The organism is Streptomyces sp. NPDC001153 (assembly GCF_053598315.1).
The window spans coordinates 57672-114878 of record NZ_JBSFJZ010000026.1 but is presented as its reverse complement, the minus strand read 5'-3'; the positions used below and the strand labels follow the sequence as shown (position 1 = coordinate 114878).

General features: G+C 72.1%; 48 protein-coding genes (2 of these 48 running past the window's edge). 20 read left to right on the top strand and 28 right to left on the bottom strand.

Translation table 11 applies throughout. The features are described from left to right. Window positions 1-930: the 3' portion of a GlxA family transcriptional regulator gene (locus tag ACWDEN_RS27890; protein WP_450860429.1), read on the top strand. It extends 69 nt beyond the left edge of the window; the window shows 930 of its 999 coding nt (coding positions 70-999); the start codon falls outside the window, past its left edge; the stop codon is at window positions 928-930. A 102-nt stretch (window positions 931-1032) separates the two neighbouring features. On the opposite strand, the gene ACWDEN_RS27885 is transcribed toward ACWDEN_RS27890, so the two are convergent. Genes ACWDEN_RS27885 through ACWDEN_RS27875 form a run of 3 tightly spaced genes read right to left on the bottom strand, consistent with a single transcriptional unit; the run spans window position 1033 to window position 4401 of the window. After that, the gene (locus ACWDEN_RS27885) at window positions 1033-1782 is read right to left on the bottom strand and encodes a succinate dehydrogenase/fumarate reductase iron-sulfur subunit (protein ID WP_450860427.1); all 750 of its coding nucleotides are present in this window, start codon (window positions 1780-1782) and stop codon (window positions 1033-1035) included. Further along, window positions 1779-3728 (bottom strand): fumarate reductase/succinate dehydrogenase flavoprotein subunit, encoded by a 1950-nt coding sequence (locus ACWDEN_RS27880; RefSeq protein WP_450860425.1) that lies wholly within the window; start codon window positions 3726-3728, stop codon window positions 1779-1781. The genes ACWDEN_RS27885 and ACWDEN_RS27880 overlap by 4 nt, the downstream gene beginning before the upstream one ends. Before the next feature lies 1 nt (window position 3729). Then, window positions 3730-4401 carry a succinate dehydrogenase gene (locus ACWDEN_RS27875; protein ID WP_450860466.1) on the bottom strand — a complete coding sequence of 224 codons (672 nt, stop codon included), beginning with the start codon at window positions 4399-4401 and terminating at the stop codon, window positions 3730-3732. Window positions 4402-4520: 119 nt separating this feature from the next. Here ACWDEN_RS27875 and ACWDEN_RS27870 point away from each other — a divergent pair, with 119 nt between their 5' ends. Continuing rightward, window positions 4521-5405: a LysR family transcriptional regulator gene (locus tag ACWDEN_RS27870; RefSeq protein WP_351609802.1), complete on the top strand. Its 885-nt coding sequence runs from the start codon at window positions 4521-4523 to the stop codon at window positions 5403-5405. A gap of 48 nt (window positions 5406-5453) precedes the next feature. Here ACWDEN_RS27870 and ACWDEN_RS27865 read toward each other — a convergent pair whose 3' ends face one another. From ACWDEN_RS27865 to ACWDEN_RS27855, 3 genes are all read right to left on the bottom strand, one after another. After that, on the bottom strand, window positions 5454-7598 hold the full coding sequence (locus ACWDEN_RS27865; protein WP_450860423.1) for a putative bifunctional diguanylate cyclase/phosphodiesterase: 2145 nt from the start codon (window positions 7596-7598) through the stop codon (window positions 5454-5456). Beyond that, the gene (locus tag ACWDEN_RS27860; RefSeq protein ID WP_351609807.1) at window positions 7595-8407 is read right to left on the bottom strand and encodes an SAM-dependent methyltransferase; all 813 of its coding nucleotides are present in this window, start codon (window positions 8405-8407) and stop codon (window positions 7595-7597) included. The genes ACWDEN_RS27865 and ACWDEN_RS27860 overlap by 4 nt, the downstream gene beginning before the upstream one ends. A gap of 258 nt (window positions 8408-8665) precedes the next feature. Beyond that, entirely contained in the window at window positions 8666-9628 is a 963-nt protein-coding gene (locus tag ACWDEN_RS27855; protein WP_351609810.1) for an SCO0930 family lipoprotein, read from the bottom strand. A gap of 300 nt (window positions 9629-9928) precedes the next feature. Between ACWDEN_RS27855 and ACWDEN_RS27850 the strand changes: the two genes are divergently transcribed. Continuing rightward, a complete protein-coding gene (locus tag ACWDEN_RS27850; protein WP_450860420.1) occupies window positions 9929-10507 on the top strand; it encodes a hypothetical protein in 579 nt (192 codons plus the stop codon). Window positions 10508-10540: 33 nt separating this feature from the next. Further along, window positions 10541-11305, top strand: coding sequence for a bestrophin-like domain (locus tag ACWDEN_RS27845; protein ID WP_351609816.1), 765 nt, complete (start codon window positions 10541-10543; stop codon window positions 11303-11305). A 95-nt stretch (window positions 11306-11400) separates the two neighbouring features. Here the strand turns inward: ACWDEN_RS27845 and ACWDEN_RS27840 are convergent, their stop codons facing one another. Then, complete coding sequence (locus ACWDEN_RS27840) at window positions 11401-12207, bottom strand: hypothetical protein (RefSeq protein WP_351609819.1); 807 nt, start codon at window positions 12205-12207, stop codon at window positions 11401-11403. Between the two features lie 332 nt (window positions 12208-12539). On the opposite strand from ACWDEN_RS27840, the gene ACWDEN_RS27835 reads away from it, so the two are divergent. Continuing rightward, the gene (locus tag ACWDEN_RS27835) at window positions 12540-13211 is read left to right on the top strand and encodes a class F sortase (RefSeq protein ID WP_450860419.1); all 672 of its coding nucleotides are present in this window, start codon (window positions 12540-12542) and stop codon (window positions 13209-13211) included. A 38-nt stretch (window positions 13212-13249) separates the two neighbouring features. On the opposite strand, the gene ACWDEN_RS27830 is transcribed toward ACWDEN_RS27835, so the two are convergent. After that, the gene (locus ACWDEN_RS27830) at window positions 13250-14086 is read right to left on the bottom strand and encodes a polysaccharide deacetylase family protein (protein ID WP_450860418.1); all 837 of its coding nucleotides are present in this window, start codon (window positions 14084-14086) and stop codon (window positions 13250-13252) included. 128 nt (window positions 14087-14214) lie between these two features. Continuing rightward, a complete protein-coding gene (lysX, locus tag ACWDEN_RS27825; RefSeq protein WP_450860417.1) occupies window positions 14215-17493 on the bottom strand; it encodes a bifunctional lysylphosphatidylglycerol synthetase/lysine--tRNA ligase LysX in 3279 nt (1092 codons plus the stop codon). Between the two features lie 715 nt (window positions 17494-18208). Between lysX and ACWDEN_RS27820 the strand changes: the two genes are divergently transcribed. Together ACWDEN_RS27820 and ACWDEN_RS27815 are read left to right on the top strand one after the other, a co-directional pair. After that, the gene (locus tag ACWDEN_RS27820; RefSeq protein ID WP_351609829.1) at window positions 18209-18682 is read left to right on the top strand and encodes a universal stress protein; all 474 of its coding nucleotides are present in this window, start codon (window positions 18209-18211) and stop codon (window positions 18680-18682) included. 337 nt (window positions 18683-19019) lie between these two features. Next, window positions 19020-20444, top strand: a complete 1425-nt coding sequence (locus ACWDEN_RS27815; RefSeq protein ID WP_351612878.1) for an amino acid permease — start codon at window positions 19020-19022, stop codon at window positions 20442-20444. On the opposite strand, the gene ACWDEN_RS27810 is transcribed toward ACWDEN_RS27815, so the two are convergent. Continuing rightward, a complete protein-coding gene (locus tag ACWDEN_RS27810; RefSeq protein ID WP_351612876.1) occupies window positions 20402-20620 on the bottom strand; it encodes a hypothetical protein in 219 nt (72 codons plus the stop codon). The two genes, ACWDEN_RS27815 and ACWDEN_RS27810, sit on opposite strands and share 43 nt — an antisense overlap. 216 nt (window positions 20621-20836) lie before the next feature. Here ACWDEN_RS27810 and ACWDEN_RS27805 point away from each other — a divergent pair, with 216 nt between their 5' ends. The 5 genes from ACWDEN_RS27805 to ACWDEN_RS27785 all read left to right on the top strand — a co-directional run bounded on the left by ACWDEN_RS27805 (window position 20837) and on the right by ACWDEN_RS27785 (window position 25088). Beyond that, a complete protein-coding gene (locus ACWDEN_RS27805; protein ID WP_450860415.1) occupies window positions 20837-21406 on the top strand; it encodes a sigma-70 family RNA polymerase sigma factor in 570 nt (189 codons plus the stop codon). A 143-nt stretch (window positions 21407-21549) separates the two neighbouring features. After that, window positions 21550-22065 carry a hypothetical protein gene (locus ACWDEN_RS27800; protein WP_450860413.1) on the top strand — a complete coding sequence of 172 codons (516 nt, stop codon included), beginning with the start codon at window positions 21550-21552 and terminating at the stop codon, window positions 22063-22065. Between the two features lie 172 nt (window positions 22066-22237). Continuing rightward, window positions 22238-22891, top strand: a complete 654-nt coding sequence (locus ACWDEN_RS27795; RefSeq protein ID WP_450860411.1) for a zf-HC2 domain-containing protein — start codon at window positions 22238-22240, stop codon at window positions 22889-22891. A 146-nt stretch (window positions 22892-23037) separates the two neighbouring features. Further along, the gene (locus ACWDEN_RS27790) at window positions 23038-23427 is read left to right on the top strand and encodes a hypothetical protein (RefSeq protein WP_450860409.1); all 390 of its coding nucleotides are present in this window, start codon (window positions 23038-23040) and stop codon (window positions 23425-23427) included. Window positions 23428-23429: 2 nt separating this feature from the next. Next, complete coding sequence (locus ACWDEN_RS27785) at window positions 23430-25088, top strand: caspase family protein (protein WP_450860407.1); 1659 nt, start codon at window positions 23430-23432, stop codon at window positions 25086-25088. Between the two features lie 9 nt (window positions 25089-25097). Here the strand turns inward: ACWDEN_RS27785 and ACWDEN_RS27780 are convergent, their stop codons facing one another. The 3 genes from ACWDEN_RS27780 to ACWDEN_RS27770 all read right to left on the bottom strand — a co-directional run bounded on the left by ACWDEN_RS27780 (window position 25098) and on the right by ACWDEN_RS27770 (window position 29423). Next, the gene (locus ACWDEN_RS27780; protein ID WP_450860405.1) at window positions 25098-25961 is read right to left on the bottom strand and encodes an Fpg/Nei family DNA glycosylase; all 864 of its coding nucleotides are present in this window, start codon (window positions 25959-25961) and stop codon (window positions 25098-25100) included. Window positions 25962-26008: 47 nt separating this feature from the next. Next, entirely contained in the window at window positions 26009-28090 is a 2082-nt protein-coding gene (locus ACWDEN_RS27775) for a SpoIIE family protein phosphatase (RefSeq protein ID WP_351612857.1), read from the bottom strand. Window positions 28091-28175: 85 nt separating this feature from the next. Further along, window positions 28176-29423, bottom strand: coding sequence for a DUF6777 domain-containing protein (locus ACWDEN_RS27770; protein WP_450860403.1), 1248 nt, complete (start codon window positions 29421-29423; stop codon window positions 28176-28178). Between the two features lie 130 nt (window positions 29424-29553). On the opposite strand from ACWDEN_RS27770, the gene ACWDEN_RS27765 reads away from it, so the two are divergent. Next, complete coding sequence (locus ACWDEN_RS27765) at window positions 29554-30975, top strand: lipase maturation factor family protein (protein WP_450860401.1); 1422 nt, start codon at window positions 29554-29556, stop codon at window positions 30973-30975. A gap of 44 nt (window positions 30976-31019) precedes the next feature. On the opposite strand, the gene ACWDEN_RS27760 is transcribed toward ACWDEN_RS27765, so the two are convergent. From ACWDEN_RS27760 to ACWDEN_RS27720, 9 genes are read right to left on the bottom strand one after another with little or no spacing between them, the layout of a single operon-like run. Then, window positions 31020-31532, bottom strand: a complete 513-nt coding sequence (locus ACWDEN_RS27760) for a cupin domain-containing protein (RefSeq protein WP_450860399.1) — start codon at window positions 31530-31532, stop codon at window positions 31020-31022. A 53-nt stretch (window positions 31533-31585) separates the two neighbouring features. Continuing rightward, complete coding sequence (locus tag ACWDEN_RS27755) at window positions 31586-32428, bottom strand: amidohydrolase family protein (RefSeq protein ID WP_450860398.1); 843 nt, start codon at window positions 32426-32428, stop codon at window positions 31586-31588. Continuing rightward, on the bottom strand, window positions 32425-32739 hold the full coding sequence (locus ACWDEN_RS27750) for an L-rhamnose mutarotase (protein WP_351612843.1): 315 nt from the start codon (window positions 32737-32739) through the stop codon (window positions 32425-32427). Before ACWDEN_RS27750 ends, ACWDEN_RS27755 begins: the two co-directional genes overlap by 4 nt. Continuing rightward, window positions 32736-33707: an aldo/keto reductase gene (locus ACWDEN_RS27745; protein ID WP_450860397.1), complete on the bottom strand. Its 972-nt coding sequence runs from the start codon at window positions 33705-33707 to the stop codon at window positions 32736-32738. Before ACWDEN_RS27745 ends, ACWDEN_RS27750 begins: the two co-directional genes overlap by 4 nt. After that, the gene (locus ACWDEN_RS27740; protein WP_351612837.1) at window positions 33704-34459 is read right to left on the bottom strand and encodes an SDR family NAD(P)-dependent oxidoreductase; all 756 of its coding nucleotides are present in this window, start codon (window positions 34457-34459) and stop codon (window positions 33704-33706) included. Before ACWDEN_RS27740 ends, ACWDEN_RS27745 begins: the two co-directional genes overlap by 4 nt. Beyond that, entirely contained in the window at window positions 34456-35796 is a 1341-nt protein-coding gene (locus ACWDEN_RS27735; protein ID WP_351612834.1) for an L-fuconate dehydratase, read from the bottom strand. The genes ACWDEN_RS27740 and ACWDEN_RS27735 overlap by 4 nt, the downstream gene beginning before the upstream one ends. A gap of 36 nt (window positions 35797-35832) precedes the next feature. Further along, a complete protein-coding gene (locus ACWDEN_RS27730; RefSeq protein ID WP_450860396.1) occupies window positions 35833-36861 on the bottom strand; it encodes an ABC transporter permease in 1029 nt (342 codons plus the stop codon). After that, window positions 36854-38344 (bottom strand): sugar ABC transporter ATP-binding protein, encoded by a 1491-nt coding sequence (locus ACWDEN_RS27725; RefSeq protein ID WP_450860395.1) that lies wholly within the window; start codon window positions 38342-38344, stop codon window positions 36854-36856. Before ACWDEN_RS27725 ends, ACWDEN_RS27730 begins: the two co-directional genes overlap by 8 nt. After that, the gene (locus ACWDEN_RS27720) at window positions 38341-39405 is read right to left on the bottom strand and encodes a sugar ABC transporter substrate-binding protein (RefSeq protein ID WP_351612826.1); all 1065 of its coding nucleotides are present in this window, start codon (window positions 39403-39405) and stop codon (window positions 38341-38343) included. The genes ACWDEN_RS27725 and ACWDEN_RS27720 overlap by 4 nt, the downstream gene beginning before the upstream one ends. A gap of 163 nt (window positions 39406-39568) precedes the next feature. Here ACWDEN_RS27720 and ACWDEN_RS27715 point away from each other — a divergent pair, with 163 nt between their 5' ends. From ACWDEN_RS27715 to ACWDEN_RS27700, 4 genes are all read left to right on the top strand, one after another. After that, window positions 39569-40300, top strand: coding sequence for a FadR/GntR family transcriptional regulator (locus ACWDEN_RS27715; protein WP_351612823.1), 732 nt, complete (start codon window positions 39569-39571; stop codon window positions 40298-40300). A gap of 148 nt (window positions 40301-40448) precedes the next feature. Beyond that, the gene (locus ACWDEN_RS27710; protein ID WP_450860394.1) at window positions 40449-44075 is read left to right on the top strand and encodes a CHAT domain-containing protein; all 3627 of its coding nucleotides are present in this window, start codon (window positions 40449-40451) and stop codon (window positions 44073-44075) included. 30 nt (window positions 44076-44105) lie between these two features. Further along, window positions 44106-44534 carry a hypothetical protein gene (locus ACWDEN_RS27705; RefSeq protein WP_450860393.1) on the top strand — a complete coding sequence of 143 codons (429 nt, stop codon included), beginning with the start codon at window positions 44106-44108 and terminating at the stop codon, window positions 44532-44534. A 61-nt stretch (window positions 44535-44595) separates the two neighbouring features. Beyond that, window positions 44596-45564: a hypothetical protein gene (locus ACWDEN_RS27700; RefSeq protein ID WP_450860392.1), complete on the top strand. Its 969-nt coding sequence runs from the start codon at window positions 44596-44598 to the stop codon at window positions 45562-45564. A 22-nt stretch (window positions 45565-45586) separates the two neighbouring features. On the opposite strand, the gene ACWDEN_RS27695 is transcribed toward ACWDEN_RS27700, so the two are convergent. The 6 genes from ACWDEN_RS27695 to ACWDEN_RS27670 are packed head-to-tail and all read right to left on the bottom strand — an operon-like array spanning window position 45587 to window position 55040. Beyond that, complete coding sequence (locus ACWDEN_RS27695; protein WP_450860391.1) at window positions 45587-48607, bottom strand: alpha-mannosidase; 3021 nt, start codon at window positions 48605-48607, stop codon at window positions 45587-45589. A 38-nt stretch (window positions 48608-48645) separates the two neighbouring features. Next, the gene (locus ACWDEN_RS27690; RefSeq protein ID WP_450860390.1) at window positions 48646-50679 is read right to left on the bottom strand and encodes an endo-beta-N-acetylglucosaminidase; all 2034 of its coding nucleotides are present in this window, start codon (window positions 50677-50679) and stop codon (window positions 48646-48648) included. Next, window positions 50676-51932 carry a glycoside hydrolase 5 family protein gene (locus ACWDEN_RS27685; protein ID WP_450860389.1) on the bottom strand — a complete coding sequence of 419 codons (1257 nt, stop codon included), beginning with the start codon at window positions 51930-51932 and terminating at the stop codon, window positions 50676-50678. The genes ACWDEN_RS27690 and ACWDEN_RS27685 overlap by 4 nt, the downstream gene beginning before the upstream one ends. 26 nt (window positions 51933-51958) lie before the next feature. After that, window positions 51959-52864 carry a carbohydrate ABC transporter permease gene (locus tag ACWDEN_RS27680; RefSeq protein WP_450860388.1) on the bottom strand — a complete coding sequence of 302 codons (906 nt, stop codon included), beginning with the start codon at window positions 52862-52864 and terminating at the stop codon, window positions 51959-51961. Then, on the bottom strand, window positions 52861-53748 hold the full coding sequence (locus tag ACWDEN_RS27675; RefSeq protein ID WP_450860387.1) for a carbohydrate ABC transporter permease: 888 nt from the start codon (window positions 53746-53748) through the stop codon (window positions 52861-52863). The genes ACWDEN_RS27680 and ACWDEN_RS27675 overlap by 4 nt, the downstream gene beginning before the upstream one ends. Before the next feature lie 5 nt (window positions 53749-53753). Continuing rightward, window positions 53754-55040 (bottom strand): ABC transporter substrate-binding protein, encoded by a 1287-nt coding sequence (locus ACWDEN_RS27670; protein ID WP_450860386.1) that lies wholly within the window; start codon window positions 55038-55040, stop codon window positions 53754-53756. Window positions 55041-55259: 219 nt separating this feature from the next. Between ACWDEN_RS27670 and ACWDEN_RS27665 the strand changes: the two genes are divergently transcribed. The 3 genes from ACWDEN_RS27665 to ACWDEN_RS27655 form a co-directional block, all read left to right on the top strand. Beyond that, window positions 55260-56327, top strand: a complete 1068-nt coding sequence (locus ACWDEN_RS27665) for a LacI family DNA-binding transcriptional regulator (protein WP_450860385.1) — start codon at window positions 55260-55262, stop codon at window positions 56325-56327. A 63-nt stretch (window positions 56328-56390) separates the two neighbouring features. Beyond that, complete coding sequence (locus ACWDEN_RS27660) at window positions 56391-56747, top strand: CU044_2847 family protein (RefSeq protein WP_351612794.1); 357 nt, start codon at window positions 56391-56393, stop codon at window positions 56745-56747. A 2-nt stretch (window positions 56748-56749) separates the two neighbouring features. Next, window positions 56750-57207: the 5' end (the start) of a trypsin-like peptidase domain-containing protein gene (locus tag ACWDEN_RS27655; RefSeq protein ID WP_450860384.1), read on the top strand. The gene runs 4282 nt beyond the window's last position; the window shows 458 of its 4740 coding nt (coding positions 1-458); the start codon lies at window positions 56750-56752; its stop codon lies off the right edge, out of view.

The window sequence follows — 57207 nt, the reverse complement described above, 5'->3', positions numbered from 1 at the left end:
CCACCCGAGGTCTTCGCCCTGCTGCGCCGCGAGCTGGACGGTGACACCGGCTACCACGTCGTCCTGGCGGCCGAGACCCTGGCACCCGTCACCACGGCGGCCGGCGTACGGGTCCTGCCCGACGTGACCTTCGACGAGGCGGCCACTCGCCGCATCGACACCCTCGTGGTCCCGGGCTCCGTCGACGTCGACGACCGGCGTCAGGTGCACGCCCTGGTGGACCCGGCCGTGGTCGTCCGGGTGAAGGAACTCGCCGGCCGGTCGCGGCGTGTCGCCTCCGTCTGCGTCGGTGCGCATCTCCTCGCCGCCGCCGGCCTGCTGGACGGCAAGCGGGCCACGACCCACTGGTCGACCGCCCAGCAGCTCGCCGCGGATCATCCGTCCGTCGAGGTCGACGCCGACCCGATCTTCATCCGGCAGGGCAACGTCTGGACCGGCGCGGGGCTCACGGCCTGCCTCGACCTGTCGCTCGCCCTGGTCGCCGAGGACTTCGGCGAGCCCGCGGCGATGCGCGTCGCCCGCCAGCTCGTGATGTACCTCAAACGCCCCGGCGGACAGAGTCAGTTCAGCGTGCCCATCGAAGCCGGCTCCGCATCCCGCCGCATGGACGACCTGCGTCTGCACATCACGCGGAACATCGCGGGATCGCTCTCCGTCGCCGATCTCGCCGCCCACGCCAGCATCGGCGAACGACAGCTCAACCGGCTGTTCCGCGACGAACTCGGCACCACACCGGGCGCCTACGTCGAATCCGCCCGCCTGGAAGCGGCGCGCAACCGCCTGGAGACGACGGACGACACCCTTGACCGCGTGGCGGCACTCTGCGGCTTCAACACCATCGACACCCTCATACGAGCCTTCCGCCGCCGCCTGGACATCACTCCGACCGAGTACCGGAACCGGTTCCGCCCCTCGGACAGCGCACGCTGAGCGACCAAGGGAGCAGCCGGGGGAAAACCAGACGGGGCCGGGAGAGCACCGTCCCGACCCCGCCCGCCCGCCACTCCGGCGAACGTTCCTCCCGCGCAGGCGCTACCGCTTCCCCGCCTTCCGGGTGGCCCTCAGCCACTCCTTGTTCATGTTCGTGATCGACACCAGCGGGATGCCCTTCGGGCAGGCAGTGGCGCACTCCCCCGTCAGCGTGCACCCGCCGAAGCCCTCCGCGTCCATCTGCGCCACCATGTCCAGCACACGGGTCTCCCGCTCGGGCGCGCCCTGAGGCAGCACGTTCAGGTGGTTGACCTTGGCGGAGGTGAACAGCATCGCCGCGCCGTTGGGACACGCGGCCACACACGCCCCGCACCCGATGCACTCCGCGTGCTCGAACGCGAAGTCGGCGTCGGCCTTCGGCACCGGTGTGGCATGCGCCTCCGGCGCGGACCCGGTGGGCGCGGTGACGTAGCCACCGGCCTGGATGATCCGGTCGAACGCGGACCGGTCCACCACCAGGTCCCTGATCACGGGGAAGGCCGCCGCCCGCCACGGCTCGATGTCGATCGTGTCGCCGTCCTCGAAGGACCGCATGTGCAGCTGGCAGGTGGTGGTGCGCTCCGGCCCGTGTGCGTCGCCGTTGATCACGAGGGAGCACGCGCCGCAGATGCCCTCGCGGCAGTCGTGGTCGAAGGCGACCGGCTCCTCACCGGCCAGGATGAGCCGTTCGTTGAGGACGTCCAGCATCTCCAGGAAGGACATGTCGGACGAGATGCCGTCCACCTCGTATGTGGACATGGCGCCTTCAGCGTCGGCGTTCTTCTGGCGCCAGACGCGCAGGGTGAGCTTCATGCGTAGCTCCGCTGGGTGGGGTGGACGTACTCGAAGACGAGGTCTTCCTTGTGCAGGACGGGTGCCGCACCGGTGCCGGTGAACTCCCAGGCCGCCGCGTAGCCGAACTCCTCGTCCCGGCGGGCGGCCTCGCCGTCCGGGGTCTGGGACTCCTCGCGGAAGTGGCCGCCGCAGGACTCGGCGCGGTGCAGCGCGTCGAGGCACATCAGCTCGGCCAGCTCCAGGTAGTCGACGATCCGGTTGGCCTTCTCCAGCGACTGGTTGAACTCCTCGCCGGTGCCGGGGACCTTGATGCGCCGCCAGAACTCCTCGCGGATCTGCGGGATGCGCTCCAGGGCCTTGCGCAGTCCCGCGTCGGTGCGGGCCATGCCGCAGAACTCCCACATCAGTTCGCCGACTTCGCGGTGGAAGGAGTCGGGGGTGCGGTCGCCGTCGACGGAGAGCAGCCGGTTCAGCCGGTCCTCCGTCTCGGCCAGCGCCTGGCGCACGACCGGGTGGTCTGCGGTGACCGGGTCCTGGTGGGGGTTGCGCGCCAGGTAGTCGTTGATGGTGGCCGGGAGCACGAAGTAGCCGTCGGCCAGGCCCTGCATCAGCGCGGAGGCGCCGAGCCGGTTGGCGCCGTGGTCGGAGAAGTTGGCCTCGCCGATCGCGAACAGGCCCGGGACGGTGGTCTGCAGGTCGTAGTCGACCCACAGGCCGCCCATCGTGTAGTGCACGGCCGGGTAGATGCGCATCGGCACCTCGTACGGATCCTCGTCGGTGATCCGCTGGTACATGTCGAAGAGGTTGCCGTACTTGGACTCGACGGCCCCCCGGCCCATCCGCCGGATCGCGTCGGCGAAGTCCAGGTAGACGCCCTGGCCGCCGGGCCCCACTCCCCTGCCCTCGTCGCAGACGTTCTTCGCGGCGCGGGAGGCGATGTCACGCGGGACCAGGTTGCCGAAGGACGGGTAGATGCGCTCCAGGTAGTAGTCGCGTTCGTCCTCCGGGATCTGGTTCGGCGGGCGGGTGTCGCCCTTGGCCTTGGGCACCCAGATCCGGCCGTCGTTGCGCAGCGACTCGCTCATCAGGGTCAGCTTGGACTGGTGGTCGCCGGTGCGCGGGATGCAGGTGGGGTGGATCTGCGTGAAGCAGGGGTTGGCGAAGTAGGCGCCGCGCCGGTGCGCCCGCCAGATCGCGGTCGCGTTGGAGTTCATGGCGTTGGTCGACAGGTAGAAGACGTTTCCGTAACCGCCGCTGGCCAGTACGACGGCGTCGGCGAAGTACGTGTCGATCTTCCCGGTGACCAGGTCCCGGGCCACGATGCCCCGGGCCCGTCCGTCGGTCACGATCAGGTCCAGCATCTCGGTGCGCGGGTGCATCTCCACGTTGCCCGCGGCGATCTGCCTGCTCAGGGCCTGGTAGGCGCCCAGCAGCAACTGCTGGCCCGTCTGGCCGCGGGCGTAGAAGGTGCGGGAGACCTGGACACCGCCGAAGGAGCGGGTGTCGAGCAGGCCGCCGTACTCACGGGCGAAGGGCACGCCCTGGGCCACGCACTGGTCGATGATCTCGACGGAGATCTGTGCGAGCCGGTGGACGTTGGACTCGCGGGCCCGGAAGTCGCCGCCCTTGACGGTGTCGTAGAACAGCCGGTGGATCGAGTCGCCGTCGTTGCGGTAGTTCTTCGCCGCGTTGATGCCTCCTTGCGCGGCGATGGAGTGGGCTCGGCGCGGGGAGTCCTGGTAGCAGAACTGGACGACGTGGTAGCCCTGTTCGGCCAGGGTCGCGCCCGCGGAGCCGCCGGCCAGGCCGGTGCCGACGACGATGATCGTGTGCTTGCGCCGGTTGGCGGGGTTGACCAGCTTGGCCTCGAAGCGGCGCTTGTCCCAGCGCTCGTGGATCGGGCCGGACGGGGCCGTGGAGTCGGTGACCGGCTCGCCCATCGCGTAGTTCACGTATTCGGTCATGTCAGCTCACCACTCCGGTCATGACGCCCACGGGTACGGCGATGAAGCCCGCCGTGAGCAGCAGCGCGAGGACGTTGGCGACGGTCTTCAGGGCGCGGTCGCGGGCGCGGCTGCCGACGCCGAGGGTCTGTGCGGCGCTCCAGAAGCCGTGCCGGATGTGCAGGCCGAGCGCGAGCATCGCGACGATGTAGATGACGTCGCCGTACCAGGTGGAGAAGGTGTCGACCACGTTCTGGTACGGGTGGCCCTCCTGGAAGCCGCCGGAGTGCACGGTGCCGGTGGTCAGGTCCAGGATGTGCCAGACGATGAACAGGCCGAGGATGATCCCGCCCCAGCGCATGGTGCGGGTGGCGTAGCTCGCCCGGGGCCTGCTGTGCACGTACTTGCTGGGCCGCGCCCTGATGTCGCGGCGGCTGAGCTGGTACGCGGAGGTGGCGTGGGCGACCACGGCGACGACGAGGACGATCCGGATGAGCCAGAGCGTCCACTCGTAGTGCATGAAGGGTTCGCCGATGGTGCGCAGCCAGTGGGCGTAGTGGTTGAACTCGCCCGCCCCGAAGTAGATCTTCAGGTTGCCGATCATGTGCGCGACCAGGTACAGCAGCATGATCAGGCCGCTGACGGCCATCACGGTCTTCTTGCCGACGGTGGAGTCCCACATCGTGCGCGCCATGGACGGCCGTCGGTCCGTCCGCGTTGCCAGAGCCATGGCCAGAACGCTAGGGCCGATGGTCCCGATCAGTCCAAGACATGGACCAGCTTGTTTCCATAGGCACGAGCTATCCTTGCAGGATGCAGTTCCAGCAGCTCCAGTACTTCGTCGCCGTCGCCGAGACCCGGCACTTCACCCGCGCCGCCGAGCTGGTGCATGTCGCCCAGCCGTCGCTGTCGCAGCAGATCAAGGCGCTGGAACGGGAGCTGGGCGCGGATCTGTTCCTGCGCGCCCGGGGCAACATCACGCTCACCGACGCCGGTGAGGCGCTGCTGCCGCTGGCCCGGCGGATCCTGGCCGACGCGGACACGGCCCGGTACGAGGTGCAGGAGCTGGTGCAGCTGCGCCGGGGCCGGGTACGGCTGGGGGCGACCCCGAGTCTGTGCACGGGCCTGCTGCCGGATGTGCTGCGCGCCTTCCACGACCGCTATCCCGGCATCCAGCTGCTGATCGAGGAGGGCGGCTCGCACGACCTGGTGCGGGAGCTGGCGCGCGGCGCCCTGGATCTTGCGCTGGTCGTCCTGCCCCTGCCGACTCCGTCTCCGGCGCTCACCACGGTGGAGCTGCTGCGCGAGGAGTTGGTGGTGGTGTCCTCACCCGAGGCGCCGGCTCCCGGGCGGGGCGGGCGGGTGGTGCGCATCGCCGATCTGGAGGGCGAGCGGCTGGTGATGTTCCGGCACGGCTACGACCTGCGGGAGCTGACCGTGGCGGCGTGCCGTTCCGCCGGGTTCGAGCCGGAGTTCGCGGTCGAAGGGGGCGAGATGGATGCGGTGTTGGGGTTCGTCCGGGCGGGGTTGGGGATCGCCGTGGTGCCGCGGATGGTCGCCACGCGGTCCGGGCAGGGGCTCAGGGTGACTCCGCTGGCCCGGCCCGGGTTGCAGCGCGCCATCGCACTGGCTCACCGGAGTGACGTGGCGCCGCCGCGGGCTGCACGGGAGCTGCAGCGGATGCTTCTCGAGCGGTGACGGCCACAGTCCGCGCCCCGGTGGGGGGCTGAGCCCCCCACCCCCGTATCAGCCGGTCGCGTCCACCAGGGCCAGGTCGTGCAGGCGGTCCGGTGGGCCCGGGCGGGCGTAGTACCAGCCCTGGGCCGTGTCGCAGCCCAGCATCCGGAGCTGTTCGGCCTGGGCGCCGGTTTCCACACCCTCGACGGTGACCGCCAGGTCCAGGCTGTGGGCGAGCGAGACGATCCCTTCGACGATCTTCAGGTCGACGGGGTCGGCGGGGAACTGCTGCATGCCCCGCGTGAAGGAGCGGTCCAGTTTGAGGATGCGCACCGGCAGGCGGCGCAGGTTGGCGAGGTTGGAGTAGCCGGTGCCGAAGTCGTCCAGGGCGATGTCGACGCCCATCTCGGCCAGCCGGTGCAGGGGCTTGAGCAGGTCGTCGTCGGCGCCGATGAGCGCGGACTCGGTGACCTCCAGGCACAGGGCGTCCGGGGCGACACCCGCGCGTTCCAGGATGTCGACGGTGTCCTGGACCAGGCCGGGATGGCTGAGCTGGCACGGCGACAGGTTGACGTTGATGCGCAGGGGCCCGGCGGTGGTCTCCTCGCCATGGCGTTCTCGCCAGGCGCGGGCCTGGCGGATGGACTCCTCCAGGACCCAGCGGCCGAGCGGGACGATCAGGCCGGTGTGCTCGGCGAGCGGGATGAAGCGGTCGGGGCCGAGGACGCCGTGCTGCGGGTGCAGCCAGCGCACCAGGGCCTCGGCGCCGCGCACGCTGCCGTCACCGAGGTGGACGAGCGGCTGGTACTCGATGAAGAACTCACCGCGTTCCAGGGCCGTGGGCAGGGCCGTCGTCAGGCCGTGGCGGGTGATCGCGCGGGCGTCCGCCTCCGGGTCGGCGAGTTCGGAGCGGTTGCCGCCCGCGGACTTGGCCCGGTACATGGTGATGTCGGCGCTCCGCAGGACCTCCGCCGCCGTGCGCTCGCCCGCCGGGCCCTCGACGATGCCCAGGCTGCCGCGCACCAGCAGGTCACGGCCGTCGATGCTGACCGGCGTGACGAGGGCGTTCATGATGCGCTCGGCGAGCTCGTCGACCTTGCGCTCGGTGCCAGGACCGGTGGTCAGGGCCACGAACTCGTCGCCGCCGAGCCGGGCGACCATCTCCCCGGGCGCGGTCGCACAGGACTGGAGCCGGTCGGCGACCTCCACCAGCAGCCGGTCGCCGGCCGCGTGTCCGAGGCTGTCGTTGACGGTCTTGAAGCCGTCCAGGTCGAGGTAGCACAGGCCGAAGCGCTGGCCCTCGCCCGCGTTCAGCGCCTTCTCCAGGCGCTCGAAGAACAGCGAGCGGTTGGGCAGGCCGGTGAGCGCGTCGTGGGTGGCCTCGTAGCGCAGCCGGAGGTTGAGCAGCCGGCGCTCGGTGGTGTCCTCCATGAGGGCGAGCTGGTACTGCGGATCCCCGTCGGCGTCGCGCAGCAGGGAGACCGTCAGGTTGGTCCACAGCACCGTGCCGTCGGGACGGTTGAAGGCCTTTTCGAGGTGGTAGTGCTCGCGGTCGCCGCGGACGAGCTCGTCGTACAGCTTCCAGGTCTGCGGCGCGTCCTCGGGGTGCACCCAGTCCTGGACGCGGCGGCCGCGCAGGGCGTGGTCGGACTGGCCGAACATGCGCAGCAGCGCCTCGTTGACCTGCAGGACGTTGCCGTCGAGGTCGGCGATGCCGATCCCTATGGCGGCGCCCTCGAAGACCGCGCGGAAGCGGGCCTCGCTGGCGTGCAGCGCCTGGGCGACCACGCCCTGGGCCCTGAGCGCGGCCTGGGCGATGGACTCCTGCTCGGCGAGGGTGCGTTCGCGCAGCGCCCCGGCGTATCCGGCGGCCATCGCGTGCTGCAACCGCGAGCAGCGCAGGCGCGGTTCGTCCTGGGGGCCGTCCCCGGCGCAGTACAGCACCAGGTAGGCGTCCACGCAGTCCAGGGTCCGGGTCAGCGCCTCGGGGTCGGTGCAGTGCGCGCCGACCAGGGCGGCGCCGACCCCCTTCGCACCGTCCGCGTCGAAGCCGTGTGCCCGCAGCAGCTCGCTCAACCGGCGTGCGAGCGGAAGCAGTTGTTCCTCGAACTCGGCTCGGGTCAGCGACGTGGAGGTCACCGGGTAGACCGCCCGGCTCCAGATCGTCGTGAACCGGCGCAGTCTGTCCTCCGGCCCGTCCGGCTCGGCGCTCACGCCGTACGCCCCACGCCGGCGAACCCGGAGAAGGCGAACGGATCCTCGTCCTCCGGCGCCGACTCCGGCCGCCAGTCCGGCATCGGCACCAGTCCCGGTTCCACCATGTCGTACCCCTCGAAGAACCGCGCGATCTCGTCGCGCGAGCGCATGATGAGCGGATTGCGAATGTCCTTGTATACGTCCACCGCGCCCTCGGCCCGCTCGGCAGGCACCGGGATTCCCTCGTACGAGGCATGGGTGAGGATCAGCAGGCTGCCGGGCGCGAGCGCGTCGCGCAGTTCGGCCACCGCACCGTAGGGGTCGTCCGCGTCTTCCACGAAGTGCAGTATGGCAACGAGGAGGAGGGCGACCGGGCGGTTCCGGTCGATCAGCCGCTCCACCTGGGGGCTGGAGAGGATCTCCTGGGGCTTGCGCAGGTCCGCGGCGACGACGTCCGCGGTGGCGTTTTCGGCCAGCACCGCCTGGCTGTGCGCGACGGCAACCGGGTCGTGGTCGACGTAGACCACGTGGGCGCCCGGTACGGCCGCCTGGGCCACCTCGTGGACGTTGCCGAAGGTCGGGATGCCGGAGCCTATGTCGAGGAACTGGGTGATGCCCTCCCCGGCGGCGAACCGCACGGCACGCCGCATGAACGCCCGGTTGGCCTGCATGATCTTCGGCAGGCCCGGCATGAACTCCATCGCCTTGCGGGCCGCTTCCCGGTCCACCTCGAAGTTGTGCGAGCCGCCCAGGTAGTAGTCGTAGATCCGCGAGACGCTCGGCACCGTGATGTCGATGCTCCGTGGGGCCCAGGCGGGGCGCTCCATGTATCTCTCCAAGGGTGGACGACAGGGACAGGCGATCCGGTGTTCGAGCTGAGGCTACTGATCGCCCGGCGAAGGAGCGACCCAAACCGGAAATTGACCGTCCGTTCCCCGCCACTGCCTGCGGCAAGTGCCCGTATGGCACCGCTGTGTGACGGATTCCGGCGCACAAAGCGGTCCGCCCCCTCCGTGCGGTGCGGAGGGGGCGGACCTTCGGTGGCGCTCCGGGCCGGGCGGGGCGATCGACCCTGGGGAGGTGATCTAGTTGCCCGGCGCGCCGACCGGCTTGCCGTCGGGCGAGACGGCGTACCAGGTGCCGCCCACGCCCTGACCGTTGGTGTCTCCGGGTGCCTTGTCCCCGGAGAAGGTGTAGATCGGCCAGCAGTTGACCGTCATCTGCTGCACACCGTCGGGACGGGTGAAGCCCATCAGGCCCTTCTTCTTGACGCCCTGGGTGTCCCCGGGCTTGACGATGCCGACGGCCGGCCACTTCTGCAGGCAGGCTCCGGTGCAGTTGGAGACGGACTTCGGCCAGGCCTTGTCCTTGAGGAAGCGGTAGACCGTCATGCCGTGCTTGTCGACGATGATGTCGCCGAGCTTGGGGTCCTTGCGGACGGAGAGACCGGGCAGGGCGGCCAGGGAGGCCTTCTTCCCGTTCGGGGCCAGCGCGAACCACTTGCCGCCCACGCCCTGGCCGTTGACGTCTCCGGCGTTGACGTCCTTGGCGTAGCGGTAGGCGGGCCAGCCGCCGATGGTGAGCTGCTTGGTGCCGTCGGCGCGGGTGACCTCGCCGAGCAGCGCCTTGTCGATGCCGGCTCCGGCCGTGGCGTCGCCGGCGGGCACGGGCGGCCAGGTGGTGGCGCAGTCGCCGGCGCAGTTCGACTTGGGCGGGTTGGCGGTGTCCTTGTCGAACCGGTAGAGGGTGAGGCCGGCGCCGTCGGTCAGCACGCTGCCCAGGTCGGGGTTGGTGGCCACGGTGAGCTTGCCCGCGGGGGCGGCCGCGGTCGGGGAGCTGGAGCTCTGGTTGCCGTCGGCGCCGTAACCGTTGCCCGATCCGGTGCCGACCCCGGCACCGGTGGTCGGGCTGCCCGCGGGCGCGGTGGCCCCGACGTTCTGGGCCGCCGATGCCGGGGTGGTGCTGTTGTCCTGACCGCACGCCGTCGTCAGCGCCAGCACCGCAGCGGCTGTGGCCACCAGTGAGGCGGTCCGCCAGGAGGTCTTCATGTCCAACTCCCCATATATGCCTGGATGTTGCAGCGCTCTGCCGCGCCGCCGCACGGCCATGGGTACGCACCGAGGGGGCCGGAGCGTTCAATGGGGAGCGGAAGTTCTTCGGGAAATTCTTTCCGGGCCCTGTGACCGGTGCCGCCGCCCGTGCCGGCGCGGGGAGCCCGCAATGGCGTGGGCAGGGCACCAATCACGCTGTTCTTCGCGTCAAACCATTGATCGCGCTATGTCCTCCCTTCGGAGCAATCCGGGCGCACTACGGCGTACGACCTGGTTCCGCACCCCCATGATCGTCGCGTGCATGGACCCGAAGTGACCCGATGCGCGCCCGCCGCACGGGTGTTGGCGCTGGTGACCCTGACCTGGACCCTCGTGGGCTGCCCGGTCGGCAGCGTTTCGGCCGACGCCTGCGCGTACGCCTCCACGGGCACGGGCGGCACGGTGGCGGTCGCCCGCGCAGGCGGCGACCACTGGCCGACGCTGCCGCCCTGCCCGACGCCCACCCCGCCCCCGCCCACACCGACCCCCAGCCCGCCGCCACCGCCCCCGAAGCCGGCACCGCCGAAGCCGAAGCCGAAGCCGGCTCCGCGCCCGGTGCCGAAGCCGACGCCAACACCGAAGCCACCGGCCCGGCCCGCCCCGGATCCGCCGGCGCCGCGGCCCACACCCCCTCCCCCTCCCTCTCCCGCACCGACTCCGGCCCCCGACCCGAAGCCGAAGGCCGCCCCGCCGCCCTCGGCGAGGCCGGTGAGCTATCCGGCGTACCACCCCCACCCCGCCGCGCACCGCGCGCCCGGCCACACCACCCCGGTCATCTATGTCCTGCTCATCACCGTTCCGGCGATCGTCGCCGTCGCGGCCCTGCGCCCGCGCTGATGCGCCGGCCCGCTCATCTTCTGGAGGTATCCGTTGCCGGATTGGCTTGTTCTCGTCCTCGCGATGCTGGCGGCCTGCGCCGTGGTGGTGGTCGTCACCGTCGTGCGGCACAAACGTGCCCCCGAGGACGAGGATCCCAGCGAGACCCCGGACGTCATCGAGTACATGACGATGTGGATCGGTGTCGTGTACGCCATCGTCCTGGGCCTCGCCATCGCGGGCGTGTGGGAGGCCCACAGCTCCGCGCAGGACTATGTGCAGTCCGAGGCCCAGGCGCTGCACGAGATCTCGGAGCGGGTCCGGGTCTATCCGCCGGACGTCCGTGACAAGGTGCGCAGCGATGTCAACGCCTATGTCAGCTATGTCGTGCACCACGAGTGGCGGACGATGTCGCACGACGAGCGCGTCACCGACCGCGGCGCACAGCTGCTGCAGAAGGTGCGCCAGGACGTCACCGACTACCAGCCGAAGAACGACTTCGAGGCGCAGGCCTACCAGCCGCTGCTGGACCAGATGACCGCGGCCGACCAGGCGCGCAACGACCGTGCCGACTCCACCGGGGCCACCATGCCGGCGGTGGTGTGGTGGGGCCTGCTCACCGGGGCGCTGATCACCATCGGCATGGTGTTCGCACTGCAGATCCGGCGGACCAGACGCGAGCTGGTCCTGGCGGGCCTGTTCTCCGCGACCATCGCGTTCATGCTGTTCCTCATCTGGGACTTCGACGCCCCCTTCAGCCGGGGCATCGCGGTGACCGCGGAACCGTTCATGAACATGTTCCCGGGGGTCACCGGCTAGCGCCCCACCGCACGATCGCCGACAGGCCTTCGCCCCGGATCCCCCGAGGGACCGGGGCGACTGCCGTGCCTGACGTCCGGCGGGCGACCGGGGCGTCAGGTCCGCTTCTCGTTCCGGCGGCGCAGCCAGAACGCGCCGCCCCCGACGACCGCCAGGGTCACGAGTCCGGCGCCGATGGCCACGTCGGCCGGCGTGGCGCCGCTGGACCTGCTGCCGCCGACACCGCCCTGGACGCCGCCGAGCACGGTGAACGCGGCCGGGCGGACCAGGGTACGGCCGCCGCAGTGGATGGTGATGTCGTACCGGCCGGGCGGGGCGTCGCGGTCGATCTCGGTGGTGCCGCGGGCGGTCTCGTCGCGGAAGTCGTTGAAGTCGGTGGTGGGGAAGGCGCGGGAGGACATGGTGCCGCCGTGGCAGCCGTCCACGCTGACGGCGAGCCGGCCGCCGGCCGGGAGCACGCCGGGCTTGGAGACGATGTTCCTCAGGCTGCCGTCGCCACGGTCACCGGAGTCGTCATCCCGGCCGGAACCCTCCTCCCGGCCGGAACCCTCCTCCCGGCCGGAACCCTCCTCCCGGCCGGAGCCCTCCTCCCGGCCGGAGCCTTCCTCCCGGCCGGAGTCGCCGCCGCGGCTGAAGTCGTCGGCACGGCTGCTGTCGCCGCCCCGGCCGCCGCTCCCGTTGTCGTCGCCCGGGCCGGAGTCCTCCTCCCGGCCCGCGTCGCGGCCCTGCTCCCCATTGTCGTTGTTGTCGTTCGAACGGTTGACGTTTCCGTGGTTGTTGAAGACCGGGTGCCTGTTGAGGTTGCCGCCGTTGCCCGTGCCGTCCGCGACGGACACGGGGGCGGCGAGCCCGAGCACGGCGACCGCGGCGCACGCGGCCGCCAGGGCGCGTTGGTTTCGCATGTGTTCCTCCGCGGGAGGCGCCCGGGGCTCGTCCCCGGTCGATCGGCGAGAAAACGCCTCCCGGGAAGACCCTCGGGGGTGCGGAACACGCCCGCATGTCGAGAATGGTCCGTCCTGGTGAGCCAACAGGCCGCGCGAAAAGCACATAATCGCATATTGCTGCAGGTCACGGACCGTCAGAAATTTTCTCCGTACGGCAACTCGGATGGCGCACCACAAAGGCCCGTGGGCCACCCGTTCGCCAGTCGTCCCGTCGCCCGCCGCACGCGCGGGACTTAGCGTTTTCCCATGCGCGATGACCGTGGCGAGGCCGCGTCGAGAGGGGATGGCGAATGTCTGCGTACGGGCTGCCCGGGCTTGCCGAAGAGGAGGAGCGGCGGAGGAGGCGCGCCCCGTGGGGCGTCATAGCGCTGGTTCTGCTGACCGGTCTGGCGCTCATTCGGAATGGTTCGGGTGAGTTCGACATCGGTCCGCCGCAGCCCGCCTCGGCTGCGGCCCCGGACAGCCGCGTCGGCGCGGGCACCTTCTCCACGGTTCCGACGTCGCTCGGGTTCTCGGCCGCCAACCGGGTCCGCATCCCCGCGATCCAGGTGAACGCCCCGGTCATGCCCGTCGGACTGGACGCGGCCGGCTGGGTCGCCGCGCCGCCGCCGGAGGATCCCAACCTGGCGGGCTGGTTCACCGGTGCCGTATCCCCCGGCGAGAAGGGGACCGCCGTCATCGTCGGGCACGTCGACAACCAACGGGGCCCCGCCGTGTTCTACGGGCTCGGGGCCCTGAAGAAGGGAAACCGGATCGAGGTCCTGCGCAAGGACGGAAAGACCGCGGTGTTCGAGACCTATGGTGTCGAGGTCTTCTCCAAGAGCGGTTTTCCGGGGGACCGCGTCTACGGCTCGAAGGGAACACCGGAACTGCGGGTCATCACCTGCGGCGGTGGTTTTTCCAGGAAGAACGGTTACGACGGAAACGTCGTCGTCTTCGCCCGTCTGGTCGGGGTGAACTGAAGCCACCGCGGCCGGGCGGGCGAAGACCCGGGAAACCGTCATACGCGCCGGCGCGGCGGCACGGTCATCCGGTATCCGGAGTCGAGGAGATGGGGCAGCCATTCACGGATCGCGCGGACGGTCTGCGACCGGTCGCCCCCGGCGTCGTGGGAGAGCACCACGACGCCGGGGGCGGCGCCGCTCTCCACCCGGTCGACGATGGTGCCGGTGCCGGGCTCCGTCCAGTCGGTGGTGTCGACCGTCCAGGCCATCGGCTCCATGCCCAGCTCGGCGCCCAGCTGGAACGCGGCCCGGTTCCAGGCGCCGTAGGGCGCGCGGAACCACTGCGGGCGCTCGCCGTAGGTGTCCTCGATGACGTCGCTGGTGCGCTTCATCTCGGAGCGGATCTGCTTGCGGTCGAGGGTCGTCAGCAGCGGATGCGTCCAGGTGTGGTTGCCCACGACATGGCCTTCGTCGGCCATCCGGACCACCAGCTCCCTGTTGTCGACGACGCACTCGCCGCACACGAAGAACATGGCCCGCACGTCGTACTTGGCGAGGGTGTCCAGGATGTGCGGGGTGTAGTCCGGGTTGGGGCCGTCGTCGAAGGTCAGCATCATGCTCCGGCCGCGCCCGGAGATCCGGAGGATGGGCTCCTTGCGGGCCTTCAGTCGGTGCGGCGCGGCACGCGGCGGTCCGTAGCCGGTGAGCGGCTGGAGCCGGAAGGCGGAGGACTTGGGCACCTGACGGGCCTGCGGTCCGGGCGCGGGGGCGGCGGTCCCGGCGCCGTCCTCGGCGCCAGTCGCGAGTACGGCCCCGGCGGCGCCCGCCGCCCCCAGCGCGGCGGCACCGCCCAGGAGCATCCGGCGCCGTGTCAGCAACTGATCCTTCTGCATGACTCATCACTCGCCCCACCGGACTCCGGCGCACCACAACGACACTGGTGCGGCGGCGGGAATACACCCGGACGGACCAGCGCCGGGGCCGGTGCACCGCCTCCCGGCCCCCGCCGGGGACCGGACGCTCAGCGGCGGCGCACCAGCGGGAACGGCAGGGTCTCCCGGATCGTCATGCCGGTGAGGAACATCACCAGCCGGTCGACGCCGAGGCCGAGGCCGCCGGTCGGGGGCATCGCGTACTCGAGGGCCTGCAGGAAGTCCTCGTCCAGCTCCATGGCCTCCGGGTCGCCGCCGGCGGCCAGCAGCGACTGCTCGGTGAGCCGCCGGCGCTGCTCGACCGGGTCGGTCAACTCGGAGTAGGCGGTGCCGAGTTCGGTGCCGAAGGCGACGAGGTCCCAGCGCTCGGCGAGCCGCGGGTCGCTGCGGTGCTGCCGGGTCAGCGGGGAGACGTCGGTCGGGAAGTCCCTGTAGAAGGTGGGGAGTTGGGTGCGCTCCTCGACGAGCCGCTCGTACATCTCCAGGACGATGTCACCGGGTCCGTCGTCGGCGGTGTACGGCACTCCGGTCCGGTCGCACAGCCGGTGCAGCCGCAGCAGTTCGGTACCGGGGCCGATCTCCTCCCCCAGTGCCTCGGAGATCGCGCCGTAGACCGTTCTGACCGGCCACTTCCCGGAGATGTCGTGCTCCTGCCCGCCCTTGCGTGCCACCGGGGAGCCGAAGGCTGCGGTCGCCGCGCCCTGGATCAGCTCGCGCGTCAGGTCGAGCATGACGTCGTAGTCGGCATACGCCTGGTAGGCCTCCAGCATGGTGAACTCGGGGTTGTGCTTGTAGGAGACACCCTCGTTGCGGAAGGTGCGGCCCAGTTCGAAGACCTTCTCCAGGCCGCCGACGCACAGGCGCTTCAGGTACAGCTCGGGGGCGATGCGCAGATACAGGTCGAGGTCGTAGGCGTTGATGTGGGTGGTGAAGGGGCGCGCGTTGGCGCCGCCGTGGATCTGCTGCAGCATCGGGGTCTCGACCTCGACGAAGCCGCGGTCGAGCAGGCCCTGCCGCAGGGCCTGTACGGCGGCGGAGCGGGCCCGGATCACGGCGCGGGCGGCGGGGCTGGTCGCGAGGTCGAGATAGCGGCGGCGGACCTTCGCCTCGGGGTCGGTGAGGCCGCGGCGTTTGTCCGGCAGCGGGCGCAGGCACTTGCCGGTGAGCTGCCAGGAGGTGACGAAGACGGTGGGTTCGCCCTTGTCGCTGAGGCCGGTGCGGCCGGTGGCGGTGATGTGGTCGCCGATGTCGGTGCCGGCGGTGAAGCGGTGGAGGGCGGCGGCCGAGCGCTCGCGGGTGAGGGCGATCTGGTGGTCACCGGACCAGTCGCGCAGCACGGCGAAGACGATGCCGCCGAAGTCGCGGACCAGCATGAGCCGTCCGGCGACGGTGACGTCCTCGTCGGGGGGCACGTCGGCGAGGGCGTGGGTGGGGGCGGGGACGCCGACCGGGTAGGGGTCGGTGCCGTCGGCGCGCAGCCGGTCGAGCTTGTGGTGCCGGACGCGGACCTGGTCGGGCAGGCCGGCGCCCGGTGCGGCGGTCCCGGCCTGGTCCCCTCCCTCGAGGCCGAGCGCCGTCAGCGGAGGCAGCCCCGCCGTGGTGGCGGGCGGCTGCCCGGCCTTCGGGTGCCCCTTTCCCCAGAGTTTGCGCAACGACGGTACGGAGACGAAGCCTTCGGCGATGCCGGAGGCCAGGCCGATGCGGGCGAGGGCGGCGGTGTCGCCGTAGCAGATGAACCGTGGGTACCAGTCCGGGTGGTACTTGGCGTTGGAGCGGTACAGGGCCTCCAGCTGCCACCAGCGGGAGAAGAACAGCAGCAGGCGCCGCCAGAGCCTGAGGACCGGCCCGGCGCCGATGCGGGCGCCCTCCTCGAAGACCGACCGGAAGACGGCGAAGTTCAGCGACATCCTGCGGATGCCCAGCTTGGGGGCGGCGGCGCACAGCTCGGCGACCATGAACTCCATGACCCCGTTGGGGGCGGCACGGTCACGGCGCATCAGGTCCAGGGAGACGCCGTCGCGGCCCCAGGGCACGAAGGAGAGCAGGGCGAGCAGCCGGCCGTCCTCGCCGAGGGCCTCCACGAGCAGGCAGTCTCCGTCGGCGGGGTCGCCGAGCCGGTCCAGGGCCATGGAGAAGCCGCGCTCGGTCTCGGTGTCGCGCCAGGCGTCGGCCTTGTCGACGATCTCCTCCATCTCCCGTTCGGTGAGGGTGGCGTGCCGGCGGATGCGGCAGGTGGCACCGGTACGGCGGACGCGGTGCACGGCCTGCCGGGTCACCCGCATGTCCCGGCCGTCCAGGTCGAAGGAGGCCACCTGCACGATCGCCTCGTCGCCGAGCTGGAGGGCGCCGAGGCCGGCGCGGGCGTAGGCGCGGGCGCCGTCCTCGGAGGCGCCCATCACGGCGGGCGCCCAGGCGTACCGGCGGGCCACGTCCAGCCAGGCGGCGATGGCGTGCGGCCAGGCCTCGGGATCGCCGACGGGATCGCCGCTGGCCAGGCAGACGCCGGCCTCGACGCGGTAGGTGACGGCGGCCTTGGCGCTGGGCGAGAAGACGACGGCCTTGTCGCGGCGGGTGGCGAAGTAGCCGAGGGAGTCCCGATCGCCGTAGGCGGCCAGGAGGGCGCGGATCCGGGCCTCCTCGTCGCCGTGCAGGGCGGCTTCCAGGCGCTGGGAACGGAACAGTGCGGCGGCGGCGTTCAGCAGGGCCAGGGCGCCGAGCAGGCCGAGCACGAAGGTGACCTGGCGGGGCGGGTGGCCGGAGAAGGAGCGGCTGGAGACCAGCCCGCCGCACACCCGGTCGGCCGCCCAGGCCAGGTGCTGGTTCGCCGGGAGCGTGCCCGGGAACAGCATGACGAGCCCCCAGCCCAGCAGAATCGCCACCACGAGACCGCCCAGCAGTACGGCGAGCGCCCGCCAGACCGCGCCGTGGCGGGAGGCGGCGTAGAACTCCCCGCGGGCCACGACGAGCAGGAGCAGCAGCAGACCGCACAGCACCAGGGACGGCAGAGACTCGGCGTACATGCCGAGGCCCACGCCGAGCGCGTCGGTGAGGACCACCAGGCCGAGATAGACGACGACCAGCCACCAGGCGACCTTCTTGCGGGCGGCGGTGGCGCCGGCCAGCAGGAACAGGAAGACGGCGTAGGCCAGGTTGGCGCTGATGGGCAGGAGCAGCAGGTCGAGGGCGTGCACGACCGGGCGGAGCAGGTCGCGCAGCGGTTCGCTGAGCGCGAGCAGGGCGCACAGCAGGCCGAGCGCGGCGAAGAGCGTCGCGAAGGCCTCGGGCACCCAGCCGAGCCGCCCGCCGGCGGGCGGGCGTATCGGGGCCGTGGGGTCCCTCCGTGCGGCGGGCTCCGCGCTGGCGGTCATGGTTCCGACTGTAGGAAGGGCTCGCGCGGCTCGCCCGTCGAGGGGATGCCGGGGGCGCCCCCGGGAGACCGGCGTCCCCTGTACTGAGACGGCAGGGACGCCGGGGGCGCGACTGCGGGCGGCCGACGTCCCGCACGCAGGGGCCGCTCCGGGAGCCCGGCATCCCGCACGCAGAGGCGGGTGCGGGGGGCCGGACGGCCCGGGAGACCGACGTCCCGCGCACCGGAGCGGCCCGCGAGACCGGCGTCGCCCCCACCGGGACGGGGGCGGGGCCAGGCCATCAGCCCGGCATGCCACCCGCCGAGCCGACGCACGCGCGCCACCCAGGAGCTGCCCGCACCGATCGCACCGGCCACAAGCGCCAACCCCCGAACGACAAGCGCCCCGCGAGGCCACCTCAGCGGGCGAACCACCAGCCCCACCACCGGACCGCCCCAGCCCTGGCCACAAGCCCCACCAGACCGCCACCCCTGGCCTCAAGCCCACACCGCCCGGCGCCGCCTGCCCGAACGGCGCCCCGACGTGGGCCGTCGGCCGACGGCGGCCCGGCCCCCGCCACGGTCCGCCCGACCAGGCCAGGCCCCACCACCCGGCCCGACAACCCGCCGAGCCCACGACCGCCCCGGCCAGACAACCGCCCACCCGACAGCCGCACGGCACCCGCCGGACGCCCCACGGCTCTGCAGGAACAGGGGATTCCGATAGCCTCGCCACCGTGACGGAACAGCACTCGCACACACCCTCGAACCAGTTCGAGCGAGGTACGGACGGGCCGAAGGTCATCCTGGTCGGGGTGGACGGCTCCGACTCCTCGCTGCGTGCCGCGGCGTACGCGGGCGGGCTCGCCCGGCGGCAGCACGCACTGCTGGCCGTGGTGTACGTACAGCCGGTGCTGGCCGCCGGGGCGGCGCTCGGGGCGCCGGTGGCGGAGACGACCGACGAGATCGCCGAGGACCTGGTCACCTACATCCGGGAGGCGGCCGAGCGGGTCAAGGGGATATTCGAGGTGCGCTGGGAGTTCCACACCTTCCGCGGCGACCCTTACAGCGGGCTGGTGAAGGCGGCCGACGAGCTCAAGGCGGACGCGGTGATCGTGGGCGCCTCGGAACAGGCCGGTCACCGGATCATCGGCTCGGTGGCGATCCGGCTGGTGAAGGCGGGACGCTGGCCGGTGACGGTCGTCCCGTAGAGCGCCCACAGCAGCAGCGGGGTCGCCGGCAGCGGCATTCCGGTGAGGGCGGCCGCAGAGCCCCATGGCCGGGCCCCACGGCGCGCTGGGCCGGCGGGCGGGCCACCCGGGAGCCGGGCAGTGCGCCGAGGCACGGCGATGGCGAGGCCGTGCTACAGGGGCTCGCCGCCCTGCGCGCCGCCCCACCGCCCGGCTGCGGCTGCCGGCCCGGCCCCGCCCGGCCCGCGGCCCGCGCCTCGACGCCCGCCCGGGCCGTGCGTGGCGTCTTCCCTGTCCGACACCCCTGAGCCATCATGATCCGCCGTCAGCCGTTGCCGTCGGCGAAGAGGTGAGGCGCATGGCCAGGCTCCGCGCGGGCGAGGGGATTCTCCGCCGCAAACCCATCGAACGCATCGAGGAGACCGAGGTCGGCGAGGGCACCCGGCTGGACCGCTCGCTCGGGCTGTGGCAGCTCACCGCGATCGGGGTGGGCGGCATCATCGGCGCCGGTATCTTCACGCTCGCGGGCACGGTCGCCAACGGCACGGCGGGGCCGGCGGTGGTGGTGTCGTTCCTGGTCGCCGGTGTGGCGAGCGCCTGTGCGGCGCTGTCGTACGCCGAGTTCGCCGGACTGATCCCGAAGGCGGGATCGGCGTACACCTACGGCTATGCGGTGCTCGGCGAGTTCGCGGGCTGGTTCATCGGCTGGGACCTGCTGCTGGAGTACACCGCGATCGTGGCCGTGGTGGCGATCGGCATCTCGGGCTACTTCGGGTTCCTGGTCGAGGAGATGGGCGCGAAGCTGCCGCACTGGATGCTGGGGGCGCCGGGCACCGGGGACGGGCACCGGGTGGACCTGTTCGCGGTCGTGCTGTGCCTGCTGATCGCCTGGCTGCTGAACCTGGGCATCCGCAGCGCGGCCCGCTTCGAGACGTTCGTGGTGGTACTGAAGGTCCTGGTGGTGCTGCTGGTGATCGGGGTGGGCGTGTTCCACATCGACTCGGCGAACTACCAGCCGTTCTTCCCGTTCGGCATCGGCGGCGCCTTCACCGGCGCGGCGACCGTGTTCTTCGCCGTGTTCGGCTACGACGCCATGTCGACGGCCGCCGAGGAGTCCAAGGACGCCCAGCGGCACATGCCGAAGGCGATCATCTACTCGCTGGTGATCTCGATGGTGCTGTACGTGGCGGCGTGCCTGGTGCTGACGGGCATGCAGGACTACCGGCACATCGACCCGGAGAGCGGCTTCTCGAGCGCGTTCAAGGCGGTGGGTCTGAACGCGCTCGCGGACGTGATCGCGGTGGGCGCGATCATCGGCATCCTCACGGTGATGTTCACGTTCATGCTGGGCGTCACACGGGTGTGGTTCGCGATGTCCCGGGACGGGCTGCTGCCCCGGTGGTTCGCCAAGACGCACCCGACGCGGCACGTGCCGACCCGCGTCACCTGGATCGTCGGTGCGGCCTCGGCGGTCATCGCCGGGTTCGTCCCGATCGGCGAGGCGGCCGAGCTGACCAACATCGGCATCCTGCTGGCGTTCGTGGTGGTGTGCACGGCGGTGATCGTGCTGCGCTACCGGCAGCCGGACCTGTCGCGCACCTTCCGTACTCCGTGGATGCCGGTCGTACCGGCCATGGGGGTCGTCTTCTCGGTCTGGCTGATCACGTTCCTGATGTGGCAGACCTGGGTGCGGTTCGCCGTGTGGTTCGTGATCGGCTGCGTGATCTACTTCGGCTACTCCTACCGGCGCTCGGCGCTGGCCGAGGTGCGGCCCGCCCGATGACCGGCCGCGAGGCCGTACCGGTCCGGGACGAGCTCGGCCCCGGCGGCCTGCGGGCGGGCCGCCGCTCCGGGCGGGGCCGGGTGCCGGGACTGCTGTCGCTCGTGGTTCTGGCACGCGGCCGCGGCCGCGAGGACCGCGGTGAGGGCGAGTGCCACCTGTTGTCTGCGTCCGATCATCAGCTCACCCCAGGGATGTCGTACGACCGACAAAGCTGTTGACGCATATATGGGTATGAATCCAACTCATCGGATAAACGGCCCGAGTGCTGTCATTAGCCCGTCCGGCGCCGTCCCGGACCGTCGGTCCGACCGTTCGCCGACGGGATCGACCGTCCGCCGCAGAGCCGTGCGCGCGCCCTGTCCCCCGGCCGCACCCTGCGCTGCCATACGGCCATGACGGCCGGAACCTCACTGATCCACAAGGCGGCGGCACGGGCCCACGGGACGACGACCGCCGAGCACGAACTGGCCGCGCTCCAGCGCGAGCACGGCGGACCGCTCTTCGCCCTGCTGCTCAGGCTCTGCGACGGCGACCGGCAGCGCGCCGAGGACCTGGTCCAGGAGACCCTGGTGCGCGCCTGGCAGCATCCCGAGGCGCTGCACGCGGAGGACTTCGACTCCGTACGGCCCTGGCTGCTGACGGTCGCCCGGCGGCTCGCGATCGACGCCCGGCGGGCCCGGCAGGCCCGGCCCCGGGAGACCGGCGCCGAGATCCCGGAGAGCGCGCGCGTGACCGCCGATCACGCCGAACGGGCCGCCGCGATGCTCGATGTCCGGGAGGCTGTGAAGACGCTCACGCCGGAACACCGTGACGTCCTTGTACTCGTGTACTTCCTCGGGGCCAGTGTGGCGGAAGCGGCGCAGACCCTGGGCGTTCCACCCGGTACCGTGAAGTCCCGCGCGTATTACGCGCTGCGCGCGCTGCGCCGGGTCCTTCCGGATTATGCGGCGGACCTGCACTGAAACCGGAGGCCGGGTCAAACCTCGGCAAAGCGCCTTGCTGTGGCCCCCGTTCGGGCAATGGGCTGTCCTCATCCGCGTTCCGGGCGGGCGGCCCGACCCAGGGGCCGGGCGACGCGCACGTACCGGAGGAAGGGCAGGAAGGGATGCTGCACAGAGGGCACGAGAGCACGGACGGCACCGACGGCGGTGAACTGGTCGTCCCCATGGCCTGGTTGTATGCCGAGTACATCGCCGACGAGCTGCTGCGCACCGGCGATCTGATGCCGCCGACGTCCTTCGAGTTCCGGGCCGGCCGTGACGCGCTGGCGCTGACCGTCTTCCTGTCCGACACCGACGGGGAGCTGTCCGGCATCCGGGTGATCTCCCAGCTGGAGAACTGGCTCTCCCTGACCGCCTACGACCAGCCGTGGCGGGACTGGGTGCGCGAGCGCATGGCCGAGCTGACCGAAGGGGCCGACCGGTCCGGCACGCGTTCGCCCGACCTGGCCCTCGCCGTGGACGCCTGGCGCTGGCTGGAGGAGACCGAGCTGCTCGCGCCGGACCTGGACGCGGTGCCGGGCGGCGGCGGGCCGGCCGGCGAGGACGACGGGCCGAAGGTGTGGACGCCGGCCTGGCGCCTCGGGCTGCCCCTCGGGCACCTCGCGATCCATCTGTTCTGACCGCCCCTCCGGGGCTTTCCGAAGTTTTCCGGAATCGGACCAATCCGAGGGCCGCGCGGCTCCGAATCTCTGGTCCGGGATTCTGCGGTGGCTTGAGTGATTCGGCTGTCGGCTGCGTACGGATGGGTGCACGGAGTAACCCCACCCGCACCCATCGGCACGAGGATTCGGCATGAGGTCCCTGGAAAGGCATCGCGACGTCGGCGCTTACGCGCTCGGCGTGCTGGACGAGGCGGAAGCCTTCCGCTTCGAGGACCACCTCATGGAGTGCCCTCAGTGCGCGGCACAGGTGACCGAATTCGGTCCCGCCACACGGCAGTTGATGCTGTACCGCCGAGCCACGCCGCGCATCGTGCACCCCATGGCACAGCCCGGTCCCCGGCTGCTGGACCGGCTGCTCGGCGAGGTCGTGCAACGGCACCGGGCGCGCCGCCGGCGCTTTCTGTACGGCCTGGCCGCCTCCGTGGTGCTGGCCGTGGCCGGTCCCGGGATCGTGGCCTTCGCCGGCCGTGAGGAGCCGGCCTCGCACGTCACCGCGGCGACCGATCCGGGGACCGGCGTGTGGGCGGAGGTCACCGCCGACGACGGGGACGCGGGCAGCCGGCTGCGGCTGAAGGTGAAGGACGGCACCGGCCCGCACGCCTGCCGGCTCGTCGTCGTGGGCCGCGACGGCTCCGAAGAGGTCGCCGGTACCTGGATGGAACCCGGCCACGCCACCCGCACCTTCACCACGCTCGGAGCGTCCACGATGCACCCCGACGAGATCGCCCGCTACGACGTGCGCACCGAGGACGGGCAGCACCTGGTGACCCTCCAGGCCGACTGAGAACACCCCGTTGAAGCGTCAATCAGCTGGCCCCGCACACGGTTTGCGGCCGCGCGGCCGTGGGCGGAAACTGAAGACGATGACGTGGAGTTTGTGAAGGTCCGCTCCGCGCCGCCCCTCAGAGCACGAACGAAGGGGCTGAGCCGGTGGAGAACCAAGTACTGATCTGCCTCTCCCAGGAGGGGGCGGAAGCCGAGCGTGTCGAGCAGCTGACCGGCTATCTGCGTCAGGAACTGCTCGCGGCCGGTGTGGTCGACGATGTCCGTGCGGCCCCCGCCTCAGAGGCGCCACCCGGCACACGATGCGCGGACGTCGCTCTGGTCGGCTCCCTGCTGGTGGGCCTGGGCCAGTCCTGCTCCGGCCTGAACCACATGGCGACCGTACTCCGTGACTGGCTGGGTCGGTTCGGGAACACACGGCCGTCGCTGACCCTGACGCTGGACGGGGACACCGTGGAGATCTCGGCGGCGACGGACGAGCAGATGGCCGAGGCGTGGGAGATCTTCCGCCGGAAGCACTCCGCGACGGAGACCTAGACATGGGCGAGTCCCGGCACGCGCTGATCATCGCCAACGACGCGTACGAGGATCAGGGCCTCAAGAAGCTGAGAGCGCCCGGGCTCGATGCCGACGCCCTCTCCGCAGTCCTGCGGAACCCGCAGATCGGCGACTTCGAGGTGGATGTCCTGAGGAACGCCTCGGCCCAGGACATGAAGACGCGCATCGAGGCCTTCTTCAAGGACCGCCGCCGTGACGACACGCTGGTACTGCACTTCTCCTGTCACGGGATCAAGGACGAATCAGGCGAACTGTACTTCGCTGCCAGCGACACCCGGCTCGGACTGCTCGACGCCACGACGACCCCGGCCTATTTCGTCCACCGGTGCATGTCCCGCACGTTCGCGGGCTGCACCGTGCTGTTCCTCGACTGCTGCTACGCGGGCGCCTTCTCCCGTGGGGCGTCCACGAAGGCCGACCGGGACGTGCACGTCCTCGACGCCTTCACGGACGAGAAGCCGAGCGGGGGGCGGGGCAGGGCCGTCATCACGGCATCGAACTCCATGGAGTACTCCTTCGAGGACACCGAACTCGTCGAGGGCAGCGCCCAAAAGCCGTCCGTGTTCACCCACGCGGTGGTGGAGGGCCTGAGAACCGGCGATGCCGACCTCGACGAGGACGGTGAGATCTCGCTCGACGACCTGTACAAATACGTCTACGCCCACGTGAAGGACCAGAACCCCAACCAGACTCCGAGCAAGACCGTCGAGATGCAGGGAAGCATGCATCTGGCGCACAGCCGCCACCGCCGCATCAGAATCGACCCCGTCCCCATCCCGCGCCCCGTACAGGAAGCTCTCCGCAGCAGGAACGAGTTCACACGTCTCGGCGCCGTCAGGGACGTCCACGCCCGTATGCGGAGCCCGGACCTCTCCATAGCCGAAGGAGCGCGCCGGGCTCTGGAGGCCGTGGTCCGCGACGACACCCGGCAGGTGGCGGACGAGGCGCTCGGCGCCCTGAACGAGGCCCGCCTCAAGCCTGCCCCGGCCCGCCTGGACTTCGGCCGGGTCCCCCGGGGCGCCGCCGTGCCGCAGCAGTCCCTGACCTTGCAGGGCATCCCGCTGGCCCGCCATTGCGTCGCCCACGCCACGGGCAGGTGGCTGCGCGTCTCGGAGTCCGCGGACGGCCTGGCCGTCACAGTCGACGCATCCACCGAGGGGCGGCTGACCGGGGCCGTCTCGCTGAAGGGGGTCGCCGACGATGCCGTGGTCCAGGTCGCGGCCGAGGTGGTGCCGCCACCGACCCCCACGCACCCGCGCCCGGCCAGAGCCCTGTGGGCCCCCACCCTGGCGGCAGCCGCCCTGGCCCTCGCCGTCACCTCGGTGATCATGTGGAGCGTGTCCGTCGTGGCGACGGTGTACGCGGCGGTGGACGCCAGTAAGTCCGGCGATCTCGCGTACTTCATGCACGTCCACCACGCGCTCCATCCGCTCATCGCCTCCCTGATCACCTCGGTGGCCGCGCTCCTCCTCGGTGCGCTCGCCCGGCACGATCTGAGCGTGCGGCGCAAGCGCTACACGCAAGGGGTGAGGAGCACCACGCGTTCCCTCACCTCGACGGCAAGGCGCTGCGCGGCGCCGGTCCTCGTCCTGGCCGTGCTCATGAGCATCGCTTACAACGTCGTGAGCAAACGCTGGTGAGCACGCGGACTACTTCAGCAGTCTCGACAACCTGCGGTCCGCCAGTGGCTTGCCGCCCGTCTGGCAGGTGGGGCAGTACTGGAGCGAGGAGTCGCTGAAGGAGACCTCACGGATGGTGTCGCCGCACACCGGGCAGGGCTCGCCGGTCCGGCCGTGGACGCGCAGGCCGGTCTTCTTCTCGGTCTTCAGCCGCCCGGCGGCCACGCCACGGGAGCGGTCGACCGCCTCGGTGAGCGTCGAGCGCAGCGCGGCGTAGAGCCGGTGGGTCTCCTCCGGAGTCAGGGCGGCGGCGAGCTTGAACGGGGACATCCTCGCGGCGTGCAGGATCTCGTCGCTGTAGGCGTTGCCGACGCCGGCGATCAGGGACTGGTCGCGCAGGGCGCCCTTCAGCTGACGTCTCTCGTCCTTGAGGAGGGCGGCGAGGCGGTTCTCGTCGAAGTCGGCGGCGAGCGGGTCGGGGCCGAGCCGGGCGATGCCCTCGACCTGCTGCGGATCACGGACGACGTACACCGCGAGGCGTTTCTGGGTGCCGGCCTCGGTGAGGTCGAAGCCCTCGCCGGTCTCCAGCGCCACGCGCAGCGCGAGCGGGCCCTTGCCCGGCTTGGGCGGGCCGTCCGGCAGCCGGTCCCTCCACTGCAGCCAGCCGGCGCGGGCCAGGTGGGTCACCAGGTGCAGCCCGCTGTCCGCCGCCAGGTCCAGGAACTTGCCGTGCCGCTGCACGGCCGTCACCTCGCCGCCCTCGAAGGCGGTGACGGGAGGGTCGTACGTCTTCAGGACGCTGATGGCGACCGGCAGCACCCGCACCACCCGGCGGCCGACCAGGTGCTCGGTGAGGAAGTCCTTCAGCGCTTCTACCTCAGGCAGTTCCGGCATGAATCCAGAGTGCCATCCGGTACTGACAACTCCCACGCCGAGCCGGCTCAGGTGCTCCGGCGGAACTCGCACCACACCGCTTTGCCGCTGCCGCGCGCCTCCACGCCCCACTCGTCGGCCAGCATGTCCACGAGCAGCAGACCCCGGCCGGAGACGCCGTCCTCCCCCGCCTCGCGGCGGCGCGGCAGGGCGCTGGAGGAGTCCTCGACCTCGATGCGCAGTCTGCGGTGGCCGCCGTCGAGGGCCCGCAGGGTCACGATCGCGGAGCCCTCGGTGTGCATCAGCGCGTTCGTGATCAGTTCGTCGGCGACCAGCTCGATCTCGTCGGCGCGGTCGCGGTAGCCCCAGGAGCGGACCGCGGCGCGGATCAGGTGCCGGGCCTGGGTGAGCGCGTCCGCGTCGCCGGGTGCCACGTGCTGCTGGAGCCGGCCGCCCGCGGGCGGGGCCTCCGGGGCGCGCCGGCGCAGCAGGAGCAGCGCCACGTCGTCGTCGCCGCCCCGGTCCTCGGCCATCTGGATCAGCCGGTCGGCGAGCGCGCGCACGTCGTCGGGGCCGTCCGCGACGAGCGCCGAGAGGCGGCGCATGCCGTCGTCGAGGTCGGCGCCGGGCTGTTCCACGAGCCCGTCGGTGCACAGCAGCAGGATCTGGCCGGGGTCGAGTTCGAGGGTGGAGACGGGGTACTCCAGCCGGCCGAACTCGGCGGACAGCCCGAGCGGCAGCCCGCCCTCGACCGGCACCCGGCAGCACCTGCCGTCGCCGTGCCGGATCAGCGGGTCGATGTGCCCGGCGCGGACCGCCTGCACGACTCCGGTGGACAGGTCGGCCTCGGCGTACAGGCAGGTGGCGAAGCGGTCGGTGTCGAGTTCGTGCAGGAAGACGGAGGCGCGGGCCATCACGGCGGCCGGGGTGTGTCCCTCGGCGGCATAGGCGCGCAGCACGATCCGCAGCTGGCCCATGACGGCCGCAGCGTGGGTGTCGTGGCCCTGGACATCGCCGATGACCGCGCCGACCCGGCCGCCGGGCAGCGGGATCAGGTCGTACCAGTCGCCGCCGATGTCGCGGCCGAGGACGCCCGCGGCGGTGCCGGCGCGGTAGCGGACGGCCACGTCGGCGCCGCGGACGCTGGGGATGGTGCGGGGCAGCATGGCCTGCTGCAGGCCCCGGGCGAGGTCCTCGTCCTGCTCGTAGAGCACGGCCCGCTGCAGGCTCTGCGCGACGGTGCTGCCGAGCGCGACGAGGACGGCGCGCTCCTCGGTGGAGAAGCCGTGCCGGTCGCTGTAGAGCAGGCCCATTCCGCCGATCGGGCGGGCCTGGGCGATCAGGGGGAGGTAGGCGGCCGAGGTGATGTGCAGGTCGGTGAGGTGCGGCCAGAGGATCGGGTAGCCCGCGGCGAACTCCTCCGGTGACTCGATGAACCGCGGGCGGAGCGTGCGGACGACCTCGCTGATCGGGTAGGGCTCGTCGATCCGGGTGATCTGGGTGCCGGGGACCGAGGCTTCGACCGGTCCCTCCGCGACCAGCCGGATGCGGCCGGCCTCCACCAGCCCCATCACCAGGCTGGCCGCGCCGAGATGGCGGATGCCGCTGGTGTCCTTGAGGGCGTCGATGACGTCCTGGACGCTGCGGGCGTGGGCGAGGGCGGCGGAGACGGCCTGGACGACGTTGGTCTGCTGGCGGAACGCCTCGTCCTGGGCGGCCCGCAGGCTGCGCACCTCGCTCTCGGCGAGTTCCTCGGTGGCGTCGCGGACGATGCCGACGACCCGGCGCGGGCGGCCTGTGTCGTCCCGGCGGATGTAACCCTGGGTGTGGGTCCAGCGGAGGCTGCCGTCACGGCAGCGGATGCGGAAGTAGCCTCCGTAGTTCTCGCTGCCGTCCTTGATGGCCTGGGCCACCATGGCGTCCATCCGGGCCACCTCGGGCTGCGGCACCCGGACGGACAGGGACTCGGGGTGTCCGTCGTACTCCCCTGGCAGCAGGTCGAACACCTCGTGGGCCTGGGCGTCCATGTGGAACAGACCCGTGTCCAGGTCCCAGTCGAAGCTGCCCATGCGGTTGAGCGCCAGAATCGGATCCGGGTGGGCGGGCCAGTCCTCCGGGAGTGACACGGCACTCGCTCCCCGAACTGCCATGGGCCCACCTTGCCAGGATTCATCCGATTCTTCGACCTGTTCCTCCGGGCGGCTTCCGGGCGTGCGCGGCCGGTGCCGGAGGGGCTCAGCCGCCGGGGAGGTCCGCGGTGGCATCGCGGTCGGTGGTGTCGGGGACGGCGCCGGCGCGAGCGTCCGGTGCGTCGTCCGGGATCTGTCCGCCGAGGCCGGGCGGGCCGGAGGCGTCGGGCATGCCCGGCGGGCCGATCCCGTCCGGCGGGCCGATCGCGTACGGCGGGTCCGGGCTGCCTGGGGCTTGCGGGACGAGATCGCGGGACGGTGGGGTCAACGGGCCGGCCGTACCGGGGGCCTGGGTGCTCCGCCCGGCGGGCATGCCCGGTGCCGTCGGGGCGGCGGCCGTGGACGGGCCGCCGGTGTTGCCCACGGGGATTCCCGGCCGGCTCTGCCGCGGACCGGGCGGGGTGGGGTACGGCGGTGTGGTGCCCGGGGAGACGGTGTCCGCCGGGCCGGGGTCGCGCCCGGGCGCGGCGGTGGCCCATGCGGGCGGGGGTACGACCTGGTCATCGCGTACGTCGTGACCGATGCGGCGTTCGATCCAGGTGCGTGTCCCGGCGTTGACGATCGTGATGCTGGTGACCGCCCGGGGTGCCGGTTTCACCGCGATCACCTGGCCCGGACGGTAGCCGGACCAGGCGCTGCCGCGGGCCCCGAAGCCGGCGCCGTCGGCCGGTGCGGGTGCCCCGAGCGGGTTGCCGCAGGCGCAGCGCAGGCGGGGCACCCCACGGTTGTCGACGAGGACCGCGGTGCCGGCCTGCAGGACGGCCTGGTATCCGACGCCGTCTCCGTCGCGGTAGCCGTGGTCGGTGACCCGGGTGTCGGCGCGCAGCACGACGGGGGTCAGGCCGCGCAGATAGCCGCGAAGGCCTCTCGCGGGGACACCGGCCGAGCGGGCGAAGGCGTCGGCCTTGGCCCGGTCCGCCGTCAGATACCGGATCTGCCGTTCGACGTCGCAGCCGGCGACGCGGGCGGTGCCGCTGTAGAGGCCGGGGGTCTCGCCGGACAGGACGCGGATGGCGGGCAGGGGCACGACGACCAGCCCGGCGGGCAGTGCCGGCGGGGAGGACCCGGCGCCGGGCGGTCCGGTGGCGGCGGGATCGGCCCTCCCCGCACCGGATGTCGCCCGCGCGGTGACCGTGGACCCGGTGAAGGGGTCGGGTCCTTGGGCCCCGGCGGGCAGGAGATAGACGTCCTCGACGATCCGGGCCTCCTTGACGCCGGGGCGGGCGCAGCCGGCGACGAGGAGCGCCACCGAGAGGGCGCAGGCGATGGCGATGGAACCGGCGGGTATCCGCACCGTACACTCCGCATCACTGTGGGTGATTTCTCCCCATTGTTTGCATCGGGCCCGTTTGGCTGGCAACTCGGGGGCAGGTCATGATGAAGACGACACGGCGGTTCAGCCGCGACGAAGGGCGCGCACAGCCGTGAACTGGTTCACCGCTGCCGACTACTGGCTGACCCGGCTGGTCTTCCAGCGGGCCCTGGCCGCCCTGTACCTGGTGGCGTTCCTGACCGCGGCGCTGCAGTTCCGGGCGCTGCTGGGCGAGCACGGCATGCTGCCGATCCCCCGCTTCGTGGCACGGATCCCCTTCAAACGGGCGCCGAGCCTGTTCCATCTGCACTACTCCGACCGCTTCTTCGCCGGCTGTGCCTGGGCCGGCTGCGCGGTGTCGGCGGCGCTGCTGGCCGGCGCGGACTCCCTGCTGCCGCTGTGGGCCGGGATCCTGCTCTGGCTGGTGCCGTGGGCGCTGTATCTGTCGATCGTGAACGTGGGCCAGACGTGGTACGCGTTCGGCTGGGAGTCGCTGCTGCTGGAGACCGGATTCCTGGCCGCGTTCCTCGGCAACGACGAGGTGGCGCCGCCGGTCGTCGTGCTGTTCCTGCTGCGCTGGATCCTGTTCCGGGTGGAGTTCGGCGCCGGGCTGATCAAGATGCGGGGCGACGCGTGCTGGCGGAAGCTGACCTGCCTCGACTACCACCACGAGACACAGCCCATGCCGGGCCCGCTGAGCTGGTTCTTCCACCATCTGCCGAAGCCGCTGCACCGGGTGGAGGTGGCCGCGAACCACGTGACCCAACTGGTCGTGCCGGTGCTGCTGTTCGCTCCGCAGCCGATCGCCTCGGCCGCCGCCGCGCTGATGATCGTCACCCAGCTGTGGCTGGTGCTGTCCGGCAACTTCTCCTGGCTGAACTGGATCGCCATCGTGCTGGCCGTGTCCGCGCTGCGGCTCCCCGGGTCGGCGCCGTCCGTGCCGGCCGCGCCGCTGTGGTACGAGGTTCTGGTGCTCGCGGTCGGCGCGCTGCTGCTCTTCCTCAGCTACCGCCCGGTGGTCAACATGATCTCCCGCCGCCAGGTCATGAACCGCTCCTTCGACCCGCTGCACCTGGTGAACACCTACGGCGCGTTCGGCAGCGTCAGCCGGGTCCGCTACGAGGTGGTGGTGGAGGGCACGCTGGACGACGTACCGCGCGAGGACTCGGACTGGCGGGAGTACGAGTTCCGCGGCAAGCCCGGCGACACCCGGCACTGGCCGCGCCAGTTCGCCCCCTACCATCTGCGCCTGGACTGGCTGATGTGGTTCGCGGCGCTGTCCCCCGCCTACGCCAGTGACTGGTTCGGCGGTCTGGTGGAACGGCTGCTGGAGAACGACCGCGACACCCTGCGTCTACTGCGCCGCTCCCCCTTCCCGCCGGACACCCCGCCCCGGTATGTCCGCGCCCGCCTGTTCCGGTACCGCTACACCACCTGGCGGGAGCTGCGGGACAGCGGGGCGTGCTGGGAGCGGACGTACGTCCGGGAGTACATGCCACCGACGCGGCTGGCGGCGGTGGCCGGGCGGTCGTGAGCGGCCGGGCCCTCCGACACGCGGCTTCGACCTACGGGATCGGTCTACAGAGCCGGCCTGCGGGTCCCGTCACCTGTCCGGGGAACCGGGTGCGACCGGGTCCGATAGCGGCTGCGGAACTCGGCCAGCAGCTCGTCGGTCGCCTCGGCCCCGGCGCTCACGGCCGCGTGGACATCGCGGAAGTAGTTCTCGTAACCGGCCGGGGTGTAGAGACACAGAGCGCGTGCGGGGACCTGGCCGCCGTTGCGGAAACCGTGCGGGGTGCCACGGGTGGCGGCGAGCAGGTGTCCGGGGCCGGCCGTCACCTCGCCGTCGCCGGTGTGGAGCGTCAGCTCCCCCTCGAGAACGTAGAAGTACTCGTCGTGTCCGTCGTGCACATGCGGCCTGGCCCCGATGGTGCCCGGGGCGAGGCTGAACTCCTCGAAGGCGAAGCGCCCGCCGGTGTGCTCGCCGGTGAGCCGGAAGAAGTGCGCGACGCCGGCGACGTCGATGAGTTCGCCGTCCTCGGGTGTGCGGAGCAAGGGAGCGGCGGGCGTGCGCTGCTGATGATCAGTCATGGCGGTCATTGTGAGGTACACGTTGCCGAGGGGCCCGTCGCCCACGCCGTGGCTCACAGGCCGTAGACGGCTGTGGCGGTGCCCTCGAAGAGGGCACGACGTTCCGCATCGCCGAGGTCCGCGGTCAACTCGCTCATGGCGGTGTGCACTTCCGTGTAGGTGGCCGCCGTCGTGCACACCGGCCAGTCGGAGCCGAACATCAGCCGGTCGGGGCCGAAGGCCTCCAGGGCCGTGTCCGTGTACGGGCGCAGGTCGGCCGTCGTCCAGGAGGCGGGGTCGGCCTCGGTGACCAGGCCGGAGAGTTTGGCGACGGTGTTGGGGAGGGCGGCGAGCGCGCGCAGGGCGGACGCCCAGGGTTCGCGGTCGCCCGAGGCGATCGGCGGCTTCCCCAAGTGGTCTAGGACGAAGGTGAGTTGGGGCAGCCGGGCCGCGGCTTCGGCGCAGGCCGGGAGCTGATGGGGCAGGACGACCAGGTCGTAGACCAGACCTGCGCGGGCGACGGCCGCCAGCCCGCGCCGGACCTCGGGCCGCAGCAGCCACTGGGGGTCCGGCTCGCCCTGGACCTGGTGCCGGATGCCTTTCAGGAAGGCCCCGCCGGGGAGTTCACGCAGCCGGGACAGTTCGTCGGCGATGTCGGGGCGGGTGAGGTCGGTCCAGCCCACGACGCCCGCGATCAGGTCGTGCTCGGCCGCCAGCGCCAGGAACTCCGGGGTCTCCTCCGGGACGGTGACCGTCTGGACGAGGACCGTGCGGTCCACTCCCACCGCGCGGGCCTCCGGCTCCAGGTCGGCGAGGTGGAAGTTGCGGCGCAGGGGCTGCAGTTCGAGCCCCTTGATCCAGTCCTGGTCGCGGACGGACAGGTCCCAGACGTGGTGGTGCGCGTCGACGGCTCTCATGGCAGCTCCCAGACGACGGGCAGCCCGGCGTCCGCACCGCCTTGGGAGTAGTCGTGCACGACGTCGAGCAGCTCGGCCATCCGGGCCTGCCAGGCCACGTTGACCGGCAGGCGTTCCAGTTCGGCGAGCAGGCGGGCGTAGTCCGCGCACTCCAGCAGATGGAACAGGTCAGCGCCCCACCGCCAGATGGTCCAGGACGTGGCACCGGCGGCACGGATGGCGTCGGTGAGCTCTTTGGGGACCTCGCGGTGGGCCGCCTCGTACGCGGCGATCCGGTCCGAGCGGACCTTGGTGTGCAGGGCGACTCTCATGACGGGCCCTCCTTCCGGGGCAGCAGGCCGGACTCCCGCAGCTCCCGCCAGAACTCCGGCGGGACGGCGGACGCGAACTGGTCGGCGCAGTCGTGGACTTCGGCGGCGGAGCGGGGCCCGGGCAGGACACTGGCGACCGCCGGGTGGGCGGAGGCGAAGGCCAGCGCGGCGGCGCGCAGAGTGGTGCCGTGCCGCTCGGCGACGGCCTTCATGCGCAGCACCCGGTCCAGCAACTCCGGTGCCACACGCCCGTAGTCGTACGTCGACTCGGGCGTCGGGTCCGCCAGCAGGCCCGAGTTGAAGACGCCGCCGAGGACGACCGACACGCCGTGCTCGGCGGCCGCGGGCAGCAGCTCGGCGCCGGCGCTCTGGTCGAGCAGGGTGTAGCGGCCCGCGCACAGGACCACGTCCACGTCGGTGTCGCGGACGAAACGGGTGAGCATGCCGGTCTGGTTCATGCCCGCGCCGATCGCGCCGACGACGCCCTCGGCACGCAGCTTCTCCAGGGCCGGGTAGCCCTCGCGGAAGGCCTGTTCGGCGTGGTCGTCGGGGTCGTGCAGATAGACGATGTCGACGCGGTCGAGGCCGAGGCGCTCCAGGCTCGCCTCCAGGGTGCGGCGGACGCCGTCGGCGCTGAAGTCCCACACCCGGCGGTGGGCGGCGGGTACGGCGAAACCGTGCGCCAGGTCGTCGCCCGTGCCGTCGGCGGGTTCGAGGCGGCGGCCGACCTTGGTGGAGACGGTGTAGTCGGCGCGGCCGTACTCTCTGAGGGCCGCGCCGAGCCGGCGTTCGGAGAGGCCGAGGCCGTAGTGCGGCGCGGTGTCGAAGTACCGGATGCCGCGCTGCCAGGCGGCCCGTACGGCCTCCCGGGCCTGCTCGTCGTCCACCGGGCGGTAGAGGTTGCCGAGCGTCGCGGCGCCGAAGCCGAGCGGGGTGACCTCGACCCCGCTGCGGCCGAGCCTCGTCACCGGCCCACCGGGCGCAGCCTGAGGCCCTGCATGCCGCCGTCGACGGCGAGGGCGGTGCCGGTGGTGGCGCCGGACAGCGGACTGGCCAAGTAGGCGATGGCACCCGCCACTTCGGCGGCGGAGACCAGCCGGCCGGTGGGCTGGCGGGCCTCCAGGGCGGCGCGTTCGGCGGCCGGGTCCGGGGCCGCGTCCAGCAGCCGGCCGATCCACGGGGTGTCCGCCGTACCGGGGTTGACGCAGTTGACGCGGATGCCCTCGCGGACATGGTCGGCGGCCATGGCGAGGGTCAGGGAGTACACGGCGCCCTTGGTGGCGCTGTACAGGGCGCGCTGGGGCAGTCCGGCGGTGGCGGCGATGGAGCAGGTGTTGACGATCGCGGCGTGGTCGGAGCGGCGCAGATGCGGGAGGGCGGCGCGGGCGGTGCGGACCATGCCGAGGACGTTGACGTCGAAGACGCGTTGCCACTCGGCGTCGTCGTTGTCCTCGACCGTGCCCTGGGCGCCGATCCCGGCGTTGTTGACCAGCACGTCCAGGCCGCCGAGGTCCTCGGCGGCCCGCTCGACAGCGGCGCGGACCGAGGTGTCGTCGGTGACGTCGGCGCGGTGGGCGAGGAGCGGCTTGCCGACGTCGGCCGGGTCCCGGTCGAGGACGGCGACCCGGGCGCCGCGGGCGGCGAGGAGGTCGGCGGTGGCCCGGCCTATGCCGGACGCGCCGCCGGTGACCAGGGCCCTCAGGCCCTCGAAGTCGCTCATGCGGCCTCTCCCTTCCGGTTGTCGGGGCCGGCGGCCCAGTAGGTGCCGCCGGGGAAGGTGTACCGCGCGACGGACTCCGGGCGCAGGGCCGCGGAGAAGCCGGGCGCGGTGGGGGTGGTGTAGTGGCCGTCGCGGATGACGACCGGGGTGACGAAGTGCTCGTGGAGGTGGTCGACGTACTCGATGACCCGGTCCTCGGTGGTGCCCGAGACGGCCAGGTAGTCGAACATCGACAGGTGCTGGACGAGTTCGCACAGGCCGACCCCGCCCGCGTGCGGGCAGACGGGCACCCCGAACTTGGCGGCGAGCAGCAGGATGGCGAGGTTCTCGTTGACGCCGGCCACGCGGGCGGCGTCGATCTGGACGATGTCGAGGGCGCCCGCCTGGAGGAGCTGCTTGAACATGATCCGGTTGTGCACGTGCTCGCCGGTGGCGACCTTCACCGGGGCCACGGCGCGGCGGATCGCGGCGTGGCCGAGGACGTCGTCGGGGCTGGTGGGCTCCTCGATCCAGTAGGGCGCGAACTCGGCGAGCGCCTTGGTCCAGCGGATCGCCTCGTCCACGTTCCAGCGCTGGTTGGCGTCGACGGCGAGCCGGATGTCCGGTCCGACGACCGCGCGGGCGACCCGGCAGCGCCGGATGTCGTCGTCGAGGTCGGCGCCGACCTTGAGCTTGATCTGTGTGAAGCCGTCGGCGACGGCCTGCGCGGCGAGCCGGCCGAGCTTGTCGTCGTCGTAGCCGAGCCAGCCCGGGGAGGTGGTGTAGGCGGGGTAGCCGCGCTCCAGCAGCCGTGCCCGGCGCTCCCCGGCCCCCTCCCTGCCCCGCCCGAGCAGGTCGAGGGCCTCGGCGGGGGTGAGCGCGTCCGCGATGTAGCGGAAGTCGATCTGCCCGGCCAGCCACTCGGGTTCGGCGTCGGCGAGCAGCTGCCACAGCGGCTTGCCGGCGCGGCGGGCTGCGAGGTCCCAGACGGCGTTGACGACGGCGCCGACCGCCATGTGCATCACGCCCTTCTCGGGGCCGAGCCAGCGCAGCTGGCTGTCGCCGATCAGGTCGCGGAAGAGCGAGCCGGGGTCGGCGCACAGCTCGGCCACGTCACGGCCGAGCACATGGTCCCGCAGCGCGTCGATCGCGGCGACCTGGACGTCGTTGCCCCGCCCGATGGTGAAGACGAACCCGTGTCCCTCGTGCCCGTCGGCGGCGTCGGTGCGCAGCACGACGTAGGCCGCCGAGTAGTCGGGGTCCGGGTTCATCGCGTCGGAGCCGTCCAGCTCGCGCGAGGTGGGGAAACGGATGTCGTGGGTGTCGACCGCGGTGACGCGGGCGGGGGCCTGGGACACTGAAGTCCTTTCGTTCGTCCGGCACTTGGCGGCTGGTCAGTCCTGGGCGCGGCCCGTCGTCACGCGCGCGATCACGAGGGCGACGAGGATGATCCCGCCGTAGATGGCCTGGATCCAGAACGACGGCACCTGGGCGAGGGTGAGCAGGTTCTGTACGACGCCGAGGAGGAGGACGCCGGTCAGCGCGCCGAACATGGTGCCCTTGCCGCCGTCCAGGCTGATGCCGCCGATCACCGCGGCCGCGAACACGGTGAAGATCATGTTCTGGCCCTGGTTGGCGCTGATCGCGCCGACGTACCCGGTCTGCAGCAGCCCGCCGAGCGAGGCGAGCACGCCCGCGACGACGTACACGCCGAGCATCACCCGGTCGACGCGCACACCGGCCGCGCGGGCGGCGTCCGCGTTGCCGCCGATCGCGTACAGGGCGCGGCCGGCGCGGTGGTACTTCAGCACGAACCCGGCGACGGCGAAGGCGACGGCGGCGAGCCACACCGACAGCGGCACGTTGAGGAAGGTGGTGGTGGCCAGGGAGTAGAAGCTGTCGGGCATGCTGAACAGGGTCTTGCCCTTGGTGGCCCCGACCAGCAGGCCGCGCAGCACGATGAGCATCGCGAGCGTCACGATGAACGCGTTGAGCCGGAACTTGACCACGAGGACGCCGTTGAAGGCGCCGATGACCGCGCCGGCCACCGGGATCGCGAGCAGGGCGAGCCCGGCCGGGAATCCGGTGCCCCAGCCGGACTGGCTCGCGGGCAGCACCAGCAGGGCGCCGACGGCGGGGGCGATGCCGACCACCGACTCCAGGGACAGGTCGAACTTGCCGGTGATCAGCACGAGCGACTCGGCGAGCACGACCATCGCCAGCGCGGCGGAGGCACCGAGGATCGAGATCAGGTTCCGCTCGGTCAGGAACGCGTCGTTCACCACCGTGCCGAGCACCATGAGCAGCAACAGCGCGGGTACCAGGGCGAGTTCGCGGGCCCGGCGGAGCAGGACGGTCCGGGCCGACCTGGCGTCCGGGGTCTTCGGGGGTGCGAGCGGCGGGGCGGCCCGGGTGTCAGCCATGGTCAACTCCTTCGATGGAGGCGATCAGCTCGTGGTCGCGCCAGCCGGCCGGGTGCTCGGCGACGACACGGCCGTGGAAGAGGACGAGGACGCGGTCGCAGCGGCGCAGGTCGTCGAGTTCGTCGGAGACGACGAGGACCGCGGTGCCGTCCTCGCGTGCGCTGTCCATGCGCGCGAGCAGCGACTCCTTGGACTTCACGTCGACGCCGGCGGTGGGGTTGATCAGGACCAGCAGGCGCGGGTCGGAGGCGAGGGCGCGGGCCATGACGACCTTCTGGGCGTTGCCGCCGGACAGGTCGGACACGGGCTGGTCGGGGCCCTCGGCGTGGATGTCGAGGCGGTCGATCAGCTCGGCGGCGAAGCGGCGCCGTGCGTCGGTGGCGACGAATCCGGCCCGGCCCAGCCGGTCCAGCACGCTCAGCGTGGCGTTGTCGCCGATGCTCATGCCGGGCACCAGTCCCTGTTCGTGCCGGTCGCGCGGCACACAGCCGACCCCGGCCCGCAGGGCGGCCCGGACGTCCCCGAACGGCAGCTTCCTGTCACCCAGTCGAGCGGAGCCGCCGGTCGGGGTGTGCAGCCCGGCGAAGGACTCGGCGAGCTCGGTCTTGCCGCTGCCGCTGGAGCCGGCGAGCCCGACGACCTCGCCGCGGCGGACGGTGAGATCGATGTCCTCGTACGCCGGTGAGGTGAGCCCATGTGCTTCCAGCAGGACGGGGGCGCCGGTGCCGGCTCCCCCGCCATGTCCGGCCTGCTCGGCGACGGACTCCCCGGCCATGGCCTCCACCAGCGCCGCCTTCGGCAGGTCGGCGACGGGGGCGGTGGTGATCCAGCGGGCGTCGCGCAGCACGGTGACCGTCTGGCAGACCTCGTACACCTCCTGGAGGTGGTGCGAGATGAACAGGAAGGTGACGCCGGAGTCCTGCAGGGAGCGCATACGGGTGAACAGCCGCTCGATCTCCCGGTTGTCGAGCTGGGCGGTGGGTTCGTCCAGCACGATGAACCGGGCGCCGAAGCTCAACGCCCGTGCGATCTCCACCATTTGGCGGTCCTCGACCCGGAGGTCGGCGGTGCGCGCCTCGGGGTCGACGCGCACGTCCCAGGTGTCGAGGAGTGCGGTGGCCTCCCTGCGCAGCCGGCGCCAGCTGATGATGCCGCGGCCGGTCGGCTGCCGGTTGAGGAACAGGTTCTCGGCGACCGTCAGCTCCGGGACGACCGTGGGCTTCTGGTAGACGCAGGCGACCCTGCGGCGCCAGGCGTCCCGGTCGGCGAGCGGGGGCGCGGGCTCGCCGTCGAAGCGGACGGTCCCCGCGTCCGGGGCCTGGAGGCCGGTGAGGACGTTCACCAGGGTCGACTTGCCGGCGCCGTTGCGGCCGACCAGGGCGTGGGACTCGCCGGGCAGGACGGTGAGCCGGCCCTCGGCGAGGGCGACGGTGGGGCCGTACCGTTTGACGATGCCCTCGGCTTCCACGAGCGGTGTACTCATTTGACCGTGTTGCCCCACAGCTTGGGGTCGTCGACGTCGGCCTTGGTGACCAGCGGTGCGGGCAGCTGGTCCTCCAGGATCCCGCCGGGCAGTTCGACGATCACGGAGCCGTGGTCGGTGGGCCCGGGCTTGAACGTCTTCCCCGCCATCGCCGCCTTGATGTAGTACAGGCCGTACCTGGCGTAGGCGTCGGCGGGCTGGGAGACCGTGGCGTCGATCTGGCCCTTGCGGATGGCGTCGAACTCCTGCGGGATGCCGTCGTTGGAGACGATCGCGATGTGGCCCTGCTGCCCGGCCGGTTTCAGCATGCCCTTGGACTTCAGGGTCTGCAGGGTCGGCGCGAGGTACACACCGCCCGCCTGCAGGTAGATGCCCTTGATGTCCGGGTTGGCGCCCAGCAGCGTGTCCAGCTTGGCGGCGGCGGTGTCGGACTCCCACTTGGCGGGGATCTCCAGCACCTTGAGCTTCGGGTACTTCTTCTTCACGCAGGACCGGAAGGCCTCGGAGCGGTCGCGGCCGTTGACCGAGGCGAGGTCGCCCATGACCTGTACGACCTTGCCGCTGCTGACGTGCTGTCCGAGGTAGTCGCAGGCCTTCTCGCCGTAGGCCACGTTGTCGGCGCGCACCACCATGGCGACCTTGCCCTTGTCGGGCGCGACGTCCACGGCGACCACGGGCACGCCCTTGCGTTCGGCCTGGTCGAGTCCGGCCTGGATGGCGGCGCTGTCCAGCGGCGCGACCACCAACCCCTTGACTCCCTGGTTGAGTTCGTTGTCGATGTCGGTGATCTGCTGGGAGGGGTCGCTGTTGGAGTTGACCGTCTTCAGCACCTCGACGCCCTCGGACCTGGCCATCTTGGGCACGTAGTCGTTGTACGACTGCCAGAACGGCGAGGTCAGCAGCGGCAGGATCACGCCGACCTTGCCGGTGCCGCCGCCGCCCGCGCTCGCGGTGTCCTTGGTGCTGCCGCAGGCGGCGAGCATGAGCGAGGCACCGGCGGCCAGAGCCACCGCGCCGATGATCCGGGACCTGCTGCGCTTCCTGACAGTGCTGGCGGGCATCTCGCGGCTCCTCGTCGAGGGTGTTCGAGCAGACGCCGCATACTTATCAGACCAATGAGCCGGATCAACACCCTCGTGCACGGAAAATTCGAGGATTCCGGGCGTAGTGGTCGGACCACTTGGCTGGTTAGACTGCGGCGCAGCGGGGGGAAGGAGGAGCGGCGTGGACGAGGAAGAAGTGCCGCAGAAGGGCACGGTGACGCAGCGCGCCATCGAGGAGATCAAGGCGATGATCGCCGGGGGCCGGCTGGAGCCCGGCGAGCGGCTGCCCACCGAACGGGATCTGGCGGCCCGGCTGGGCATCTCCCGCAGCTCCATGCGGGAGGCGATCCGCGCCCTGACCGTGATGGGCGTCCTGGAGGCCCGGCACGGCTCCGGGATCTACGTCACCGCGCTGGAGGCCGGTGACCTGCTGGAGACCTTCGGGGTGGTCGCGGACCTGTCCCGGGGCCCGCGCCTGGTGGAACTCCTCGAGGTCCGCCGGATCCTTGAGTCGACGGCGACCGCGCTGGCCGCCGCACGCATCACCGAGGACCAACTGGCCGCCGTGGGCAAGCACGTGGCGGCGATGAACGCCACCGACGACCCCGAGGAGATCCTCGCCCACGACCTCGCCTTCCACCGCGAGATCGCCGCGGCCGCCGGCAACGAGACCATGGCCGCCATCCTGGAGGGCCTGTCCTCCCGCACCTTCCGCGCCCGCGTCTGGCGCGGCTATCAGGAGGAGGGCGCCTTCGCCCGCACCCGCCGCGAACACGCCGCCATCCACCGCGCCCTCACCGCCCGCGACCCGGAGGCAGCGAGAGCCGCTGCCGCGGCCCATGTCGGCGAGGTCGAGGAGTGGCTGCGGGCACAGCTCGGGGGGCAGAGCGGGGGCGGGCAGGCCGGCGAGTAGGCAACGGCGGCGTCGAGTGGGGCCGGGGAGCGGGTCGGACCGTGGCCCGGCGGCGGCGCGCGGAACCGGGCATCAGACCAGAACCTGGCTCCACGTCTTGTCCGTCGATACGGCCGTCCGCCCCCGGCCCATGTCACATCATGTACGCGTGACTGGAACATCCTTACGGGAAGGGCCGTGCGAGCTGCCCGCCGGCGAGCCCGCCTGGCCGGAACTCTCACCGCCCGAGCGGGACTTGCTCGACCGCCTGCTGCTCTTCGCCCGCGCGGAGAGCGCCGAGCAGCGCTCCGAGGTGCTGCGGCATGGGCGTACGGAGGCCGCGCGCACGGCACTGAGGGCCGAGTGCGACAGCGGGCGTTGGGGCAACATCCTGATGGTGCATCAACTGGGGATGCTCGCCTGGGTGCTTGGCGCCGAGACAGGAGACCGGACGGAACTCGGCGTCGCCGCCCAGTGGTTGGCCGTCGTCCACCAAGCCGATCCCGCACTGCTCCCCGAGCCGCTGCGGTCGGCCCGGCGCGAGCAGTTCACCCCGGAGGAGCTGGCCGGGCTCACGGGAGCCGCGAACGACCGGGAACGCGCGCTGGCCGCGGCGCAGGAGTTCATCGCCGGCGGACTCGGCTGGGCGGCGACGCCCGAGGAGGCCGAGGCGATCTCGGCCTACGTACGCGGCCGTGACCTCTCCCTGCGCGACGAGACGACGGCCGAGGCGCACGGGGCCGCGCGGCAGGCCGTCGCGACCCTTCCGGCACGGCACTGGCTGCGCCCGTACGCCCTCGGACTCGCCGCCAACACCAGTACTCTGGTCGCCCTGGCCCAGGGCGCGCTGTACACCGAGGAGGCGGAGCGCTTCGCACGGCAGGCCGTCGAGGCGGCTCACCGGCACCACCCGCAACGGGCGAGGTCCCTCGCCGCCCTGCACGCGTATCGGGTCTCGGCCCTCAGCTCCTTGCTGATCGACGCCGACATGACCCGCCCCGAGGTCCTGCTGCCGCCCGACGCGTGCCGGGAGGCCGTGGAGCTGGGCCGCGAGGTGCTCGCCCTGCTGGCGGACGACAACCCGCGCGTGGGCGACACCCTGACGTTCCAGACGTCGGCGCTCTTCCTGCTCCTGTGCGGCGATCCGCACGACCAGGCCCTGCGGACGGAGCTGCTGCGGTACGGGCGGCTCGCCGCGGAGCGGGTCGGCGGTTCTCCGCACGAGGAGGCCACCCGCTGGCTGGAACTGAGCGAGTACCTCAAGATGCTCTTCCTCTGGACCACCGATCAGGAGTTGCTCCTGGAGCTGATCCACGCGACCGGTGCCGCGGACCGGGTGGCGCCGGCGGGGTCGGTCGTCGCGGCGAGGGCGGCCTGCACGCTCGGCTGGGCCGAGTTCCAGCGGGCGGCGGCACGCGGCAACCTGCCCGGCCTGAACGCGGCCGCGGACCAGTTCCTCCGGGTCACCGGGAAGCTCGGCCTGCCGGTCGCCGACGACACCCCCGAGGAGGCGGCGGAGCGGGAGCTGGTCCGCGTCTCCGCGCACAACGACCTGCGAGCGGTTCTGCTGACCCGCTCCGAACTCACCGGCGGTGACCACACGTCCCGGCAGGAAGCGCTGACCCGGCAGCAGGAGCCGGATCCCGGTGCCCTCACCGGCTCCGGCGACGTCTTCGACGTGATCAACCGGCGGCGGCTGGCCGCCGCCCGGCTCCACCAGGCCCACCAGCAGTTCACCGCGCAATGGGTCCAGGCCACCTATGACAACAGACCGAAGGCGCTGCGCAGGGCGGCCGCGCAACTGCGCCGGGCGGCGGACGAGTTCGCCGCCGCGGTGCCGAAGAACCGGGACATGGCCGACGGAAGCCGTGCGGCGGCCGCGCTCGCCGTCCGGCAGGCCGACGCCATGGAGAGCGGTGAGATCGGTACCGCCGTGGGGCTGGTGGCCGATGTGCTGACGGAGGGCTCCCCGGACCGGCTGCTGGACGACTCCGTGTTCGGCCGGGGGGACGACGGACGCCAGGACGTCACCTCACCGCCGGACGGCGCCCAGGGCCCGCGGCAGGGGCGGGACAAGGCACTCGCACGGCGGCATCTCCGGGGGCACCAGGTCGTCCGCATGCGGCTCACCGTGGCCCGGCAGGAGGCTCAGCGAGCGGTCGCGGAGCGGGAACGCGGCATTTCGTACACCGACGCCTGGTCCAGGGCGCTGGCGTTCTGCGAGCGGGCCTGCGCCGACCCGGCCGCCTCGCCCGCCGACCTGCTGCCCGTCACCCGTTTCATGGCCGAGTCGGCCGTACGGCTGGACGACGTGCCGTCCGTCGCACCGCTGCTGGCCGCCGCCGTCCGGGCCGCCGGGACACTGGCCTCGCCGCGTTTCCCGCGCGCCGAACGGGAGGAGCTGCTGGCCCGGTACGTCGACGGGCTGGGGGATGTGGCGTGCGCCGCCGCGCTGCTGGCCGACGAGCCCGCCGAGCGGGCGGTGGCGGTCCTGGAGGCGGCCCGCGGCCTGCTGTCCGCCGGCGCGCTCAGCTCCATGACCGAACTCGGCACGCTGCGTCGCGCACACCCCGAGGCCGCGGCCCGGTTCGAGTCGGCCACGGACGCGCTTGCGGCCGCCCAGGAGATCTCGGCGTCCGCCGGCATGGAGGGCGTGACCCTACGGCACCGAGCGACCGACCGCTGGGAGAGCGAGGTCCGCCGCATCAGGGACCTGCCCGGCTTCGCGGACTTCCTGGAGCCGCTCGACCCGGTGGCGATCCGCGCCCTCGCCGAGCGCGGCCCGCTGATCCACGTGACCGTGCATGCCGTGCGCTCCCATGCCCTCGTGGTCACCGCCGACGGGGTGGAATCCCTGGCACTGCCCGGCGTCACCCCCTCCCTGGCGCGGGAGTGGATCGCCCGCCTGGAACAGGCCGGAGCCGGCACGGCCGCCGGCGCCGGGGAGGTCCGGGGGGTGCTGGGCGAGCTGTGGGACGCGGTCGCGAGCCCCGTCCTTCGCGCGCTCGATGTCGCCGGTCCGCCCGGCTCACCGGCCGGCCGGCGCCGGGTGTGGTGGGTGCCGTCCGGGCCGGCCGTGTTCCTGCCCCTGCACGCCGCGGGCCGCCTCAGCGGTACGCCGGGCGCCCCGCAGCAGGTCCCCGGGGACAACGTGCTCGACCGCGTGGTCTCGTCGTACACGCCGACGCTGCGGGCCCTGCGCCACGCCCGGCTGCGGTCCGCCCCCTCGGGCCGGCCCAGCGTGCTGGCGATCGCGGCCCCGGGCGCGGCCGGCTCCCCGGGCCGGCTGCGCTGGGCCGTCGGCGAGGCCCTGGACGTGCGTGACACCGTCGGCGCCGGACGGTATCTGGCGCCGGAGGAGGCGACCCTGGCCACGGTGGCACAGGCGCTGCCCGAGCACCCCTGGCTCCACTACGCCGGGCACGGCACCGCCGGTGCCCTGGTGCTCGGCGAGGAACTGCTCACACCGTCGGCGGTCGACCGGCTGTCCCTGCCCTCGGCGGATCTGGTGTACCTGTCCGGCTGCGAGACCGCCAGGGGCACCGCCCAGCTCGCCGACGAGTCCCTGCATCTCGCCGGCGCGCTGCACCTGGCGGGCTACCGCGACGCGGTCGGCACCCTGTGGCGCGTCCGCGACGGCGAGGCCGCGCAGATCACCGAGGACTTCTACAAGGGCCTGCGCGCCGCACCCGGCCACGATCCCGCCGCGGCACTCGACGCGGCCGTGCGCAAGGCCCGCCGCCGCGAGCCCGGCCGCCCGGACCTGTGGGCCGCCCATCTGCACATCGGACCCTGACCCCACCGTCACGAAGCGACAGAGAAGAGCATGCGCACCATAGACGAACTGCGCCTCCAGTACGGCGACTTGATGGATCAACAGGCCGGCCCGGCGGACGGACCGGCGGTCACGACACTCGCCGTCGACCCGGCCGACCCGCCCTCCCGTACGGCCCTCAGGACCCGGCTCACCGACCTCTTCCTCCAGCAGCGCGACCTGGCGGCGGTGGTCCTCACCGCGGGCGAGGACACCCTCGGCGTCGTCCGCCGGGACGCGCTGCAGCCGGACGCGCCCGGCGCGGGCCACACGAGGAGCGTGCCCGGGGCCCAGCCCATGCCGGGCCTGCCCACCCGGGCCCGCGCCCAGTACTACGTCTGCACGGACGCGCAGTGCACGGCCTCGGAGATCCTGCTGTTCGGCGACGGCCGGCCGCCGGAGTGCCCGCACGGGCACGGCCCCATGGCCGAGGAGGAGTGATGCGGCCGTCCCACCGCCGTCCGGGGCGCCGGGGCCGGACGGCGGGGAAGGAGCGCGGCCGGTGAACCTGTCCGTGCTCGCCCGACCGGCCGGACCGTCGTTCAGCGGCAGGTTCTTCCTGGTCTCGACACTGCCCACCACCCTCGCCGGTACGTATCTGCTCGTGCTGGTGTGGGCGGGTGCGCCCGGCCCGGTGCGGTTCGGGCGTGCCTGGCGCACCGCCGCCGGACTGGGCGTCGGCCCGAGCCTGCTGCTGCTCCTGCTGGTCACCGCGGTCGGCGTGATCACCATGCCGCTGCAACTGCCCGTGGTCCGCTGGCTGGAGGGGTACTGGCCGCGGTACCTGGAACGGCCGGCCCGCTGGTGCAGGGCACGGCAGAGACGCCGCTGCGGGCCCACCGTCGCTGCCCTGACGCGCGAGGAGGTCCGTGACCCCGAAGCCGTCGAACGACGCTTCGCGCAGGGCCATCTGCAACGGCTGCGCTACCCGGTCGAGGACCAGCACCTCTTCCGGCCCACCGCTCTCGGCAACGCGCTCACCGCCGCCGAGTCCAGGGCGGGGCGGCTGTACGGCCTGGACGCGCCGGTGTTCTGGACCCGTCTGGAGCCGCTGTTGAGCGGCCGGATCGCCACGACGGTCAGCGAGCAGCGGGACGCGATGGACGCGGCGGCACGGCTGAGCGTCACCGCCGCGCTGTGCGTGCCGCCGACGGTCTGGCTGCTGTGGCGGTCCGGCTGGTGGCTGCTGCTCGCCGTGCTCCTCGTGGTCGTCTCCCGGCTCGCCTACCTCGCCGCCGTCCACGCGGCCGTCGGCTACGGCCAGTACGTCGAGGCGGCCTTCGACCTGCACCGCTTCGACCTGCTCGGCGCGCTGCACCTGCCGCTTCCCGCCGACCGGGAGCAGGAGCAGCGGGCGAACGAGGCGCTCGGCAGGCTGTGGCGGCAGGGGCTGTCACCGAGACCGCCGCTGCGCTACGAGCACCCGTCCGGCGGCGATCCGGCGGCGCCCGCGTCACCCCCGGGGGACTGACGCGGGCGGCACCCGCCCCGGGTCAGCGCCGCCGCAGCCGCAACGTCATCAGCTGGAACGGCCGCAGCCGTACCGTGAGCCGCTCGCCGTCGCGATCCGGGCCGACCGCGTCGGTCAGGGGCCGTTCCAGCAGGTCCGTCACCGTGACGTCCGTGACCTCGAAACCGGCCGTGAGCGTGGCCCTGGCCCGGCCGCCGTGAGCCTCGTGGAAACGGACCACCACGTCGCCGCTGCCGTCGTCGGCGAGTTTGACGGCGCTGATCACGACGGCGTCGTTGTCGACCGTGACCAGCGGCGCGACCTCGTGGGCGCCGGTCAGGTGCCGTTCCGGCAGGTTGATCCGCCAGCCCTCGCGGACCGCGTCGGCGATCGAGGCGCCCGGGACCAGGGCGTGACGGAAGCGGTGGACGCCCTGGTCGGTCTCGGGGTCGGGGAAGCGCGGGGCACGCAGCAGCGAGACGCGCAGCGTGGTCGTCGTACCGCGGTCGCCGTCGGTGCGTACCGTGCGGGTCACGTCGTGGCCGTACGTCGAGTCGTTGACCACCGCCACGCCCCAGCCCGGCTCCTCCAGGTGGACGAAGCGGTGGTTGCACGCCTCGAACTTGGCGGCCTCCCAGGAGGTGTTGGTGTGCGTGGGGCGGTAGGCGTGCCCGAACTGGGTCTCGGACGCGTACCGTTCCGCGTGCAGGTCGAGCGGGAAGGCCAGCTTGAGGAACTTCTCCGTCTCGTGCCAGTCGACCTCGGTGTCGATGGCCAGTCTCCGCTCGCCCGGCGGCAGCGTCAGCACCTGGGTGACCCGGGAGGCGCCGAAGCTCCGTACGATCCGCACCGACGCGCCGTCCTCGCCGAGCTCGACCGACTCGGCGTCCGTGAGGTCGGTGACGGTGTTGCGGTAGAAGGAGTCGACGTCCCAGGCGTCCCACATGTTCGGGAAGTCCGGGTGGAGTTGGAGCAGGTTGGCGGCCCCGCCGGGGGCGATGGTCTCGCGGCCGGCGTCGAGGTCGTACGCGGAGACGACGAGGCCGTGGGCGTCGATCTCGATGCGGAGCAGGCCGTTGCCCAGGACGTATCCGCCCGCGGCGCGGGGCGACACCTCCGTTCCCTGCGGCAGGCGCGGCGCCCCGGCGCCTGCGGCGGGAACGCCGTGACGGCTGTGCGGTGCCGGGTTGAAGACCAGGTGACGGGACCCCTCCCCCGCCAGGGCGCGCTGTGCCGCGGTGATGATGTCGTTCAGTTCGGCGGCGATCCTCTCGTACGTCGCCCGGGCCTCCCGGTGCACCCAGGCGATGGACGAGCCGGGCAGGATGTCGTGGAACTGGTGCAGCAGGACCGTCTTCCAGATCCGGTCCAACTCCTCGTGGGGGTAGGGGAATCCGGTGCGCACGGCCGCGGTGGCCGCCCACAGCTCGGCCTCCCGCAGCAGGTGTTCGCTGCGCCGGTTGCCCTGCTTGGTCTTCGCCTGGCTGGTGAGGGTGGCTCGGTGCAGTTCCAGGTACAGCTCGCCGACCCAGACGGGCGGTTCGGGGTATTCGGCCTCGGCCTTCTCGAAGAAGGCGCGGGGTGTCTCCCAGACGACGGTGGCCGAGCCCTCGAGGTCGCGCAGCCGTGCCGCCTTGGCGACCATCTCGCGCGTCGTGCCGCCGCCCCCGTCGCCCCAGCCGGTGGGCGCGAGGGAGTGGCGGGCGCGCCCCTTGTCCTTGAAGTTGCTCGCCGCGTGGGCGAGTTCGCTGCCCTTCATGGAGCAGTTGTAGGTGTCGACGGGCGGGAAGTGGGTGAAGATCCGGGTGCCGTCGATGCCCTCCCACTGGAAGGTGTGGTGCGGGAACGTGTTGGTCTGGGACCAGGAGATCTTCTGGGTCAGCAGCCATTTGGCACCGGCGGCCCTGATGATCTGCGGGAGTCCGGCGGCGAAGCCGAAGGTGTCGGGCAGCCAGGCCTCCTCGTTCTCGATGCCGAACTCGTCGAGGAAGAACCGCTTGCCGTGCACGAACTGCCGGGCCATCGCCTCCGAGCCGGGCATGTTGGTGTCCGACTCCACCCACATCCCCCCGGCCGGCACGAACCGCCCCTCCGCCACGGCCTTCTTCACCCGCGCCCACACCTCGGGCCGGTGCTCCTTCACCCAGGCCCACTGCTGCGCCTGGGACATGGCGAAGACGAACTCCGGCTCGTCCTCGATCAGCGCGGTCATGTTGGAGGTCGTACGGGCCACCTTGCGGACCGTCTCGCGCAGCGGCCACAGCCAGGCCGAGTCGATGTGCGCGTGCCCGACGGCGCTGATCCGGTGCGCGGACGGTACGGCGGGGGCCGAGAGCACTCCGGTGAGCTGCTCCCGGGCCCGGCCGGCCGTGCCGTTCACGTCCTGGAGGTCGACGGCGTCCAGGGCCCGCTCGACGGCGCGCAGGATGTCGTGCCGGCGCGCGGAGTCCACGGGCAGCTCGGCCATCAGCTCGCCGAGCACCTCCAGGTCCATGACCAGCTGCCACACCGGCTCGTCGAAGACGGCGAGGTCCATGCGGGCGAGGGTGTACTGCGGCTCGTGTCCGGCGGTCTCCTTGTCGCCGAGCCGCGTGGGCCGGAACGGGTGGTAGTCGAGGATGACGGGGTTGGAGGCGGCCTCGATGTGCAGGACCACCTCCTCGCCGCCCGCCACGGGGGCACCGATGCGCACCCACTGGTTGCGGGGGTTGAGGCCCTTCACCGGGGTGCCGTCGGGCCGGTAGACCAGGCCCTCGCACTGGAAGCCGGGCATGTTCTCGTCGAAGCCCAGGTCGAGCAGGGCCTCGACGGTCCTCCCGGCCCACGCCTCGGGCACGGTCCCGGTCACCCGGAACCAGCTGGTGCCCCACGGAGCACCCCACCGGGCACCGGCCTCGACGGGCTCCGGCTCGGCGGCGAGTCCCTCCTCGACCGGCACGGGCTCGCCGGGCGCGTGCCACACCGCGACCTGCAGCGGCACGGACTCGGGGTACACGGCGGGGCGGATGCGTTCGTCGAGGACGCGCCTGAGGCGGGCTTCCACCAGAGTGCGGTCGTCATGCATGCGGGGTGCTCCCTGCGGGTTCCGGGTGATGGCGGTCGTTACCAGGGGTGGGTGACGGTGACGGGGGCCGAGGTGGTGTAGAGCTCCCCCACGGCGCGCAGTTCGAATCGTGCGGCGGTCTCCCCTTGCTCGGGCTGCAGTCCGGTGAGGAAGAAGGCACGCTGGCAGGTGCCGCCGAGGAAGCGGCGGGTGCCGTCGGGCAGGAGCCGGTGCAGTTCGTAGTGGCGTACGGTGCCGGGGGCGGCGTTCCAGGCGAGGCGGAGGTCACCGCCGGTCGCGGCGGTGACGCGGGCGCCCGTGGGGGCCTCGGGGGCGGTGGCGGAGTCCCGGACGGCGAGGCCGCCGAGCCGCCAGCGCACCGGGCCCTCGGTGGCGGTGATCCGGACACCGAGGGCGTGCACGGTGCCGGTGCCGGTCAGTCCGGTGAGCGGAAGTGTCACGGTCTGCCAGCCGTTGACCGACTTCACGCGCAGGCCGCTGTTGACCGGGTTCACAGCCAGATAGGTGTACGGCGGAATCGCCCCGGCCCCACTCGGCTCGGCCGTCGCCACCGCCAGTTCGAGGTTCACAGCGCCCGCATCGGTCCGGGAGGTGAGTTCGACAGTCGTGTTCACACCGACCGGCAGCCGGGTCGCGTACAAGTCCAGCACGACCGGTTGACCGAGTTCACCGTCCACCAGCACGCTGCTGCCGCCCCGCCAGGCATCGGCGAAGTCGAAGGACACCGCCGGCCGCTCTCCCGCCGTACGCACCACCCACCGCCGCGCCGGCAGCCGGTCCTGAAGCCCGAGGTGGTTCCAGGCGGCGTCCGAGGCTACGGCGCCGTCCTCGTACCAGCGCAGCCCGTGCCCGGCGTTGAACACGGTCGCGAACGGCAGCGAGGTCACCGTGGACCGGTCCGCGACGGACACGGCCGGCGCGCGCCACGGATCGCTCGCGTCCGGCCGGGACGGATCCAGCGACCGCCCGGTCCAGAACCGGTCGTCCGCGGCGTGGAAGTCCTCCGGAGCGCGCTGGTCGGCGGGCAGGTGATTGCGGGTCCACTCGGGCCGGTAGAAGCCGATCGAGGTGATGTGCGGCCTGCCGGACGGCACGATCGCGTCCCAGTCCACCGACGTACCGGACCCGTTCGACTCGACGTCGACACCGGCCCACAACGCGTAGCGGCTGCGACCCAGTTGTTCCGCCTTCGTCCCCGAGGAGGCGAGCGTGGCCGCGCTCCACCGGAAGTCCACGAACATGTCGTCGGCGGCCTGGAAGAAGGCCTGGTTCTGGCTGTCGAGCGCGCCCTGCCAGCTGACCGTGCCGTTCACGGTCATCGCGTCGTACCAGGTCACCCGCTGTCCGCGCGCCGCCCCGAGCGCCTCCAGCTCCTTGACGAACCCGAGCATGGCCTGGCCCAGCGCGGTGTTCCCGCCGCCGGTCTCGGCGTTCACGAACCAGCCGTCGAAGCCGTAGGCCGACGCGACCGCGACGAGTTGGGCGGCGAGCGGGTAGTGCCCGGTGGCGTCCTTCTGCACGAGGTCCCGGGTCCACTGGAGCCGGCCGCCGTACGCCACCGGGGGCAGGAAGATGTTGCCGAGCACCGGGACGCCGTGCCGGTGGGCCGCGTCCACGATCGGTGCGTTCGGCGCGAGGATCAGGCCCTCGCCGGCCGAGCCGCCCCAGAAGACCAGCTCGTCCAGGTAGGCCCAGTGGGTGAGGGCGTAGTAGTCGGCGGTGGCCGAGCCCTGGGAGGGATTGCCGGACGTCGGTCCGAAGGAGACGAGGGCCTGGACGCGGGCCTGGCCGGAGCGTGCCGTGGTGTTCGCCGGGGTCGGGGTGAAGCGGGCGGCGAGCGGCACCGACGCGGCATTGAAGGCGAGGTCGGGGTCGTCGGCCGCGCGCCAGCTCTTCAGACTGCGCCAGGTGATGCCGGGGCCGGGGCTGCCGGAGGGGAGCGAGTCCGGATACCAGTAGGAGGCGTACGGCGGGGTCGCCCCGGCTCTGGGGCGGGCGGCCGCGAAGGCGGGCGGCGGCAACAGGCCGGCGGCGGCGCCGGCGATCAGGACGGTGCGTCTGCTGGGTTTCACGAGCGGGTGCCTCCGTGTGGGGTGGGGAGTACCTGATCCGGAGTGACGACCTCGGTGATGCCGCGCGCGGCGAGGTGGTCCTTGTCGTCCGCGTGGGTCTCGAGGACGGTGGTGGGGCGGGCGCCGTCGGCGACGAGCCGGAAGAAGGCGTCGAAGACGGCTCCGCCGGGGGCGCAGCGGGAGCGGCGGCCCGGATGGCCGGGTACGACGAGGGCCGTGGTGCGCGGGACGGCCTCCGCGTGCGGTGAGCGGGCGGCCGCGGCCAGCACCCGGGCGATGTCCTTCGGCTTGCGCTCGTTGGTGAACAGGCCGAGCCCGTACTCGAGTTCGGGGAAGTCGGCCAGGTCGCGCGAGACGTCGTAGGAGCACCACCAGGTGATGCCCCACAGGTCGGGGCAGTCCAGGGCATGGGCGACGGTCGCCTCGGCGAAGCCGACGGCGTGCTCGGCGGGCACGAGCGGCGCGGGTGCCCCGACCTCCTGCAGCCATACCGGCCGGTGCGGCTCCTCGGCCCAGGCCTTGCTCAGCTCGACCAGGTAGGCGGCGTGGTGCTCGGCCGGTACGGAGGTACGGCCGTGGCGCTGGGCGGTGCCGTTGAACACCCAGGAGTGCACGGCGGTGAGGTCGCCGAGCCGGGCGGAGTGGCCGGGGGTGAAGGGCTGGTCGTCCTGGTACCAGGCGGCGTCGTAGGAGGCGTGCAGGTGGAGCCGGCCGGGGGCGCCGTCGGCGCAGGCGGCCAACATCCGTACGAGCCACAGTTCGGCCTCGTCGGCCGTGATGCGGTCGGGGTCGGGGTGGGGCCCGGCGGCGAACTGGTTGACCTCGTTGCCGACGGTCATGCCGAGGAAGTTCGGCCGGTCGGCGAGTGCGGCGGCGAGGGTGCGCAGGTAGACGGCCTGGCCCTCGACCACGTCGGGGTCGGTGAAGAGGTTGCGCCGGTGCCAGGTGCGCGTCCACGCGGGCAGGAAGTCGAAGCTGCTCAGGTGCCCCTGCAGGCCGTCGACGTTGACGTCCAGGCCGCGTTCGGCGGCGGCGTCGGCGAGGGCCACGAGTTGCTCGACGGCGCGCGGGCGGATCAGGGTCCGGTTGGGCTGGAAGTAGGGCCACAGCGGGAAGACCCGGATGTGGTCGAGGCCGAGCCCGGCGATCGCGTCGAGGTCCGCGCGCACGGAATCGAGGTCGAAGTCGAGCCAGTGATGGAACCACCCTTCACTCGGTGTGTAGTTGACGCCGAAGCGCACGGCAGGGGGCATGGAGTGTCCTTGTGGCATACGGGTGTTCAGCCCTTGACGGCGCCCTCGCCGACCCCGCGGAAGAAGTACCGCTGCAGGCAGGCGAAGAGCGCGATGAGCGGGGCCACGGCGATCACGGTGCCGGCGGCGACGAGGCGTTCGTCGTCGGCGAAGGTGCCGTGCAGATAGTTCAGGCCGATGGTGAGGGTGAACTTGGACGGATCGCTGAGCACGATCAGGGGCCACAGGAAGTCGTCCCAGGCGCCCATGAAGGCGAAGATCGCGACGACGGCGACCGTCCCCTTCACCGACGGCAGGGCGACGCGCAGGAACCGCTGCCAGACGGTGGCGCCGTCGACGTAGGCCGCCTCCTCGATCTCGTACGGCAGGTTGCGGAAGGCGTTGCGCATCAGCAGCACGTTCATCGCGCCGATCGCGCCGGGCAGCACGACCCCGATGAGCGTGTTGTTCAGGCCGAGTTCGCGCATGGTGGTGAACTGGGCGATGACGATGCCCTCCACGGGCACGAGCATCGCCAGCACGAACACCAGCGTGGTCACCTTCCGGCCGCGAAAGCGCAGGCGGGCCAGGGCGTATCCGGCGAGCGCCGAGCCGGCGCAGTTGGTGACGACGTTGGCGGTGGCGACCTTCAGGGAGTTCAGGGCGTAGTCCCAGACGGGGATGGTGTCGGCGACCCGCGTGTAGTTGTGCAGGGTGGGACGGTCGGGCAGGAACGACGGCGGTGAGCTGTAGATGTCCTCGGTGGGGCCCTTCAGGGAGGTGGACAGCTGCCACAGGAACGGGCCGACGGTCAGCGCGAGGACGGCGAGGAGCAGCAGGTAGCGCCAGACCAGCTCGCCGACGCGGATACGGCGGCCGTGTTCGTCGGTGACGCGCGGCTCCTTGCGCACGGTGACCGGCTGCTCGGGCCGTACCTTCTCCAGGACGGTCATGACTCCTCCCGGCGGTCGGCGCGCAGCACCAGCAGCATGAGCGCGACGGTGACGGCGAACACGACGACCGACAGGGCGGAGGCGTAGCCGACCCGGCCGGTCAGGCCGGTGCCGGTGCGCTGGACGAGCATGACGAGGGTGGTGTCCTCGCCTGCCGGGCCGCCGCTCGGGCCGGCCATCAGATACACCTCGGAGAACACCTTGAAGGCGGCGACCGAGGAGAGCGCGGCGACCAGGACCATGGTGGAGCGGACGGCGGGCACGGTGACCGAGAGGAAGCGCCGCACCGGACCCGCGCCGTCCACGGCGGCGGCCTCGTGCAGTTCGCGCGGTACGTTCGCCAGCGCCGCCAGATAGATGATCATGTAGTAGCCGAGGCCTTTCCACACCGTGACGGCCATCGCGCTCAGCAGGAGCAGCCACTGGTCGCTGAGGAAGCCGACGCGGCCGATCCCGGCCGCCTCCAGCAGGGAGTTGACCAGGCCGCGTTCGTCCAGCAGCCACACCCAGATCAGCCCGACCACCACGATCGAGGCGACGACCGGGGTGTAGAAGGCGGAGCGGAAGAAGGTGATGCCGGGGATGTTCTTCTGCACCAGCAGCGCGAGCAGCAGGGGCAGGACGACCAGGGCGGGTACGACCCCGAGGACGTACAGGGTGCTGTTGCGCAGGCCGGTCCAGAACATGTCGTCGTGGAGCAGCTCGCGGAAGTTGGCGAGGCCGACGAAGTGGCCCGGCAGCAGGGTGCGGCGGTCGGTGAAGGAGTTCACCAGGGTGGAGACGAACGGGTAGAGCACGAAGGCGCCGGTGACGAGCAGCCCGGGTGCGGCGAACAGCCACGGGCTGACGGGTAGTTGGCGCCTGACACGGACCGGCGTCGCCATGGCCGTCAGCCCTGCTGGAGCAGCCGGTTGGCGGCGTTGACAGCGTTGTCAAGAGCCTGCTTGGGGCTCTCCTCGCCCTGGAGCGCCTTGGCCACCTCGTTGCGCAGCGCGGTCTTCATCTGGTCGCTGAACAGTACGGGCGTGTAATTGACGGCGCTCTTCAGGGACTTGGCGGCGGCGATGCGCACCCGGGTCTCGTCGGTGCCGTCCTCCTTGGTGAAGTACGGGTCGTTCAGGGAGCCCGCGGTGCTCGGGAAGATCGCGACCTTCTTGGCGAAGGACATCTGGTTCTGTGCGTCGGTGACGAAGTGGGCGAAGGCGACGGCGGCCGGGGTGTGCCTGGTGCGGGAGTTGACCATGACGCCCATCACGTACATGTTGACGTGCCCGGTGCTGGTGATCTGGTCGGTGATGCCGATGTTCCTGTAGAGGCTCGGCGCGTTCTTCTTGAAGTTGTCGAGGTCGAGGGCGCTGCCGGGGTTCATGGCGACGGCGCCGGTGAGGAACTTCTTGCCGGAGGACTCCGGAGTGGCGGTCAGCGCCTGCGGGTCGAGGGCCTTGGCGTCGTACAGCTCCTTGTACCTGGTGAGGAGTTCGACTCCCTTGGCGTCGTTGAAGGCGAAGGCGGTGCCCTGCCGGTTCATCAGGGTGACGCCGTAGCGGCCGAAGTCCTCGATGGTGGGCACGTTGGCGAGGGTGGCGACCTTGCCGCCGCTCTTCTTCGCCATCCGCAGGGCGTCAGCGAAGAGTTCGTCGTACGTCTTCGGCGGTTGGTCGGGGTCGATTCCGGCCTCTCTGAACAGGGCCTTGTTGTAGAAGAGCGGCCCGGTGTTCAGGTACCAGGGGAAGGCGTACGTGCCGCTCATGCCCGGCACCTGGTGGCCGGCCCAGGCCCCCTCGAGGTACTCGGACCTGTACGTGCCGGCCGCCTTGTCCAGGTCGAGCGCGAGGCCCGCCTTGGCGAGCGGGGCGACCAGGTCCGGGGAGACGTTGACGACGTCGGGCAGGGTGCCACCGCCGGCGTCCGCGCTGAGCTTGTCGGGATAGCCCTCGGCGGGCTGGTCGATCCACTTCACATGCGTACCGGGGTACTTCTTCTCGAAGTCGGCTATGAGGCCGTCGAAGTACGACTGGAAGTTCGCGCGCAGATTCCAGGTCTGGAAGGTGATGTCGCCCTGGATCGTGCCGGAGGCGTCGGTCGAGCCGCCGCCGTCGCCGCCCGAGCCGCAGGCGCTCAGCGGCAGGACGAGGGCGGCGGCAGCGGCGGCGAGGGCTCTGCGGGACATGGGCACGGTGACACGGCTCCCTTGCGGTGTGGGGCTGTGGGGTGGCGCGAGAGACCTTGCCCGCGCCGTTCGAGGAAAGTCAATGCATTCACCGGACTAAAGACATCCGCAGTTTCATTAGTGCAGGTCAGAGCGGTCCGGGCGAGAGCTTGCCGTCATTTACTAATGCGCTTTAGGGTCTTGACACTCAAGCGCATTAGCGAGCCCTGTCAGGAAGGGGGAAACGTGCCGACCAAACGGTCACCCGCACGCCGGCCCACGATGAAGGACATCGCCCGGCGGGCCGGGGTCTCCGAGAGCGCCGTCTCCTTCGCGCTCAACGACCGCCCAGGTGTCTCCGAGGCCACCCGGGCGCGGGTCCGCCGGGTCGCCGAGCAGCTCGGCTGGCGTCCCAGCACGGCCGCCCGCGCGCTGTCCGGCGAGGGCGCGGCCACGGTCGGCTTCGTCCTCGCCCGTCCCGCGCACACCCTGGGCGTCGACTCCTTCTTCCTCCAGCTCGTCTCCGGCATCCAGGAGGTGCTGGCCGAGCGGCACTTGGGCCTGCTCTTCCAGGTCGCGCAGGACGTGAGCGAGGAGTGCGCGGTGTACCGGCGCTGGTGGGCGGAGCACCGGGTGGACGGCGTCCTGGTGGCCGACCCGCGCGCCGACGACCCGCGCCCCGGCCTGCTGGACGAACTCGGGCTGCCCGCCGTGGTGATCGGCGGCGCACCCGACGTACGGCACCCCGGCCTGTCCACCGTCTGGGCGGACGACGCCGGGGCGATGGCCTCCGTGGTGGACGAGTTGACCGCGCTCGGCCATCGCCGGATCGTGCACATCGCCGGACTGCCCGGCCTGGCCCACACCCAGCGCCGTATCGCCACGCTGCGCGCGGAGGCGGAGCGGCGCGGGCTCACCGAGGTCCGCTCGGTCACCACCGACTACTCCGACGCGCAGGGCGCCGCCGTCACCCGCCGCGTCCTCGGCGACCCGCCCGTCCCGACGGCGCTCATCTACGACAACGACGTGATGGCCGTGGCCGGCCTGGCCGCCGCCGCCGAACTGGGCTTCCGTGTCCCGCAGGACGTGTCGCTGGTCTCCTGGGAGGACTCGGCCCTGTGCCGCATGGTCACCCCCCGGCTGTCCGCCCTCTCCCGGGACAGCGCGGAGTTCGGCCGCACCGCGGCACGCGAACTGCTGCCCCTGCTGGACGGCAACCCCGCCCGCTCGGTGGGAGTCCCCGTGCCACGACTGACGGGGCGCGGCAGCACAGGACCCCTACCGGCCAACGTGCCGACGGAACACGCCCCTTGAGCCATCGGCCCGCCACTACGATGGGCCGTCCGGCTGACGTTGTGACGGGGAAGGGGCGCGGGCTTGGACGAAGAACGGGACGCGGGCGGCGAGACGGTCGTACCGGTGGAGATCGACGGCCAGAAGGTGCTGCTGTCCGTCGGTCCGGGTGGCCGGCCCGCAGGTCCGGCACTGGGTGAGGAGCAGGAGATCGGCTGGGGCCGGCCGCGCCTGGAACCCGTGCTCGACGGCCTGACGGCGCTCGCCCGCGCGATGGGCACACGCCTGCAGCAGACCGGGGCGTCCAGGGCGACGGTCGAGTTCGGCTGTGACATCTCCTTCGACACCGGGCAGTTCCTCGCCGTCGTGGGCAAGGCGTCCACCAGATCCACCTGGAAGGTCACTCTGGAGTGGACCGCTGCGGAGGCGCCGGGAGCGTAGCGGTGGACGGGTGGAGGGAGCTGCTGGAGGCGTCGACCGTCGCGCTGGACCTGCCCGGTCAGGACAGGGGCGGGACCGGATTCGTCATCGCTCCCGGCGTGGTGGTGACGTGCGCGCATGTGGTGGCCGGGGCGGCGGGCGCGGTGCGGGGCCGGATCGTCGCGAGCCAGGCCGACCTCGCGCTCACGGTCGCCGAGGAGGACATCCACCGTTCGCCGAACGGGCTGGACGTCGCCTTCCTGCGCTGCGGGACCGCGGCCCACCCCGTGGCGACCTCACCGCATCTGCGGGCCGGCGACAGCCTGTCCGTCTACGGTCATCCCAAGGGCCACTACCAGCCGGGCCAGTGGGCGTCCCTGCAGTACCTGGGCCCTTCCCGCCTCACCCTCCACGACCCGCTGGCCATGCCGCGCGGTTACGGCACACCGGTCGGCGAGGGCTACAGCGGCAGCCCGGTGGT

Coding starts and splice junctions, on each gene's coding strand:
- ACWDEN_RS27885 (WP_450860427.1), bottom strand. CDS start 1,782: ATGAAGCTCACCCTGCGCGTCTGGCGCCAGAAGAACGCCGACGCTGAA.
- ACWDEN_RS27880 (WP_450860425.1), bottom strand. CDS start 3,728: ATGACCGAATACGTGAACTACGCGATGGGCGAGCCGGTCACCGACTCC.
- ACWDEN_RS27875 (WP_450860466.1), bottom strand. CDS start 4,401: ATGGCGCGCACGATGTGGGACTCCACCGTCGGCAAGAAGACCGTGATG.
- ACWDEN_RS27870 (WP_351609802.1), top strand. CDS start 4,521: ATGCAGTTCCAGCAGCTCCAGTACTTCGTCGCCGTCGCCGAGACCCGG.
- ACWDEN_RS27860 (WP_351609807.1), bottom strand. CDS start 8,407: ATGGAGCGCCCCGCCTGGGCCCCACGGAGCATCGACATCACGGTGCCG.
- ACWDEN_RS27855 (WP_351609810.1), bottom strand. CDS start 9,628: ATGAAGACCTCCTGGCGGACCGCCTCACTGGTGGCCACAGCCGCTGCG.
- ACWDEN_RS27840 (WP_351609819.1), bottom strand. CDS start 12,207: ATGCGAAACCAACGCGCCCTGGCGGCCGCGTGCGCCGCGGTCGCCGTG.
- ACWDEN_RS27835 (WP_450860419.1), top strand. CDS start 12,540: ATGTCTGCGTACGGGCTGCCCGGGCTTGCCGAAGAGGAGGAGCGGCGG.
- ACWDEN_RS27830 (WP_450860418.1), bottom strand. CDS start 14,086: ATGCAGAAGGATCAGTTGCTGACACGGCGCCGGATGCTCCTGGGCGGT.
- lysX (WP_450860417.1), bottom strand. CDS start 17,493: ATGACCGCCAGCGCGGAGCCCGCCGCACGGAGGGACCCCACGGCCCCG.
- ACWDEN_RS27815 (WP_351612878.1), top strand. CDS start 19,020: ATGGCCAGGCTCCGCGCGGGCGAGGGGATTCTCCGCCGCAAACCCATC.
- ACWDEN_RS27810 (WP_351612876.1), bottom strand. CDS start 20,620: ATGATCGGACGCAGACAACAGGTGGCACTCGCCCTCACCGCGGTCCTC.
- ACWDEN_RS27805 (WP_450860415.1), top strand. CDS start 20,837: ATGACGGCCGGAACCTCACTGATCCACAAGGCGGCGGCACGGGCCCAC.
- ACWDEN_RS27800 (WP_450860413.1), top strand. CDS start 21,550: ATGCTGCACAGAGGGCACGAGAGCACGGACGGCACCGACGGCGGTGAA.
- ACWDEN_RS27795 (WP_450860411.1), top strand. CDS start 22,238: ATGAGGTCCCTGGAAAGGCATCGCGACGTCGGCGCTTACGCGCTCGGC.
- ACWDEN_RS27785 (WP_450860407.1), top strand. CDS start 23,430: ATGGGCGAGTCCCGGCACGCGCTGATCATCGCCAACGACGCGTACGAG.
- ACWDEN_RS27780 (WP_450860405.1), bottom strand. CDS start 25,961: ATGCCGGAACTGCCTGAGGTAGAAGCGCTGAAGGACTTCCTCACCGAG.
- ACWDEN_RS27775 (WP_351612857.1), bottom strand. CDS start 28,090: ATGGCAGTTCGGGGAGCGAGTGCCGTGTCACTCCCGGAGGACTGGCCC.
- ACWDEN_RS27760 (WP_450860399.1), bottom strand. CDS start 31,532: ATGACTGATCATCAGCAGCGCACGCCCGCCGCTCCCTTGCTCCGCACA.
- ACWDEN_RS27755 (WP_450860398.1), bottom strand. CDS start 32,428: ATGAGAGCCGTCGACGCGCACCACCACGTCTGGGACCTGTCCGTCCGC.
- ACWDEN_RS27750 (WP_351612843.1), bottom strand. CDS start 32,739: ATGAGAGTCGCCCTGCACACCAAGGTCCGCTCGGACCGGATCGCCGCG.
- ACWDEN_RS27740 (WP_351612837.1), bottom strand. CDS start 34,459: ATGAGCGACTTCGAGGGCCTGAGGGCCCTGGTCACCGGCGGCGCGTCC.
- ACWDEN_RS27730 (WP_450860396.1), bottom strand. CDS start 36,861: ATGGCTGACACCCGGGCCGCCCCGCCGCTCGCACCCCCGAAGACCCCG.
- ACWDEN_RS27725 (WP_450860395.1), bottom strand. CDS start 38,344: ATGAGTACACCGCTCGTGGAAGCCGAGGGCATCGTCAAACGGTACGGC.
- ACWDEN_RS27720 (WP_351612826.1), bottom strand. CDS start 39,405: ATGCCCGCCAGCACTGTCAGGAAGCGCAGCAGGTCCCGGATCATCGGC.
- ACWDEN_RS27705 (WP_450860393.1), top strand. CDS start 44,106: ATGCGCACCATAGACGAACTGCGCCTCCAGTACGGCGACTTGATGGAT.
- ACWDEN_RS27695 (WP_450860391.1), bottom strand. CDS start 48,607: ATGCATGACGACCGCACTCTGGTGGAAGCCCGCCTCAGGCGCGTCCTC.
- ACWDEN_RS27685 (WP_450860389.1), bottom strand. CDS start 51,932: ATGCCCCCTGCCGTGCGCTTCGGCGTCAACTACACACCGAGTGAAGGG.
- ACWDEN_RS27680 (WP_450860388.1), bottom strand. CDS start 52,864: ATGACCGTCCTGGAGAAGGTACGGCCCGAGCAGCCGGTCACCGTGCGC.
- ACWDEN_RS27675 (WP_450860387.1), bottom strand. CDS start 53,748: ATGGCGACGCCGGTCCGTGTCAGGCGCCAACTACCCGTCAGCCCGTGG.